Consider the following 56,881-nt stretch of genomic DNA (forward strand, 5'->3'; position numbering starts at 1 on the left):
CATGGGTTGTCTCCCCGGTTTTTGCGGCGATTAGTTTATCTGTAACAAAATCTACAGGCGCTAGGGGCTACTACCTACGGGGGCGACGAGATTGCGCCAGAATGGGGAACATCAACAAAAAAAGCCACCGGGCTCGCGCCGCGGTGGCTTCTTCTTGCGTAAAACTTACGCGAAACTTACAGCACGGTCCGGTATTACAGCGCCGCGCGTGCGGCCGCGATGGCGGCGCGCACTTGCGCCGGCGCCGTGCCGCCGATATGGTCGCGCGCGGCGACCGAGCCTTCCAGCGTCAGCACCGAGTGCACGTCGTCGCCGATCAGCGCGGCCTTGTCGCCCAGGCCCGAGACCTCGCGCAGCTCGGCCACGGTCAGGTCGGCCAGGTCGCACTGGCGGCTGTCGCAGGCGCGCACCGCGTGGGCCACGGCTTCGTGGGCGTCGCGGAAGGGCAGGCCCTTCTTGACCAGGTAGTCGGCCAGGTCGGTGGCGGTGGCGTAGCCCTGCAGCGCGGCGGCGCGCATCGCTTCGGGCTTGACGGTGATGCCCGGCACCATGTCGGCGAAGATGCGCAGCGTGTCCACGACGGTATCGACCGTGTCGAACAGCGGCTCCTTGTCTTCCTGGTTGTCCTTGTTGTACGCCAGCGGCTGGCCCTTCATCAGCGTCAGCAGGCCGATCAGGTGGCCGTTGACGCGGCCGGTCTTGCCGCGCGCCAGCTCGGGCACGTCCGGGTTCTTCTTCTGCGGCATGATCGAGCTGCCGGTGCAGAAGCGGTCGGCGATGTCGATAAAGCCCACGCGCGGGCTCATCCACAGCACCAGTTCTTCCGAGAAGCGCGACACATGCGTCATCACCAGCGCGGCGGCGGCGCAGAATTCAATGGCAAAGTCGCGGTCCGACACGGCGTCCAGCGAGTTGCGGCACACGCCGTCGAAGCCCAGCTGCTGCGCCACGAACTCACGGTCGATCGGGTAGCTGGTGCCGGCCAGCGCAGCCGCGCCCAGCGGCAGGCGGTTGACGCGCTTGCGGCAGTCGGCCATGCGCTCGGCGTCGCGCGTGAACATCTCGTTGTAGGCCAGCAGGTGGTGGCCGAAGGTCACCGGCTGCGCCACCTGCAGGTGGGTGAAGCCGGGCAGGATGGTGTCGGCGTTCTGTTCGGCCAGGTCCAGCAGCGCGGCGCGCAGCGCGCCCAGCAGCACGATGATGTTGTCGATCTCGCTGCGCAGCCACAGGCGGATGTCGGTGGCGACCTGGTCATTGCGCGAGCGGCCGGTGTGCAGGCGCTTGCCGGCATCGCCCACCAGCGCGGTCAGGCGCGCCTCGATGTTCAGGTGGACGTCTTCCAGGTCCAGCTTCCACTCGAAGCCGCCGGCCTCGATTTCGGCCTTGATCTGCGCCATGCCGCGCTCGATCTCGGCGCGGTCGGCCTCGGCGATGATGCCCTGCTTTGCCAGCATGGCCGCATGGGCCAGCGAGCCCTGGATGTCGAACAGGGCCAAGCGCTTGTCGAAGAACACCGAGGCGGTGTAGCGCTTCACCAGGTCGGACATCGGTTCGGAGAAGCGGGCGGACCAGGCTTCGCCTTTCTTGGCAAGTTGGGAGGTGGACATGGACGTCGGCTGCAGTGGCTCGCGCGGGCAGGCGCCGGCGTATGGACGGCGGCGGGCGCGAGAAATTGGGAAACGGCGATTATATCGCCCGCCGGCCCGCTGGCGGCGCTGGCCGGCACGGCAGCGCCGATCATCAGAGCCGGCTGTGGATCACCGGCCCCTTGAACACCACCGGGCCGCTTGGCCCATCGGCATTGGGCGAGCCGCCCGGCGGCTCGATGCTGACCGCCAGCGCGGGCACCGCCGCGGGCAACCGCGCCAGCGCCAGCCGGGCTTCGGGTGCCCGGCCGATCACGCCCAGCGACTGCGGCTTGCTGCCCGCAGGCAGCGCCCACAGCTGCAATACCTGCTGGTCGCTCAGGGCCAGGTGATCCAGGCGGCGCACGATCAGGCTGCGTGCGCCGGCATCCCACGACACCAGCATCGCAGGCTGGGCACGGTCGTCGTTCAGCACGGCGACGACCTCGGCTGGCGCCGTCTGATCCTGCCGGGCCAGCTGGATGCCGATGCCGACGGCCAGTACCGCCACCATGGCCATTGCCGCCGCGGCGCCACGCCAGAAGACCGGGGCCGACCACAGGCGCTGCCACCAGCCGTCCGCGGGACGGGTGTCACGGGCCGAGCGCGTCGGCCGACTGGCCGGATCAGCCACCTTCCAGCCGAGGCGATCCTCGATCCCGCACCACACCTTGTCGACCGGCTCGGCGGCCGCCTGCAACTCAGCCACGCCCGCGAGCCGCGCCTGCCAGCGGTGGATCGCGGCGCGCACCGCGGGCTCTTCGCGCGCGAGTTGTTCCAGGCGGCGCCGTGCGCCGCCGCGCAGCACCCCCAGCGCGTACTGCGCGGCGATGCGGTCGAGCAGGTCGGGATGGCTGGCCAGCTTCATGCCGCGCCCTCCATGCAGCTGCGCAGCCGTTCCAGGCCGCGCCGGATCCAGGACTTGACCGTCCCCAGCGGCGCGCGCAGCCGGGCGGCCAGCTCGGCGTGGCTCAGGTCCTGCAGGTAGGCCAGCATGATGGCCTGGCGCTGCGGCTGCTCGAGGCGCTGCAGGCAGCGGTTGAGCGCGCGTGCCTGCTGGCTGGCATCGGCCAGTTCCGCGGGGCCGGCCGCGTCGTCGGCCAGCCATTCGCCCAGGTCTTCGTCAAGCTCGACCGTCTGCCCGACGCGTGCCGCGGTTGCCCGGCGCAGGCAGTCCAGCGCGCGGTTGCGCACGATCGCGGTCATCCAGGTCATCGGCGCGGCCAGGTGCGGCCGGTAGTCGCCGGCGTGGTGCCAGATGCTGACAAAGCTTTCCTGCACGACATCCTCCGCCCAATCACGCCTGCCAGTGATACGCAGCGCAAGGCCAAACAGTTTCGTCGCGGTGAGGTCATAGAGGCCGCGCAGCGCCTGCCGCTCGCCGATGGCCACGGCCTGGAGCAGGGCCGCAAGGCGCTCGGCGCCGGGCGGCGCGGCGTAGGTTTCGGCGGAAGGGGACACCGGAGAAGGGGGCACCGGGGCGTCTCGCGAAAGGGTGTTGCCAGATTATAGGCACGACCTTGCATCCGATTGGCCCCGGCGTGCGTATCAGGTGGCAGGCGCACGATGGCGGCCCCGGGCTGCGGGCCGCGGCGCCGTTGATCCCACATAGGAGAACACCATGGAACGCATGCACACGACTGCCGCCACGGCAGATCCGACCGATTCCCGTGACCGCATTGTGACCGCGCCCGATGCGCGCCGCCGCGGGCTACTCAAGGCGCCGGGGCTGTTCGCGCTGGGCTCGCTGGCCGTCATCAGCCTTGGCGAGTCCATGCCGGCCTGGGCGCAGACCCAGTCGGGTAGCACCAGGGACGATATCAATATTCTGAACACCGCGTTGGGGCTGGAATACCAGGCGATCGCCGCCTACCAGGTCGGCGCGGAAAGCGGCCTGCTGCAAAAGCCGGTGCTTGCCACCGCGGTCAAGTTCCAGGACCACCACAAGGCGCACGCGCAGGTGCTGGCCGGGACAGTGTCGAAGCTGGGCGGCACGCCGGTGGTGGCGAAGAAGGCGTCGGAATACACCTTCCCGACTGAAAAGCTGAAGACCCAGGCCGATGTGCTGCGTTTTGCCGCGGGACTGGAGAAGGGCGCCACCGCCGCCTACCTGGGCGTGCTGCCGAACTTCCACAACCGCGAACTGACCCGCGCCGCCGGCAGCATCCTCGGGGACGAGGCGATGCACTGGGCGGTGCTGCTGCACGCGCTGGGTGAAGATCCGGTGCCGGGGGCGTTTGTGGGGTGAGGGGGCAGACTGGCGCCATTTGAAAAAGCTGTCGCCCGATGTGGACGCGCCCCTCTCCCGCACGCGGGAGAGGGGCGCAAACCGGCAGCACTCTGACGCCAATCAGCCCGTATTGCGCAGGCCCGCCGCGACCCCGTTGATGGTCAGGTGGATGCCGCGCCGCACCCGGATGTCATCGCCATCCTTGCCCGAGCGGAAGCGCTTGAGCAGCTCGACCTGCAAGTGGTTCAGCGGGTCGAGGTAGGCAAAGCGGTTCTTGATCGAGCGCGCCAGCAGCGGGTTGTCCGCCAGCCGTTCCTGGTGGCCGGTGACCAGTGTCAGCATCTCGCAGGTCAGGTGCCATTCCTTGCTGATGCGGTTGAACACGGTGCGGCGCAGGGCCGCGTCGTCGCACAGCTGGGCGTAGCGCGAGGCCACGGCCAGGTCGGTCTTGGCCAGCACCATGTCCATGTTGGACAGCAGCGTCGAGAAGAACGGCCAGGTCTTGACCATGCGGCGCAGCGTGGTCACGGCCAGCTTGCGCGCCTTGTCGTCCGGCGCAGTGTCCAGCAGCGACTTGACCGCGCTGCCGAAGCCGTACCAGCCCGGCAGCAGCAGCCTGCACTGGCCCCACGAGAAGCCCCACGGGATTGCGCGCAGGTCTTCGATGCGGCGGTTCTTCTTGTCCATCAGCTTGCGCGAGGCCGGGCGCGAACCCAGGTTCAGGTCGGCGATCTCGGTGATCGGCGTGGTGGCGAAGAAGTAGTCCTTGAAGCCCGGGGTCTCATAGACCAGGTCGCGGTAGGCGGTGAAGGCGCGGTCCGACAATTGCTGCATGACGGCCTCGAAGGTGTCCAGCTCCCTGGGCGCGTTCTGCTGCGGCAGCAGCGAGGCTTCCAGCGTGGCCGCGACCACCGTCTCCAGGTTGCGCCGGCCGATCTCGGCGTTGGCGAACTTGCTGTTGATGATCTCGCCCTGCTCGGTCAGCCGGATCTGGCCGTTCACCGTGCCCGGCGGCTGCGACAGGATGGCCTGGTAGGTAGGGCCGCCGCCGCGGCCGACGGTGCCACCGCGGCCGTGGAACAGGCGCAGCTTGACCTGGCGCTGCTCGAACAGCTGCACCAGCGCCAGCTCGGCCTTGTACAGCTCCCAGGTGGAAGTCAGGAAGCCGCCGTCCTTGTTCGAGTCCGAGTAGCCCAGCATCACTTCCTGCTCGACGCCATGGTGCGCGATCACCGAATCGAAGCCCGGGAGGTCCAGCAGCGACTGCATGATGCCGGCGGCGTTGCGCAAGTCCTCGATGGTCTCGAACAGCGGGATCACCATCAGCTCCATGCGCGCCGGGTCGGTCTTGCTGCCCAGCGTGCCCTGCAGCATGCCGGACTCCTTCTGCAGCAGCATCACTTCGACCAGGTCCGAGAGCGTCTCAGTGTGCGAGATGATGTAGTTGCGCGCAATGCGCTTGCCATAGCGCGCGCGCAGCTCGCGCGCGGCGGCGAAGATCGCCAGTTCCTTGCGGGTCTGCTCAGAGTACTCATGCCACGGCAGCGTCAGCAGGCGCGGCTGGCGCAGTTCGGCCAGTAGCAGTTCCAGCTTGCGCGCCTCGGGCAGGGCGGCGTAGTCGGGGGCGATGCCGGCGGCGGCGAACAGCTCGGCGATGACCGCCTCGTGCACGTCCGAGACCTGGCGCATGTCGACCGATGCCAGGTGGAAGCCGAACACGCCGATGGCGCGCGCCAGCGCGTCGATGCGGCCATTGGCCAGCGCCTGGCCATGGTTGGCGCGCAGCGAGTCGACCACCACCTGCACGTCGGCGGCAAAGGCCTCGGCACTGTCATAGGGCTCGGCCGGCGCCACCGGGCGGCGCGGCACGGCGTGGCCGGTCAGCGCCTTGCTGGTTGCGGCCAGGCGCGCGTAGATGCCGATCAGCGCACGGCGGTAGGGCTCGTCGGCGCGATGCTCGGAGTGGTCGGGCGAGCGCTCGGCCAGCGCCAACAGTTCCGGGCTGGCGTCGACCATCAGCGTGGACATCGACAGCTCCGCGCCCAGCGCATGGACTTCGTCCAGGTACCAGTCGATGATCATCTGCCCCTGCTGGCTGGCGGCGTGCTCCAGCGTCTCGGCGGTGACGTTGGGGTTGCCGTCGCGGTCGCCGCCGATCCAGGAGCCCATCTGCAGGAACGGCGCCAGCGGCGCCGGCTGTGCGCCGGGGGTGCCCTTGCGCTTGCGCGTGGCCGGGAACACCGCGGCGATGTCTTCTTCCAGTTCGCTCATCAGCTGCGGAATGCCGCGCAGGAAGCAGGTGCGGTAGTACGACAGCGCATTTTCGATTTCGTCGGCCACCGTCAGGCGCGAATCGCGCAGCATGCGGGTCTGCCACAGCGTGGTGACCTTGGCGCGCAGCTGCGCGGTGTTGTGCTCGCGCTCGCGCGCGGTCATCGGCAGGTCGCGCTCGGCCAGCAGGCGGGCGATCTCGCGCTCGGCGTCGAGAATACTCTTGCGCTGGACTTCGGTCGGGTGCGCGGTCAGCACCGGCACGATCAGGGCCTCGTCCAGGAACTTGCGCAGCTGCTTGCCGGTCACGCCGGCGGCGTCGATCGCCTCCAGCGCGTGGGCCAGGCTGCCCGCCTGCGGCGGCGAGCCGGCCAGCGCGTGCACGCGGCGGCGGCGGTTGTGGTGCTGGTCCTCGGCGATATTGGCCAGGTGCGAGAAATAGCTGAACGCGCGCACGACCTGGTTGGTCTGGTCGCGCGACAGGCGCTTGAGCAGGCGGTCCAGCTCCGCGCCGGCGGCGCGGTCGTTCTCGCGGCGGAAGCGCACCGCGGTCTGTCGGATGGTTTCGACCACCTCGAAGGCTGCGTCGCCTTCCTGTTCGCGCAGGCATTCGCCCAGCAGGCGGCCCAGGAAGCGGATGTCCTCGCGCAGCGGCACGTCCTTGTCGGCGGTGCGGCGGGCGGTGGGGGCGATGGCGGTTCCGTTGCTCGACACGATGGAAAGCTTGGGCTTGGGGGAACGTTTGGTCCCGCTGCGGGTGGCGGGGCGTTTCGATTCGGTGGTGGATGCGCCGTTTGCGTCACCTTGGCCGGCGCCGAGGGCAGGGCTTTGGTCTTTCGCAGCCGGGGCGGTCCGCCGGCCGTTGGGGCGCGCAGCATGCTGCGTCATGCAATCTCCTCGTTCTGCTTCTCTAAGCTTATCTATTGGTGCGGAGGGGCTATTGGGGCGCGTGCTACCATTGGCGCATGTCGTCTGCCACCCTGTTTTCCTCTACCGCTGTCGTGTCTCGCAATCTTCCGCAAAAGCTCGTCATTGCCTCCCGAGAGAGCCGTCTGGCCCTGTGGCAGGCAGAACATGTGCGTGCTGCGTTGCAACAATACTATCCCGCGTGCGACGTGTCCATTCTTGGCATGACGACGCGCGGAGACCAGATTCTAGACCGTACGCTGTCCAAAGTCGGCGGCAAGGGTTTGTTTGTCAAAGAACTGGAGTTCGCGATGGACGAAGGCCGGGCGGACCTGGCGGTGCATTCGCTCAAGGATGTGCCGATGGAGTTGCCCGAAGGCTTCGCCCTGACCGCGGTGATGGAACGCGAGGATCCGCGCGACGCGCTGGTGTCTTCCGCCTACGCGTCGCTGGACGAGATGCCGGCCGGCACCGTGGTCGGCACCTCCAGCCTGCGCCGTGAAGCCGCGCTGCGCAGTCGCTACCCGCAACTGGTGATCAAGCCGCTGCGCGGGAACCTGGACACGCGGCTGGGCAAGCTGGATCGCGGCGAATACGGCGCCATCATCCTGGCCGCCGCCGGCCTCAAGCGCCTGGGCCTGGGCGAGCGAATCCGCGCGCTGATCCCGATCGAGGTGTCGCTGCCGGCCGCAGGCCAGGGCGCCCTCGGCATCGAGATCCCGGCGAACCGCCCTGAACTGGCGCAATGGCTGGCAACCCTGAACCACCAGCCGACGGCGCTGGCCGTGACCGCCGAGCGCGCCGTGTCGCGCATGCTGGGCGGCTCGTGCCAGGTGCCGCTGGCCGCCCATGCGCGCTGGGAAGGCGATCAGCTGAAGCTGGACGCCTTTGTCGCCTTGCCCGATGGCACGCGCGCCATCCGCGCTGCCGCGTCCGGACCGGCTGCTGACCTGGCCGCCGCCGAAGCGCTGGGCCAGGCCTGCGCGCGCGACCTGCTGGCGCAGGGTGCCGAAGCCATCCTCGCGGCACTGGCCGATTCTGGCGATCCCGCCGGCTCCCAAGCTCCTGCCTGAGGCTGCCCCATGCCCAGCCCGACCGTCGTTGTCACACGACCCGCCGGGCAGTCCCGGCAACTGACCGAGGCGCTGCAGGCCGCGGGCCTGGACGTACTCAGCTTTCCCTTGCTGGCCATCGGCCCGGCCGCTGACGACGCGCCGCTGCGCGCGGCACTGGCGCGGCTGGACACCTTTGCGCTGGTGGTCTTTGTCAGTCCCAATGCCATTACCTACGCGCTCGACGCGCTGGCCGGCGTGCAGGGCGCGTCCGTGGCCCAATGGCCGGCGCAGGTGCCGGTGGCGGTGGTCGGGCCGGCCAGCGTCGCCGCCCTGGCCGAGCGCGGCATCACGCCGCCCGCGTGCCGGGTGATTGCGCCCGCGGGCGCTGCCGCGAACGGGCAGGGCGCCGATGACATCGCGCCGGAGGCCGAAGCGCTGCGCTTTGATTCCGAGGCCCTGTGGGCCCGGCTTGATCCCGCCGCGCTGGCGGGCAAGCCGGTCCTGATCATCCGCGGCAACGGCGGGCGCGACTGGCTGGGCGACCGCCTGCGCGAGGCCGGTGCCCAGGTCGAGGCCGTCGAGGCCTACCAGCGCACGCTGCCCGAACCCAGCGCCATGCAGTGGCAGGCCGTGCGCGACAACCTGCGTCCCGGCGCGGCGCCGCATGCGTGGCTCCTAACCAGTTCTGAAGCGGTGCGCAACCTTGACGCGCTGGCACGCCAGCATCTGTCGCCTGAGGAAGACGCTGCCCTGCGGCAGGTGCAGTGCATCGCGCCGCATGCGAGAATCGCCGAACAGGCGCTGGCGCTGGGCTTCCCCCATATCCTGCGCGCCGCCCCGGGCGATGCCGGTCTGCTGGCGGCGTGCCTGCAGTGGGCCGATGCCCATGCCGGTCCGGCGCCGGCAAGCATGGCCAGCGCGGCAATCGAAGCCAGCCCGCCCAGCGCCAAAGCCGAAGCGCCGCCGGCCCCTGTGCCGGACGCAGCAGTTCCCGCAACGTCAACGAAGGTCGAACGCGTGACGCAAGAAACCACGTCCTCCTCCGCTACGCCGCCGCCCACGGCGGCCTCCGCAGCATCGGCGCAAGCCGCGCCCGCGCCGGGCCCCGCTACCCCCGGTACCCCCGCTGCTCCCAGTGCAGCCTCACGGCGGTCCGCTGCGTTGTGGGCGCTGGTCGCCGTGCTGGTGGTGGCAACGGCTGGCGGCTTCTGGTGGCTGCAGCAGCGCGTTGACCACCTGACCGGCGAGCTGGCGCGCCGCCAGCAAAGCAACGATGCGCTGGTGCAGGAGTCGCGCGTGCTGACCCGCAACGCGCAGGACACGGTCAAGGAACTGCAGGCCAAGGTCGGTGCGCTGGAGAACCAGGTCGGCGAGACCCGCGACAAGCAGGTGGCGCTGGAACAGGTCTACCAGGACCTGATGCGCAACCGCGACGACTGGGAAATCGCCGAGATCCAGCAGCTGCTGACCAGTGCCGGCCAGCAACTGCAACTGACCGGCAACGTGCAGGTGGCCCTGGCCGCGCTGCAAAGCGCCGACGCCCGCCTGGCGCGCGCCGACAAGCCGCAATACAACCTGCTGCGCCGCGCGATCGCGCGCGACGTCGCGCGCATGAAGGCGGTGCCCGACACCGACCTGACCGGCGCCGCAATCAAGCTGGACGAGGCCATCAACCAGGTCGACGCACTGCCGCTGCTGTCCAGCGAACGCATGCTGGAACGCAGCGAGGCCGACGCCCGCAAGGGTGCCGCCGCCAACGGTGCCAGCGCACCGGCCGCCGCCAACGGCGCGGGCCCGGGCTGGTTCACGCGCCTGTGGGACTACCTGCGCGAGGAACTGGCGCAGGTGGTCCGCATCCGCAAGGTCGACGACGCCGAGGCGCTGCTGCTGTCTGGCGACCAAGGCTGGTTCCTGCGCGAGAACGTCAAGCTGCGCCTGCTCAATGCGCGCCTGGCATTGCTGTCGCGCAACGAACCCGTGTTCCGCAATGACCTGGCCGCCGCGCAGGCGATGATCAGCCGCTATTTCGATACCAAGTCGCGCCGGGTGCAGGGGGTGCTGACGCTGCTGCGGCAGGCGCAGGCGGGGGCGGTCACGGTGCAGCTGCCGACCATGTCCGAAAGCCTGGGCGCGCTGCATGCCCTGAAGAAGGAGTAAGCCCATGCGCCTTCTGTTCTGGGTTGCGGTCCTGTTTGGCGGCGCCGTCGGGCTGGCCCTGTTCACGCAGTTCAACCACAGCAATGTGGTGCTGTTCTATCCGCCGTACCGCGTCGAGTTGTCGCTGAACCTGGCGCTGGCCTTGCTGCTGCTGCTGTTCTTCGTGGTGTGGACGGTGATGTCCACCGTCCGCCATCTGGCCGACATGCCGCGCCGCGCCGCCGCCTACCGCGAGCGCAGCCGCATGAGCAAGGCACAGGCGGCGCTGCGCGAGTCGATCGAAAACCTGTTTGCCGGCCGCTTCGCCCGCGCCGAGCGCGCCGCGCGCGAGGCGCAGTCCTGGGACGACCAGGCCCAGACCGCCGCGCTGATCGGCGCCCGCGCCGCGCACCGGATGCAGGAAACCGAGCGGCGCGACGCCTGGATGTCGCAGGTCACCGACCCCGAGCGCGAGCAGGCACGGCTGGTGTCGATGGCCGAGTTGCTGGTCGATGCTCGTGACGCCGACGGCGCGCTGGAAACCATCGCCCAGCTGCAGTCGCAGGGCGCGCGCCAGATTCACGTGCAGCGCATCGCGTTGCGCGCGCACCAGCACCTGAAGAACTGGACCGAGGTGCTGCGCCTGGCGCGCTCGCTGGAAAAGCGCAACGCGCTGCATCCGGTGCTGGCGCTGCGGCTCAAGCAGATGGCCGTCGAAGCCATGCTGGACGAGCGCCGCCACGACGCCGACGCGCTGTCTGAGTTCTGGCGCTCGCTGTCCGCCGACGAGCGCCGCGCCACCCGCATCGCCGAGCCCGCCGCACGCTACTTCGCTGCGCTGGGCCGGCAGAACGAGGCCCGCCGCATCATCGAAGACGCGCTCAAGGTCAACTGGGACAGCCGCCTGGTGCTGCGCTATGCAGATTGCGCCGTTCCCGGCCACGCGCTGCCGCAGATCCAGCAGGCCGAGAAATGGCTGGCGGCGCATCCCGCCGACGCCGACCTCTACTACACGCTGGGCGTGCTATGCCTGGGCGAGAAGCTGTGGGGCAAGGCCCAGTCCAGCTTCGAGCGCGCGCTGAAATATGCCGAGCCCGACCAGCAGCGCCGCCTGCGCGTGCGCACGCACCTGGCGCTGGCGCGGCTCTTCGAGGAAACCGAGCGCTTCGACGACGCGCAGCGGCATTATCGCGAAAGCGCGATGCTGGCGGCCTGAGGATTTCAGGCGCTCGCGAACTCTCCGCTGGCAACGCCTGCATACTGACGGTTTGATCTCCTCTCCCGTTTGCGGGAGAGGGAACACACAAACGGATGCCCAGAGCTCCGTGGCGCTTGTCATCCCGAGCCATCAACCATCCTTACGTACTTTCCATTCCATGACACTCGACCGCATCCTCCAATCCCAGGGCTTTGGCACGCGCCGGTACTGCGGCGACCTGATCGCCGCCGGGCTGGTCGAAGTCAACGGCGAACTGTGCGAAGACCCGCGCGCACAGTTTGAAGTCGACGGCCTGCGGCTCACCGTAGACGGCGAGGAATGGCTGGCCTGCACCAAGGCCTACCTGATGCTGAACAAGCCCACCGGCTATGAGTGCTCGCAGCGTCCGCGCCATCATCCCAGCGTCTACAACCTGCTGCCGGTGCCGCTGCGCCAGCGCGAGGTGCAGGCCGTGGGGCGGCTGGACCACGACACCACCGGGCTGCTGCTGCTGACCGACGATGGCCAGTTCATCCACGCCCAGACCTCGCCCAAGCGCAAGGTGCCCAAGATCTATGAAGTGACGACTGCCGAGCCGGTCACGCCGGAGCAGGCCCAAGCGCTGTGCAGTGGCGTGCAGCTGCTCGACGAACCGGCACCGATCGCGGCAGAAGCGTGTGAGATCACCGGCGAACGCAGCCTGCGGCTGACCCTGGTGCAAGGCAAGTACCATCAGGTCAAGCGCATGGTGGCGGCGGCAGGCAACCATGTCAGCGCGCTGCATCGCAGCGCCATTGGCGGCCTGCAGCTCGATCCGGCCCTGGCCGAAGGCGAGTGGCGCTGGCTGACGGCGCAAGAGCTGGCCGCGCTGACCGGCAAGGATTGAGCCAAACGGCAACACCAGACCGTGGCCGGGCGCTCATTGCTGCACTGCAGCGTCCGCCAATCTTTTCCGGAAGACCCCCGGCGATTTGATAAAATGCAAGGCATGGCGAAGCCCGAAGCACCTATCAATCTGACCAATCAGTTCCTGATTGCCATGCCTGGCATGGCCGATCCGACTTTTTCGGGTTCCGTCGTCTATATCTGCGAACACAATGATCGTGGCGCGCTCGGGCTGGTGATCAACCGGCCCATCGACATCGACATGGCCACGCTGTTCGACAAGATCGACCTCAAGCTTGAAATCCAGCCAGTCGCGCACCAGCCGGTCTACTTCGGCGGCCCGGTGCAGACCGAGCGCGGCTTCGTGCTGCACGACCCGGTGGGCGTCTATGTCTCGTCGCTGGCCGTGCCCGGCGGGCTGGAAATGACCACCTCCAAGGACGTGCTGGAGGCTGTGGCCAACGGCAGCGGCCCGCACCGCTTCCTGCTGACGCTGGGTTACTCCGGCTGGGGTGCCGGCCAGCTGGAGGAAGAGCTCAGCCGCAACGGCTGGCTGACGGTCCAGGCCGACCCCGAAATCATCTTCAGCGTGCCGCCCGACGAGCGCTTCGCCGCCGCCATCCGGCTGCTGGGCATCGACTTCACCATGCTGTCGGGCGAGGCCGGGCATGCCTGATGCCGTGGGGCGTGAACTGCCCCGCGACGGCACGGTCCTGGCATTCGACTACGGCGAAAAAAAAATCGGCGTCGCGCTGGGCAACTTCATCACGCGCGAGGCGCGTGCGCTGACCATCCTCCCCAATATCACCGTGGAAGGCCGCTTTGAGGCCGTGGCGGCGCTCATCCAGGAGTGGAACCCGGTGCAGCTGATCGTCGGCATGCCGGTCAACCCTGAAGGGGGCGAGCAGCCCTCGATGAAGCTGGCGCGGCGTTTCGGCAACCAGCTCAATGGCCGCTTCGGCCTGCCGGTGGAGTGGGTGGACGAGCGCTATACGTCGCGCGCCGCGTCGATGGCCGGGGCCCGCCGCGGCGAGCTTGATGCCGAGGCCGCCCGCATCATCCTGCAACAGTATTTCGACCAATTCCCGCTATGACGCAGATTCCCGTTCCCGACGCCGAGTCGCTGTACCGCAAGCTGCTGGACCAGGCCCAGGCGTTGATCCCCGAGGCCGAGCGCGCGCGCTGGTCGGTGGCCGGCATCTACTCAGGCGGCGCATGGATCGCCGCGCGGCTGGCTGCCGACCTGAAGCTGCCCGAGCATGGCGTGATCAACGTTGCCTTCCATCGCGACGACTATGCCAAGAAGGGCCTGCACAGCCAGGCCCAGCCGACCACGCTGCCGTTTTCGGTGGATGACCGCAATGTCCTGCTGATCGATGATGTGCTGGCCACGGGCCGCACCATCCGTGCCGCCGTCAACGAGCTGTTCGACTACGGCCGTCCCGCGCGCGTGGCGCTGGGCGTGCTGGTCGACCGCGGCGGGCGCCAGCTGCCCATTGCCGCCGACCTGACTGCCGCCGAGATGGCGCTGCCGCCCGGCACCACGCTGGTGCTTTCGCGCCAGGGCGAGGGCGCCGGCGCGCAATTCGCCTTTGCGACCGAACCTACCGATTCCGCCACCGGCTGAACCGGCCCGAATGCCCCAGGCGCGCAGTGCGCGCCTGACCCCCAGCTCCGAGACCAGACCACCCCCGTTTTTTGCCCGCGCCCGACCAGCCATGACCAAGACGTTCCGCAACCCGCAGCTCACCAAGAACGGCGAACTGAAGCACCTGCTGTCGATCGAGGGGTTGTCGCGTGACATGATCACGCACATCCTCGACACCGCCAGCCAGTTCGTATCGCTGTCCGACTCAGACCGCGATGTCAAGAAGGTGCCGCTGCTGCGCGGCAAGAGCGTGTTCAACCTGTTCTTCGAGAACTCCACCCGCACCCGCACCACCTTCGAGATCGCCGCCAAGCGGCTGTCGGCGGACGTGCTGAACCTGAACATCAACGCCTCGTCGACCAGCAAGGGCGAGTCGCTGCTGGACACCATCAACAACCTGTCGGCGATGTCCGCCGACATGTTCGTGGTGCGCCATGCCAGCTCGGGTGCACCTTACCTGATAGCTGAGCACGTCGCGCCGCACGTGCACGTGATCAACGCCGGCGACGGCCGCCACGCGCATCCGACGCAAGGCCTGCTGGACATGTACACGATCCGGCACTTCAAGAAGGACTTCACCAACCTGACGGTGGCCATCGTCGGCGACATCCTGCACTCGCGCGTGGCACGCTCCGACATCCACGCGCTGACCACGCTGGGAGTGCCCGAAGTGCGCGCGATTGGCCCGCGCACGCTGCTGCCGTCGGGACTGGAGCAGATGGGTGTGCGCGTCTTCCACAACATGGAAGAGGGCCTGAAGGGCGTGGACGTGGTCATCATGCTGCGGCTGCAGAACGAGCGCATGAGCGGCGCGCTGCTGCCGTCGGCGCAGGAATACTTCAAGGCCTACGGCCTCACGCCGGAGCGCCTGGCACTGGCCAATCGCGACGCCATCGTGATGCACCCGGGCCCCATGAACCGCGGCGTCGAGATCGACTCCGCCGTGGCCGACGGCCCGCAGTCCGTGATCCTGAACCAGGTGACCTTCGGCATCGCCGTGCGCATGGCGGTGATGGGCATCGTGGCGGGAAATAGCGACGAATGACGCGGTCGAGCGACACGAGCCAGAACACACTGAACCAGCCAAGCGACACGACAAGCCAAGCTATGAAGATTCACATCAAGGGCGGCCGCCTGATCGATCCGGCCAGCAACACCGACGCCGCGCAGGACCTCTACATCGCCGCCGGCAAGATCGTCGGCGTGGGCAGCGCCCCGGCGGACTTCACCGCCAACAAGACCATCGACGCCAGCGGCCTGATCGTGTGCCCTGGCCTGGTCGACCTCTCCGCGCGCCTGCGCGAGCCCGGCTACGAATACAAGGCCACGCTCGAATCCGAAGTGGCCGCCGCCACCGCCGGCGGCGTGACCAGCCTGGTCTGCCCGCCCGATACCGATCCGGTGCTCGATGAGCCCGGCCTGGTGGAAATGCTGAAATTCCGCGCCCGCACCCTGAACCAGACCCACGTGTACCCGCTGGGCGCGCTCACGCTGGGCCTCAAGGGCGAGACCCTGACCGAGATGAACCAGCTGACCGAGGCCGGCTGCGTCGGCTTCAGCCAGGCCGAGGCCCCGGTGCATAACACCCAGGTGCTGCTGCGCGCGCTGCAATACGCACAGACCTTCGGCTTCACCGTCTGGCTGCGCCCGGAAGACCCCTTCCTTGGCGGCGGCGTGGCCGCCAGCGGCGCGGTGGCGTCGCGCCTGGGCCTGTCCGGCGTGTCAGTGATCGCCGAAACCGTGCGCCTGCACACCATCTTCGAACTGATGCGCAGCACCGGCGCGCGCGTGCACCTGTGCCGCCTGTCGTCCGCGGCCGGGCTGGAGCTGGTGCGCCAGGCCAAGCGCGAAGGCCTGGCCGTGACCTGCGACGTCAATATCCACCACGTCGCGCTGACCGACATGGATATCGGCTACTTCAATTCTCAGATGCGCTTCTCGCCGCCGCTGCGCAGCCCGCGCGACCGCGACGCCATCGTCGCCGCGCTGGCCGACGGCACCATCGACGCCCTGTGCTCCGATCACACCCCGGTCGACGACGACGAGAAGCTGCTGCCGTTCGCCGAGGCATCGCCAGGCGCAACCGGCCTGGAACTGCTACTGCCGCTGACCCTGCGCTGGGCCGCCGAGCACAAGGTCCCGCTGGCACAGGCACTGGCCCGCATCACAGCCGAACCCGCCCGCGTGATCGGCCTCAAGGCCGGCACCCTGGCCGTAGGCAGCGCCGCCGATGTGTGCGTGTTCGATCCCAAGCAAGTCTGGAAGGTCGACCGCCGCTCCATCAAGAGCCAGGGCAAGAACTCGCCGTGGCTCGGCTACGAGATGGAAGGCAAGGTCCGCATGACCCTGGTCGGCGGGCAAGTCGTCTACGGAAACCACGCCCACGCATGATCTGGCTGCGCAAGACCGCGCTGGTGCTGCACCTGCTGCGCGGGCTGGTGACCTGCGCCTTGCTGTTCCCGTGGCTGGGTGTGCGCACGCGCGAGTGGCATATCCGCCGCTGGTCGCGGCGGTTGCTGCGGATTTGCGGGGTGGAGGTCGAGGTGGTGGACGCCACCGGCGCAGCGTCGCACGGCGCCGGCCGCCAGGGCGCGATGGTGGTTTCCAACCACATTTCGTGGCTGGATATCTACGTCATCCACAGCTGGCAGCCGGTGCGTTTCGTCGCCAAGTCAGAGATACGCGACTGGCCGCTGATCGGCTGGCTGTGCGGCAAGACGGGAACGATCTTCATCGAACGGGCGCGTAAACGCGATGCCCACCGCGTGCTGCACGACATCACCGACGTGATGCTGCAGGGCGACCTCGTCGGCGTGTTCCCCGAAGGCACCACGACCGACGGCACCGAGGTGCTGACGTTCCACGCCAACCTGATGCAGGCGCCGATTTCTGGCGGGTTACCGGTGCAGCCCCTGGGGCTGAACTACCTCGATGCCGCTTCGGGTCAACCGACGCTTGCCGCCGCCTACATCGGCGAGACCACACTGCTGCAGTCGTTGGAAGCGGTCTTGCGCGCACCCAGGATCAAGGCCAGATTGGTAATCGGGCCTGCGCTGGTGCCGGCCTCCGGAGACCGCCGCGAGCTTGCGAACTCCGCCAGGGAGGTGGTCGCCCACCTCAGCCAGGGCGCGCCGGAACACGCTGCCGCCGCGGCCCGACGGCTGAATCACCCCGTCGAGCCCGGCGGCGTACCGCAGCCAAGCTCCGCTGCCATCAGCTAGCCGTCCTGTCGTCCCCGCCAACGCGGGATTGCCAGTCAGGCCAGCGGGTCACAATATTGCGGGCAATCAACCTGAACGACGGTCCGTTCGGCAGGAACCTGTGCCAACCGGGCCGCCGTCAGCTTGCCACCCCAGACGCAGCCCGTATCCAGCGCCATCAGGTTCGGCCGCATGACCAGGCCCAGCGTCGACCAATGGCCGCATACCACCGTCACATCCCCGGTACGCCGCCCCGGCACGTCGAACCACGGCATGAACCCGTCCGGCGCCTTGCCCAGGCCTTCCTTGGTCTTGAAGTCCATCACGCCATCGACAGTGCAGTAGCGCAGCCGGGTGAGGGCATTGACCACTACCCGGTGGCGATCAATGCCGCGCAGGCCGTCGTGCCAGCGGTCAGAGGCGTTGCCGAAGATGTCGGCGAGGAAGGCTTGCCAGTTGGGGCCTTGGAGTTGGTTTTCGACTTCGTGGGCTAGGTCGATGACTTGTGCTGCCGTCCATTGGGGGAGGACGCCGGCGTGGACCAGGAGGAAGTTGTTTTCCAGCAGGGCGAGGGGGCGGTGGCGGAGCCAGGTGAGTAGGTCCTCACAATCGGGGGCGGTGAGGATGTCGTCCAGGGTGTCAGATTTGCCCTTCTTGCGCACGCCTGCGGCGACGGCAAGGAGGTGGATGTCGTGGTTGCCGAGGACGGTTTCAGTGCGGCTGCCCATGGCACGGATGGTGCGGAGGGTTTGGAGGGAGGCTGGGCCGCGGTTGACCAGGTCGCCGACGAAGCGGAGGGAGGTGTCCGTGGGCAATTGGTCCAGCAGGGCGATCAAGGAGGCGGCGCAGCCTTGGAGATCGCCGACGGCATGGGGTGTCGAAAAATGCACTTTAACGTTGACCATCAAGAGAAGGAAAAACTATTTCGCTTCTATTTGTAGTTTTGTGACCGATATACCGTGGCATGGTTACATGAGGCTACAAAAAGAGGGGGAGGGGATGTAGGTTAGGGCATTCCGTCGGATAGAATACCGCCACTTCTGCAGGCACTTAACGCCCCGCCGTCCAGGAAGAGGACAAGGTGGGCGCTCGGCTTTTGTCGGGCCATCGAAACATATCGAGGCAAGGAGCAGTTTTGTCGCATATTTTGGTCACAGGGGGCGCTGGGTTTATTGGCGCAAATTTCGTTCTGGCTTGGTTGAGCGACAAGTCCGCCGACGGCATTGTCAATGTCGACAAACTGACGTATGCAGGCAACCGCAAAACGCTGGCAGCGGTGGAAGGCGATAGCCGCTACGTCTTCTCCCATACCGATATTTGTGACCAACCGGCTCTCGACGCACTCTTTGCTGCTTACAAGCCTCGCGCCGTCGTACATTTCGCCGCGGAAAGCCACGTCGATCGCTCGATCCACGGCCCTGCTGAGTTCATTCAAACGAATATTGTCGGGACTTTCAGGCTACTCGAAGCGGCTCGCGCATATTGGGGTGTCTTGAGCGAGACAGACAAAGCCGCGTTCCGCTTCCTCCATGTTTCCACCGATGAAGTTTTTGGCTCGCTTGGGCCGGCCGATCCCCAGTTTTCGGAATCCACCCCATACGCTCCCAACAGCCCCTACTCAGCATCAAAGGCCGCCTCGGACCATCTGATTCGCTCCTATCACCATACCTACGGGCTGCCGGTCCTGACGACGAACTGTTCGAACAACTACGGACCCTACCATTTTCCCGAGAAGCTGATCCCGCTCATGATTGCCAACGCCTTGGGCGGCAAGGACTTGCCGATCTACGGTGATGGTCTCAATGTGCGTGATTGGCTGTACGTTGGGGACCATTGTTCGGCGATCCGCGAAGTGTTGGCACGAGGACGTGCAGGCGAGACCTATAACGTTGGCGGTTGGAACGAAAAGACCAATCTCGAAGTCGTGCACACGCTGTGTGACCTGCTTGACGAATTGCATCCCAAAGCCGCCGGTTCGTACCGTGACCAGATCACCTTTGTGAAAGACCGACCCGGCCACGACCGCCGCTATGCTATTGATGCACGCAAGCTTGAGCGTGAACTCGGCTGGAAGCCAGCAGAGACTTTCGAAACTGGGCTGCGCAAGACCGTGCAGTGGTACCTTAGCAACCAGGCGTGGGTGCAGGATGTGATCTCCGGTGACTACCGGAATTGGGTGGCGAAGCAATATGCAGCATAAGGCGTCACGCATTCCCACCGTCCTCGTAACAGGAAGCAATGGTCAGGTTGGGTTCGAACTCCGTCGCAGCTTGATGCCGCTCGGGCGGGTGGTGGCGCTTGATCGCAAGGGCTGTGATCTGGCCAACATCGATGTCCTTCGTGATGTGGTGCGCAGTGTCCGTCCTGACGTGATCGTCAACCCTGCCGCCTATACGGCGGTGGACGAGGCGGAGACCGAGACTGAGCTAGCTTTCGCCATCAATGGCACCGCTCCCGGCGTGCTGGCTGAAGAGGCGCGCGCGCTGGGCAGCCTGCTCGTGCACTATTCGACGGACTATGTGTTTGCCGGCACCGGCGATAAGCCCTACGTCGAAAGCGACGCGGTAGGGCCCCTTTCGGTCTACGGCAAGAGCAAACTGGCCGGCGAGCAGGCCATCGCGGCAGCGGGGGGAGCCGCCATCGTCTTGCGGACCTGCTGGGTCGCGGGTGCGCATGGCGGCAATTTCGCCAAGACGATGCTCAAGCTGGGCCGTGAACGCGACAGCCTGCGCGTGATCGCGGACCAGTTCGGCGCGCCGACCACGGCTTCTCTGATTGCCGACGTGACCGCGCATATCATCGACCGTGCTTGGCTGCATGGCGATCGGATGGAGTTTCCGGGTGGCGTCTACCATCTGGCCGCAGCGGGCGAGGCATCGTGGCATGGGTATGCCACGGAAGTCCTGCGCTATGCGGCTAGCAAGGGCGTCGAGCTCAAGGTCGATCCAGAGGCCATCGAGCCCATTCCCGCCACGGCCTACCCACTAGCTGCGCCGCGGCCGTCCAACTCGCGGTTGAGCACGCGCAAGCTGCGCGAGACCTTTGATATCAATCTGCCGGCGTGGCAGCAGGGCATGCACTACCTGCTGGACCAGCTGCTTCCCTGAACGACAATATGCGCAAAGGCATCATTCTGGCCGGAGGATCCGGCACGCGGCTATATCCGATTACGCGGTCGGTGTCGAAGCAGCTCATGCCCGTCTACGACAAGCCGATGATCTACTACCCCCTTTCGACGCTGATGCTGGCGGGGATTCGGGACATCCTGGTGATCTCTACGCCGGAAGACATTACGCGTTTTTCAGACATGCTGGGCGACGGCCGCAACTGGGGCATCAATTTGCAGTACGCGGTCCAGCCCTCGCCGGATGGGCTGGCTCAGGCGTTCATCATCGGACGCGAGTTCATCGGTAACGATCCCTCGACACTGATCCTGGGAGACAACATCTTCCACGGCCACGATCTTGTTGCACAACTTGCTCGCACGGCCACTGTCGAGGACGGCGCCACGGTATTCGCATACCATGTGCACGATCCCGAACGTTACGGGGTTGTCGAGTTCAATGACCAGTTCCGCGCGATCTCCCTTGAGGAAAAGCCTGCGAGACCGCGCTCGAACTACGCCGTGACAGGGCTCTATTTCTACGACAAACAGGTGTGCGATATCGCTTCCGCAGTCCGTCCGTCTCCTCGCGGCGAGCTTGAGATTACAGACGTCAACAAGCGATATCTGGAAATGGGCAAGTTGAATGTCGAGATCATGGGTCGAGGCTATGCGTGGCTCGATACTGGCACGCACGATTCGCTTCTGGAGGCTGCGACCTTCATCGCCACCCTGCAGAACCGACAGGGCTTGATGGTGGCCTGTCCGGAAGAAATCGCATACAGGAACAAGTGGATTGGTGCGGAGCAGGTCGCTGCGCTGGCGCGTCCGTTGTCGAAGAGCGGTTATGGCAAGTACCTCATGCAAGTCATTTCAGAGTCTGTCAAATGAACCTGACCGTAACCCAAACGGCATTGCCTGAGGTGCTCATTCTAGAACCGAGAGTATTCGGAGACGATCGCGGCTTCTTCTTCGAAAGCTTCAATTCACGCGTCTTCGAGCAGGCTACCGGCGTGAAGCGGGAATTCGTGCAGGACAACCATTCGCGATCTGTGCGGAATGTGTTGCGCGGTTTGCACTATCAGATCCAGCACCCGCAGGGTAAGCTCGTGAGGGCATTGCGGGGAGAGATCTTCGACGTAGCCGTTGACTTGCGCCGTTCATCGCCGAATTTCGGCAAATGGGTCGGCGTTTTTCTTTCCTCGGATAACAAGCGGCAGTTATGGGTGCCAGAGGGCTTCGCGCACGGTTTCCTCGTCGTCTCGGAAGAGGCAGAGGTTCTATATAAAGCGACCGACTACTGGTATCCCGAACACGAACGGGCGGTGGTATGGAATGACGCCAAGATCGGTATCTCGTGGCCGTTGTCCGAGACACCCGTGCTAGCGTCTAAGGACGCTTTGGCAGAGTCGCTGTTGCACGCTGAGCTTCCGCTTTGACTCATGGTGCGAACATGAATATACGGAATGATTCTCCGCCCCGTCATCGCCCTTCACCGTTGGAGTGAATTGCATGGCAGCGCGTGAAAAGATCCTTTTTTGCGGGAACTCGGCATGGGCCATGTACCAATTTCGCCGTGGTGTCATGGAAGCTTTGATTGCGGATGGCTATGAAGTGCACGTTGTCGCACCAGCGGACGGCAATTCTTCTGCCTTGGAGGGACTTGGTTGTATTTTTCACGCTGTACCCATGTCACCGCAAGGCCATAATCCTCTGGAAGATTTGCGGCTTGTCCTGGTGCTGAGTGCCCTGTACCGGCGCGTCGGTCCCAAAGTGATCTTTCATTACACGATCAAGCCCAATATTTACGGATCGGTCGCTGCGTGGCTGGCCGGGGCGGAGTCCATTGCGATCACTACCGGACTGGGCTATGTGTTTCTTAATGTCGGTCTGGTGTCACGGGTTAGTAAACTCCTGTATCGGATAGCGTTCCGATTCCCGCAGGCGGTCTGGTTTCTCAATCATGAAGACCGGGGCGCGTTCGTTTCCAGGAAGCTTGTGGACTCATCGAAGTGCGTCGTGTTGCCAGGGGAGGGCATAGACCTGACCTATTTCCGGCAGCTTTCGGATATCACGCCCGAGCCATCGGAGTGTTTCACTTTTCTGCTGATTGCACGAATGTTGTGGGACAAGGGTATCGGCGAGTACGTCGATGCAGCTCGACAACTCGGGGGGCGATATAGAAATGTGCGTTTCCTTCTGCTTGGGCCGGGCGGTTCCGCGAATCCTAGCGCCATTCCCATCGAACAGATTTACCGTTGGCAAGAGGATGGGGTAGTTGAATATCTGGGCGAAGCGGCAGATGTGCGGCCCGCCATAGCAGCCGCAGACTGCATTGTGTTGCCATCCTATCGTGAGGGTGTACCCCGTGTTCTGCTCGAGGCCGCAGCCATGGAGCGGCCGGTGATAGCGACCGATGTTCCCGGTTGCAAGGACATCGTTGATCACGGCGTAAATGGTTACCTGTGTGCGGAACGCAATGCGGATGACCTGACATCAAAAATGGAAGCGATGTTCCAGCTAGGCGCGTCGGCACGACGAGAGATGGGGCGTGCCGGCCGAGCAAAGGTGCAGCGCGAGTTCGATGAGAAGAAGGTGGTGGCCCATTACCGTAGTGTGATTCAGGCATTTGCCTGAGTCGGGCGAGCTGGTGGAGGAAGCCCTGCGGCTGACGGAAGTGCAGACACGGATGATGGGTGTTGGTGGAATTGGCGCGCAAATCGATGGGACTGCGAATGTTAAAATCGATGCTATCCATCGTTATTCGGCAAGATTTTTGATTTATATACGGACTTGGTGATTTCCATGACGTTTATTCCCGTTATTCTGTCGGGTGGGGCTGGGACAAGGCTATGGCCGGTGTCTCGGGAGTTCCATCCCAAGCCGTTCATTCGTCTGCCAGATTCACAGAGTCTGTTGCAGAAGGCGTTTCTGCGTGCGGCTGCACTGCCCGATGTTGCCGAAATCCTTACGGTCACAAACAGGGAGTTGTTCTTCAAGACGGAAGATGAGTATCGTGAGATTAACCACTCCCGGATGGCCACATCTTTCATTCTCGAGCCGTTCGGGCGTAATACATCGGCGGCTGTTGTAGCTGCTGCGCTGCATGTATCAAGGACTTACGGTAACGACGCGACCTTGCTGATTCTGGCAGCGGATCACCTGATATCCGATCATGCGGCCTTCGCGGACGCTGTGGGCAAGGCAAGGGACTTGGCTGAGAAGGGCTATCTCGTTACGCTGGGGATTCGTCCGGATGCGCCCGAAACGGGGTACGGGTACATTGAGGCGAGCGGCACGCAAGTCAATCGTTTTGTCGAGAAGCCGTCGGCACAAAAGGCTGCCGAATATCTTGCAGCGGGCAACTACCTTTGGAACTCGGGGATTTTCTGTTTTAGGGCAGGCACTGTTCTATCACAGTTCGAAGAGCATGCTGGCAATATTCTCAATGCTGTGAAGGCGTGCTTCGACGAGTCACGAGTTGTGACGGCCGATGGCTTTTCCCAGACCGATCTCGAGGCAAGTCGGTTCGAAGGAGTGCCGAGTATCTCGATCGACTATGCTCTGATGGAGAAGTCCAATCAGCTTGCCGTTGTGCCTTGTGACATCGGTTGGAGTGATGTGGGCTCCTGGAATGCTATCGGTGCGCTTGCCGGGGCCGATGGCAGTGGCAACTGTATTGAGGGTGAGGCACTGTTGCACGATAGCAAGAATTGCTACGTACGCGGTGAGGATCGCATGGTTGGTTTGGTGGGTGTCAGCGATCTCGTCGTGATCGATACGGCCGATGCGCTTCTCGTTGCTCACAAGGAGCGAACCCAGGAGGTCAAGGAGATTGTTCGCCAACTAAGCGAGCGCGGGCACGAATCCAGCAAGATCCACCGAATGGTACATAGGCCTTGGGGCACATATACCATCCTGGGCGGCGGCGAGCGATTCAAGATCAAACGCATCGAGGTCAAGCCGGGCGCATCGTTGTCGCTGCAGATGCATTACCACCGCAGCGAACACTGGATCGTGGTCAACGGCATGGCCAAGGTGATCAACGGCGAAACGGAAACGCTGGTGAACACCAATGAATCGACATATATCCCGGCCGGAAATCGCCACCGGCTGGAAAACCCCGGAAAGCTGCCTTTGGTCATGATCGAGGTGCAGTGCGGGGACTATCTCGCGGAAGACGATATCGTCCGCTTTGAAGACACTTACGGCCGGGTTTAAGAAAGGACACGTGGCATCTATGAGCAAAGTCGCACTCATTACGGGCATCACTGGACAAGATGGTGCTTATTTGGCCGAATTTTTGCTTGCCAAGGGCTACCAGGTCCATGGAATCAAACGCAGAACTTCGCTCTTCAACACCGATCGCATCGATCACCTCTTCCATGATCCGCATTCGGGCGGCCCTAACTTGGAACTGCACCATGGGGATCTGACGGACTCGAGCAGCTTGCTGCGGATCATCGCCAAGGTTCAACCGACGGAAATCTACAATCTGGCGGCCCAAAGCCATGTTCAAGTGTCGTTCGAAGAGCCCGAGTACACCGCAAATTCCGACGGCATCGGCGCTCTGCGCTTGCTGGAGGCGATTCGGATTCTCGGTCTTGAAAAAACCGCGCGCTTCTATCAGGCATCGACATCCGAACTGTACGGCTTGGTGCAAGAAGTGCCGCAAAAAGAAACGACGCCTTTCTACCCGCGCAGTCCTTATGCCGTAGCAAAGCTCTATGCATACTGGATCACGGTTAACTACCGTGAATCGTATGGGCTCTATGCTTGCAACGGGATCCTCTTCAACCATGAGAGTCCGATCCGCGGGGAGACGTTTGTTACTCGCAAGATCACCCGCGGTCTTGCGCGCATTGCGCTCGGCATGCAGGATTGCTTGTACCTCGGCAATATGAATGCTCTGCGCGACTGGGGCCATGCACGCGATTACGTGACGATGCAATGGCTCATGCTGCAGCAGGAGCAGCCCGAGGATTTCGTTATTGCCACAGGCGAACAGCACAGTGTCCGGGAGTTTGTTGATCTTTCTGCGCGCGAGCTTGGTATCTCCCTGCGATGGCAAGGTGAAGGTGTCGATGAGGTGGCTATCGTGGACAAGGTCGAAAACGAAGAATACGCCAGTCACTTGGCTCTGGGAGCCACGATCGTACGGGTGGATCCACGATATTTCCGTCCTGCTGAAGTGGAAACGCTGCTTGGCGATGCGACCAAGGCGCGCGAAAAGCTTGGCTGGACGCCGGAGACGTCTTTTGCCGAGCTTGTGGCGGAAATGGCCCAGGCCGATGCGGCGCTTGCCGCCCGTGAGAAGGCCGTACTAGGTCGCGGGTTGAAGGTCTTCCGACCGGACCTTGGGGAGAAGTAATCGTGCCTCAGGGTCCCATTCTTGTCACAGGTGGAACTGGCATGGTCGGGCGAAACCTCCTCGATTTGGCCAAGCTCCGTAATGTCGATATCGTGGCGCCGTCCAGTCGGGAATTGGATCTGCGCAATTTCGATGCAGTACGCGACGTCCTGCGTGACCTTCGGCCGTCGTGTATTGTGCACGCGGCTGGCCGGGTTGGCGGAATCCAGGCAAATATTCGTGAGCCGGTAGCGTTTCTAGTGGAGAACTGGGACATGGGCAAGAACCTGCTCATGGCCGCTCGCGATGCCGGGGTTGCACGTGTGCTTAATCTTGGCAGCTCTTGCATGTATCCACGGAACAGTCCCAATGCACTGCGCGAAGAGGAAGTTCTGACAGGACAGCTCGAGCCGACCAACGAAGGGTATGCGCTGGCGAAATGTGCAGTGGCGCGCTTGTGCGATTACATCAGCAGGGAAAGCCAGGAGTGCCAGTACAAGACGCTGATTCCATGCAACTTGTACGGCAAGTACGACAAGTTTGATCCGCAGCATTCGCATCTGGTGCCAGCCATCATTCACAAACTGCACGAGGCGAAGTCTTCGGGCCGCGACGCAGTGGACATCTGGGGCGATGGGACCGCTCGGCGAGAGTTTCTGTATGCGGGCGATCTGGCGGATGCCATCTTCACCTTTATCGATCGCTTCGACAGCCTTCCAGGATTGCTGAATATCGGACTGGGTCGGGACTACGAAGTCAATGAGTACTACCAGGCTGCGGCAGAAGTGGTTGGCTATATGGGACGCTTCGAGCATGACTTGTCGAAGCCGGTTGGCATGAGCCGGAAGCTGGTTGACACCAGTCGGGCCAGCCAGTTGGGCTGGGCTGCCCGGACGTCGCTGGTTGAAGGGTTGCGTGCTACATATGACTATTATTTGAATCACTTGGGGTAATGGATGCCGTACTCGCTTGCTAGTACTACGTGGGGCCAGGAAGAGGTCGATGCGATGCAACGCGTCATCGAGTCGGGCATGTTTACGATGGGTAAGCATGTTGCCGAGTTTGAGCGGGTGTTTGCCGAAAGCGTCGGCAGCCGCTATAGCGTAATGGTGAACTCCGGGTCCTCCGCCAACCTCGTGATGGTCGGCGCGCTGCTATTCCGGAAAAGCAATCCGCTGCAGGCTGGCGATGAAGTCATCGTGCCGGCAGTGTCGTGGAGTACGACCTACCATCCGCTGCAGCAGTATGGATTGCGAGTCCGCTTCGTCGATATTGACCGCGAGACGCTTAACTATGACCTCGATGCGCTAGCCGGCGCGATCACTCCGCAAACGCGAGCGATCATGGTCGTCAACCTGCTGGGCAATCCGAACGACTTCACCCGCATCCGCCAGATCGTCGGCGATCGCAATATAGACGTCATTGAAGACAATTGTGAGTCGCTGGGGGCAACGTTCGAAGGGCGCCAAACCGGGACGTTCGGACTGATGGGTACTTACTCATCGTTCTTCAGTCATCACATCTCGACCATGGAAGGTGGCGTGGTCGTGACCGACGACGAAGAGCTGTATCACATCCTCTTGGCACTGCGCGCCCATGGCTGGACGCGCAACCTGCCCAAGCACAATCATGTTTGTGGAACCAAGAGTGATAATCCGTTCGAGGAATCGTTCCGGTTCGTGCTGCCTGGGTACAACGTGCGTCCGCTGGAACTGAGCGGTGCAATCGGCATTCCTCAGATGCGCAAGCTGCCTGGCATGGTGGAACAGCGTCGCCGAAATGCATCGAAGTTCCAGGCGCTGATGTCACGCGTGCGGCACTTGCGCACTCAGCGCGAAATTGGCAGCAGCAGCTGGTTCGGCTTCAGCCTGATTGTCGAACCCGATGCGCCGTTCACACGCGCCGACCTGATCGCCGCGTTTGCGAAGCACCAAATCGATGTGCGTCCTATCGTTGCCGGCAATTTCGCTAAGAATGAAGTGCTGAAGTGGTATGACTATTCCATTCACGGTAGCCTAACCAACGCGGAAGAGATCGATGTCTCGGGTTGCTTTATCGGGAATCACCACTATCCGCTGGATGACGAATTCAAACTTCTCGAGCAAGCCCTGGCCGAACTGCCAGGCGCAATAGTGTGATGCAGAAAGCCCTGAACGTCCCCGAGCGCAAGGTGTCGGCGGAGTCGAAGCCGGAGATCCTGATCACGCCGCAACCGGATTCAAGCCACTACTGGCGCGACCTATGGCGTTTTCGTGAGCTGCTGATGCTGCTCGTGTGGCGGGACGTGCTGGTGCGATACAAGCAGACCGCGATGGGAATGAGCTGGGCCGTCCTTCGCCCGCTCACGACCATGCTCGTCTTCACGCTTGTCTTCGGCAAGCTTGCCAAGTTGCCGTCGAACGACGCACCGTATGCGTTGCTGGTGTTTGCGGGAATGCTGCCATGGCAGTTCTTCTCGGCGACCTTCTCTGATGCAGGCAACAGTGTTGTGGGCAATGGCCATATCATCTCGAAGGTGTATTTCCCACGGCTGATCGTGCCGCTCAGTGCACTGTTCGTTGGAGTTGTCGATTTCGTCATCGCTGGCCTCGTGTATCTGGGCCTGTCGATGTTCTACCTCCATATGCCGAGCTGGCAGGTCATTTTTTTGCCACTCTTCGTTATCTTGCTGTGCTCGTTCGTACTGGCATGCAGCCTCTGGGTGGCGGCGCTCAACGTCTCGTACCGGGATTTTCGCTTTCTGGTTCCGGTTGCCATTCAGTTGGGTGCCTATCTGTCGCCTGTCGGCTTTGCAAGCTCGATCGTTCCAGAGAAGTGGCGGCTGCTTTATTCGCTAAATCCGATGGTAGGCATCATCGACGGATTCCGCTGGTGCCTGCTAGGCGGGCAGAATCCTTTGCACTGGGACGCCCTCGCAATTTCCGTCGGCATCACGATCGTGCTTCTCATCCCGGGAATCCGGTTCTTCCGGCGTACTGAAAGCGGCTTCGCCGATCTGATGTAAATCATGAGCAAAGCAATTGTTGTAGAAAATCTTTCGAAGAGCTATTTGCTCAAGCATCGCACCGCGCAGGCCCAGGCGTCGACGCAGAAATCGTTGCGCGATGCGATCGGATCCGGGCTGGGTACAATGCTGCGTGGTGGCCGCAAGCGTAACGCTGCGGCCGGCGTTGAAGTCGAGACAGAAGAAGTTTTCTGGGCATTGCGCGACATTAACTTCGAGGTGGAAGAGGGCGAACGCGTTGCCATCATCGGTAGGAACGGCGCCGGCAAATCCACGCTGTTGAAGATTCTTTCGCGTGTGGTCAGTCCGACGTCCGGCAGTGTGCGGATTCGCGGCCGGTTGAGCAGTCTGCTCGAAGTTGGTACGGGTTTCCATCCGGAGTTGACCGGGCGCGAGAACGTCTTTCTCAATGGCGCGCTTCTGGGCATGAGCCAGGCCGAAGTGCGTCGCAAGTTCGATGAGATTATCGACTTCGCGGAGATTGAGCGATTCCTCGACACACCCGTCAAGCGCTATTCCAGCGGCATGTACGTGCGCCTCGCTTTTGCAGTATCGGCATTTCTGGAACCGGACATTATTGTTCTGGACGAAGTGCTGGCCGTTGGCGACGCTGCATTCCAGAAGAAGTGTCAGGCCAAGATGCGCCAGTTGGCGGCAGAAGGGCGTACCGTGCTATTCGTCAGCCACAGCATGGGGGCGGTCAAAGAGATGTGCGACACTGCGCTGATCCTTGAGGGGGGCCGCGTGAACAACGGGAAGGTGTCTGTCGATGAAGCTGTGCTGTCCTACATGCGGCGATCTGTGAATACCGAATGCGCGAACCTGCCGTTCCACACAGAGGATGTCGATTGCCTGAATGTCCTGATCCTTCAGGACGAAGTGCCGGTCACTGCCTGTGATGGCAGCAAGCCAATTGATGTGCAGATTGAGTTCCGTGTGCATCGGCCTCTTCAGGCGTTTCGGATGGGGTTCTATCTCAAGACGGTGCTTGGCGAAATGATTGCGCGTTCGCTCGCCGCAGACTGGAATCCGGACATGGAAACCGTCCTGCCCGGCGATTATGTCCTGCATGCGCGATTGCCCGCCGATTTCCTGGTAGCGGGCAGCTATGTCGTGGAAATCCACTCCAGCCAGTTTGGCGTCTGCGATTATTTTGACAACATGCTCTCCTTCCCAATCACTGTTCGCCGTTCGTCGGGGTATAACGTGCAGCATGCCGCCGAACAGCCGTTCGGTTATGTGCATCTAAATCCGGGTTGGCGATTGGAATCCTTGTCTCTCGCATGATCGACGTCAAACTGTCAACGTGCGCACCTGCCTGGCCGTGGATGCGTCAGTTCCCAGGCCACTTGCCGACTTGGGGGCCCTTCCGATTTCACATCGACAGTAATATTTCGAACTGCGACGCCTGGGTGGTGTTCGAATCGCTCGCCGCACGAGAGCAAGTCAAGTGCCCGCACGAACGAACCATATTCGTGACGGGCGAACCGGACTCCCTTGGCCACTATGATGCCGGTTTTCTGTCGCAGTTCCACACTGTCGTCAGCGGGCGCCGTGACATTGATCATCCCCGCATCTTCAGGATGCAACAGGCACATCCCTGGTTCGTCGAACGATCCATGGACGAGTTGCTTGCAATGGCGCCGGTGGCAAAGCAGGAAGAGATCTGCGTCATCTCGTCGGACAAGGCGTTCAGCGAAGGCCATCGGAAGCGGCTGGATTTCGTTCAGGCGTTGTCCGGGGCATTGGGAGACCGCCTGCATGTGTTTGGGCGCGGCATTCGTAGTTTCGACGCGAAGTGGGATCTGCTGTCCCGCTACCGATATGCGGTGGTGTTGGAGAACCACGAAAGCGATGATTTCCTGACCGAAAAGCTCCCCGATGCGTGGCTCGCGTGGTGCTATCCGTTCTATGCAGGCTGTACGAATGTCGGACGTTATCACGCGGACGATGCATGGACGCGGATCGCGATGGAAGAACCACAACGCGCTGCTCGGACTATTGCCGGTTGTCTCGATGACCCGAAGCATTACCCTTCGCACCTCGAGGCCATTGCGCGCGCACGGACGCAGTATCTGTGGAATACGCAGTTCTTTCCAAATCTCGCTATCGTGCTGCAGCACCTGATTGCCACTACGTCGCAGAGCGAGCGTGTGCAGAAGACCATTATCCCGATGAACGAGATGGTGGAGCGCGCGGCCAGGGAAGCAACAGAAATCGCCAACACCGCGGCACGTGGCGATTCGACATCGCCGCAGCAATTGCCAGAAATCAAGAACGGAAAGTCTGTGAACAAGCTATTGGTACGGGCTCTCAGGTCCGCGGGCTACCGCCTGCAATATGCAGCCGATGCGATGGATCCACCTCCGCCGCCACCCCCGCCGCCACCGCCACCGCCACCCCCGCCGCCGCCTTCGTTGAAGGAGATGTCCTACCGGAAATGGGTGGCGGCCGATGGCGACCGTACTCTGCGCGTCGATTACCCATTGACGTCCCAATCGATCGTGTTCGATGTCGGTGGGTTCGAAGGACAATGGGCGAGCGACATCTACGCACGGTATCGCTGCCACATTCACATTTTCGAACCGGTACCATCGTATGTGGAGCAGATCGCGCGTCGTTTCGAGCAGAACGACGCGATCCGTCTCCATCCTGTGGGCCTTGGTGGTTGTGCGGGCACGTTCCAGATCTCGATTGCCGGTGATGCATCGTCCATGCAGTTGCAGGGCGAAGACTTAGTGGAAATCGGCGTCGTCACGCCCGAGCAGGTGTTTTCAGCCGAGGATGTTTCGCAAGTTGACTTGATGAAGGTGAATATCGAGGGCGCCGAGTACGACCTGCTCGATCACCTGATCGACACGGGCCTGATACGGAAAATCCGCCGACTTCAGGTGCAGTTTCACGATTTCGTGCCTGACGCCGAAGCACGGATGGCGGCGATCCAGCAGCGGCTTGCTGTAACGCATCGCGTGACATATCAATTCCCTTTCATTTGGGAAAACTGGGTAAGCAAGGAGTTGGAGGAATGATCGTCACGCGAGTGATCGGTGGTCTTGGAAACCAGATGTTCCAGTACGCGGCGGGCCGCGCACTGGCGCGGCGGCTTGGGGTGCCGTTGAAGATCGACAGCAGTGGCTTTGCCGACTATCCCTTGCACAACTACGGGCTGCACCATTTTGCATTGAAGGCCGTGCAGGCTGGAGACCGCGAGATACCCAGCGGGCGCGCTGAGAATCGGTGGGCCAAGGCATTGCGACGCTTTGGCCTGGGTACCGAATTGCACGTGTTTCGCGAACGCGGATTCGCTGTGGATCCTGAGGTCATGAAGCTGCCTGACGGTACGTACCTGGACGGGTACTGGCAAAGTGAGAGCTATTTCGCGGAAATGGCACAGGAATTGCGCCGCGATTTTCAGATTATCACCCCGCCCACTTCGGAAAATGCCGAATGGCTGGCACGTATCGGCGGTGACGAGGGAGCAGTTTCCATTCACGTCCGCCGTGGTGACTATGTGACCAGTGCATCGGCCAATGCCGTGCATGGAACATGTTCCCTAGACTACTATATGCGGGCTGCCAGGTATGTAGCGGAAAACGTGGGTGTGAAACCGACGTTCTATGTTTTCTCCGACGACCCGGACTGGGTTGCGGGGAACCTTCATCTCGGACACGAGACGCGGTATATCCGCCACAACGACTCCGCCCGGAACTATGAGGATTTGCGGCTGATGTCAGCCTGCCGTCACAACATCATCGCGAACAGCACTTTCAGCTGGTGGGGAGCGTGGCTGAATGCATCAGAGAGGAAGGTAGTGATTGCGCCAGCGCAGTGGTTTCGCGATGAGAAGTTCGATACGAGAGATCTGCTGCCGCCGACGTGGACAAGGCTCTGAAACGGACTCGATCGGACTCGAAAGAACGCATCGGCAATGAGATGTATCGTTGCAGTGAAATTAATCTTTAGAGATCAATCAATAAACAGTGACGCGTCACCAGTGGATATGACGGTGTTCACTGACATGGCGGAAATTGAATGAAAGGCGAGCCTTTGATCAGCGTCGTAATGCCAGCGTACAACGCGCAGCAGCATCTGGCCGAGGCTATGCAAAGCGTGCTGGCCCAGACCTATGAGAACTTCGAGGTCATACTCATTGACGACGGTTCATCGGATAATACGCTTGAGATTGCGCGGTCATTTGCGGATCCTCGCATCAGGATCGTGGAGAATGAATCGAACCTTGGTCTCGTCAACACGCTCAACAAGGCCTTGGGTTTCTGTAAAGGCGACTATATCGCGCGCATGGATGCCGATGACATCTGTATGCCGGACCGCTTCAGACTGCAGGTGGAGTTTCTGCAGCAGCATGCCGACGTTGGTGTCGTAGGCGGTGCCATCCGCTTCTTCGACAGTATCGCGACGCCTTATACATTCCAGTTTCCGCCATCGCACGATGATATTCGTGTCGCGTTGATGTTCTATTGCCCGTTGGCACACCCGGCACTGATGTTTCGCCGCTCTGTTTACGATGAGCGCAAGCTGGTTTACACCGACGAATTTCCGCACGCGGAAGACTATTGGTTGTGGAGCCGCTTTACCCAGGAAGTGCGTAGCGCCAATTTGCCGGACCTGTTGCTGCACTACCGGTTGCACAAGAAGCAGGTCAGCACGAGCGAATCCAATCACCAGTATCTGGCGTCGCGTAAGGTGCGAGGCTGGATGTTCGCTCAGGCAGGTGTTGAGCTCGACGAGCGGGATTCTGAACTGCATGAAAGTCTGATCCTCGAACGATACGCTGCGACGCCCGAGTACCTCAATGACATTGCGCATTGGTTCGCCAAACTTGAGGCCGCCAACGTGGCGTCGGGTTTCTGGGACGGGCGGGCGTTGCACGATCTTCTAAAAGAGCGATTCCGCAAGGTACTGACAGAGACAGGTCTCCAATCGTATCGCCGATCGGCGGTGGTGGAGGCGCAACCATATCTGCCTCCGCCGTCGGCGGATCTGGCAAGGACGATGCGAGGCTCGGCCAGTGGATTGCAGCGGAGATGCCGCAATGCCATCAAGCGGTTGTTGAAGTGGGGGAATTGAAGATGCCAGTTCCGCAAGAGAATCGACTTGCAGGGCAGGAGATGGCAACGCTAGTGGTGCGGAGCGTTGGAGGTCGTCATCGCGAAATCGCGCGCGCGCTCGAAAGCGTTGGGCGCTCGAGCTATCGTCCGCTGGAGGTCGTATTGGTGTACCAAGGCACCGACGAGGGATATCTCGAATACCTCCGCGGCCTCGGCACCTTGGTGCCCAGTATCGAATACCGTGTGGCGCACAATTCGACCAATGAAGACCAGCGCGCTAGAAATCTCAATATTGGCATCGCTGTGGCGAAGGGTCGCTACGTCGGCTTCCTGGACGACGATGATGCATTGGAGCCGGATCACTTGGAGCGCCTTGTAACGGTCCTGCAAGACACTGGCCGCACATGGGCCTATGCTCAAACGGTATTGAAGAAGGAGAATGAGCAGTTCGAGGTCATTCAGGAAACCACTCCCTTCGTGCGCAAGAGCTTTTCCCTGAAGGCGTTGTGGACAGAGAACTTCATCCCGATCCATAGCTTTCTGATTGACCGCACGCGACTGCACGACGAACTGCGAGAAGGGCCTTTCAATGAAGCGTTGACGCGTTCCGAGGACTGGGACTTCCTTATCCGGCTGGGCTTCTATCATGAGCCAGCCGTGATCGAGGCGTTCACCTGCAGCTACTACGTAAGCACCGCGCCGCGTAATAGTAATCTGTCGTTGACGCGCCCCAAAACACAAACCGAACAGGACTTGCAGAACAAGCGCATGTGGGACCGCTCAAAGGAAATTGTCGAAGGCACCAAGGAAGGACTCCTCAGTCGCTTCTATTGGGCGCGTGACTATTTTGTGACGGCAGTGGCCCCGCTTGCCGCGCCCTCGGCGGAAGCGCCGCGTGCAACAAAGAGCCGTCTGTACCGTCGGGTCGTGCTCGGCATTATCCGCAGGTTGGAAAGAACGGTCTGATGGACACCATGCGTAACGTTATCAAGGTAAGGGCCAGGCAAGACGCTCGTATGTGCCCAGTGGGTCCGACGAGATGGTCATGGATGCGTGGATCATGCGTGACCGATATTATCAGAGGGGTCTATGCCTAAAGTTTCCATCTGTATTCCGGCCTATCGGCAAGTGGCCTTTCTGCGCCAGACGCTGCAGTCGGTAATGGATCAGCGTTTTACTGATTATGAAGTGATCGTTACCGACGATTCGCCCGACGATTCCGTGGAAGCATTGCTTTCCGAATTCGATTTCGGCGGGCGCTTGCGGTATGTGCGAAATGCCAAGCAGCTGGGTTCACCGGAGAACTGGAACGCCGCGTTGCGTCTCGCTTCGGGCGACTACCTGAAGATCCTCCATCATGACGACAATTTTACGGATGCGGATGCGCTGGGCGATTTCGTGCGGCTACTCGATGACCATCCCGATGCTGGATTTGCGTTCTGTGCGACGCTGATCATTGATGTCGCAACGGGTCATCAGCGTGTTCATCGAGCCACCGAGAGCCAGATGCAGGCGCTCCGTGCAATGCCGGAGGTGCTGTTCGCAGGCAATTTCGTCGGTGCGCCGAGTACCACGATCTATCGTCGCGCCTTCTCGCTCGAATACGATATACGGATGAAATGGCTGGTGGACCTGGATTTCTATATCCGTATCCTCCAGAGCGGTGCGCCATTTGCCTTTAGCGCCAGGCCGCTGATTTGCACGCCGACGAACGCGGCGCATCAGGTCACGGAGGTATGCCGGGACAGCGGGCAAATCGAGCTTTACGAGTATTCGATCCTTTTCGAAAAGATCGCGCACAAAGTAGCCGAAGAGCCAGAGATCTGGGAGCAATGGTACCGGCTGTTCGAGAAGTACCGCATACGCTCGCGTCGTGGATTCCTGAAGTACGGGGTGGCGCAACCCGAGCCTGCCGTGTATTTCGACAAGCTTATCGCGAGCTATCGCCGTAAGCGACTCCTCACGTTGCAAGGTCTCGCGCGCATCTTCTTTGCGATTTATCCGAAGGTTCCGGCTCCCCTTCGCGTGCCAATACGCTGGACCAAGAACGGGGTACTTTTTGTACTGGGTCGACAACGCAAACTCCCGCCCGCAGGTGAGTAAGGCGGCGACAAGTAATGTCTGAGCAAATCCCATCGATCACCGTGCTGCTACCTGTGCGCAATGGCGAGCGGACAATTCTTCCTGCGGTACGTTCCATTCTGGCCCAGACTTTCGAGGATTTCGAACTCATAGTGCTTGACGATGGGTCCACGGATAGCACTGCCCAACTCGTGCGTGGGTTGCACGACGCACGTATCCGGCTAGTTTCGGACGGCTTTCAACTTGGTTTGACTGCACGCCTCAACCAGGGTGTCGATCTGACCCGCGGTCGCTACCTTGCGCGGATGGATGCAGACGACCTGAGCTTTCCGGAGCGGCTGAAGCGTCAGTACCAGTTTCTGGAGGAACACCCCGAGGTCGATCTGGTAGGGTGTCGGGCAGCGGTATTCCGGAATGATGGGTCCATTGTCGGATTCCTGCCGTTTCGCGAAACTCATGAGGCGATCTGCGCGCGTCCGTGGCGCGGTATCCCATTGCCGCATCCCACATGGATGGGCCGGGGGGACTGGTTCCGCAAGCACCGGTATCGCGTTCCGGAAGTCAGGCGTGCGGAAGATCAGGAACTGCTGTTGCGTAGCTGTATGGCCAGCAGGTTTGCGTGCCTTGACGAGACCTTGCTGGCGTACCGACAGGGCAACTACAGTATGACGTCGACGTTGGTCGCGCGAAGACATCTTCTTCGTGCACAACTGCGGATGTTCATCGACCGGCAGCAATGGACCAATGCCGTTTTGGCGGCACTGTCCAGTGCCGTAAAGGCAGCAGTGGATGTGCTGGCTGCGCTACCAGGCATGGACAAGGGGCTGGCTTTCCGCCGCGTGGAGGATCCAGTTCCTGCCAGCGTTGTCGAGCGTATCCAGAAGCTTTTGGCAAGCGCTTCGCGCTCGTAGGCATGTAAGCGCATCGTATGCACCGTGGTTGATGATGAGACAGGAATGGCTGGTAGGAATGGTCCTGCTTCAGGCTTGCAAGGCCAGTTGAGCGGTGACTTTTCACGGCAGCAGTCGATCCGAGACCCAGGACATCCTGTTTGCGGCGACCGATGGCCTTAACGGCATGGAACAGGGGCTGGCCGTGGTGTTCCCGAACCCCACCCTGCAGACCTGCATCATGCATCTGATCCGGAACAGTCTGGAGTACGTCAGTTGGAAGGAGCGTCGGGCCGTGGCTGCAGCGATTAAGCCCGTGTACACCGCCCACCGTGGAGGCTGCGCTGGCCGAACTGGCGCCCTTCGAGCAAGGGGAATGGGGCAAGCGTTACACACCGTTCGCCGCGTCGTGGAGCCGCGCTTGGGAGCCGGTGTTCCTGTTCTTTACGTTCCCGCCGGCGATCGCAGGATCATCTACACGACGGATGAAGTTGACAAGCGCCCGCTGTCTCTTACTCGTTTATCGCGTCCGTATTGGTGGCCACAGAGCGCGTACCGCTGTTCTTTACGTACTTGACTTCCGATTCCACGATGCCCTTCTTCTGTGGGTCCTGTGGCGGACAAGGATCAATGCGGAAGCCATAGCCCTCGGGACATTGGGCGTAGGCCCGCTGGACTTCCGGCTCATACAGACAGGCCCTGATGATGGCGCACTTGGGGTTATCGATGATGAGCCGCGCCGGCACTCCATGGAACCATTCGAAGGCATGCCGGTGACACTGCAGCTAGGTGGTAATGGTTTGGTCACGGACTAGCTCGACATACTGGTGCCGGGACCAGCACAGCGTCATGACGAAGTACCAAGTCTTGTGGATCTCGCCGGTGTGCACATCGGTGAGCGTCGGACCGGCGCCGAAGTCGATCTGGGCGGCCTCGTCGGGCTTGAACTCCAGCCGCATGGGCACGTCCGGGGCCTCCGCCGCCTTGATCTGCTCGAGGAAACGGTAAATCGACGACGTGCTGCCGCGGTAGCCGTGGTTGCGCTCGAGGGCGCTGAGAATCGTCATGCCCTGGATGCCGCCCGGCCGCGTGCCACTGCACGATCTGTTCGCGCCAGGTTTCCAGCGGCGACACGCAACTGGGCGGCAACGGTGCCGTCATACTGTCGCGGCTGAAGACCTCGGCCAGTTCAGCGTCGGTGGGCAACGGGGTGTCGGGAGCTAGCCAGCCCCGGTTGCTCGCGGTCTCTCGGACCAGGGCCAGCTTGCGCCGCCCCAACGTCTTGGATCGGGCGATGTCCCGGTCAGAATCGCCCTGGCGCATCCGCACCAGGACCTGTCGGTAATGAAACATCTCGAACCTTCTGTTCATGCTCCCTTCCGGCTAAAAAGCCGGAAGCGTAGCGGTCAATGAAAGTTCGAGCCTGAGCCAGGCAGTGGCTCCATTACGGCGGCGATCTGCTGGCGCCTTTATGCCGAAGATTCGCCGGCGCCATTACGCCGAAGATCTGGTGGCGCCATTACGCCGGCGACGGATTGGCTCCATCATGCCGACGATTCACAGCTGGCGCATTAGTCGAAGTGATGGTGAGTCTTTGCCTGCACCGCACACAAAAACTTGACGGACCCCTTAACCTGCCCTGACAAATAGGCTAACCGGCCCAAAGCGACCGCCTCCTGGTAACCGTAAGCGACAAATCCACCGAAGTAGTCCCCATTCAGAGGCGCCGCAAAATAAAGAAGCAGCCAAAAATCAGCAAGATAACTCCGATCCCGGAGGTAATCATTGCGGCATGTCGGTGAGGTGGGGAGAATTGAGAAACCATATGGTAACTCCCCGCTGGAAGTCGCCATCCGCGAAAACCGCCCACATCAACAGGTGTAACCTGAATCTCCTCGGCCCCATCCTTACAATGCCTGCACACAAGCGTAGCGTACCATCCTTTCCAATAAACTTCATTTTCCACGACGAGCTTGGGCTTATCCAGATTTACCTCCACTTCAATACGTGCTGCACCATACCTACTACAATTCGCATCGACTCTGGATGCGGTGGAGAAATTCATCTTCGGATTAGCCGCACCGTCTTGCGCTGAAACCATTCTCCATTCTGACTCGGCAAATTCCTTTGCGTTACTCGATTGCAGGATAAGAAGATGTCGTTTGAACTTCATTGGGCCGGAGTAATCTTGAAGATAATACTCTCCAGTATAATATCCTGCCCATGGGAAAGCCCTCTCCGTAGGTAAAGGTCGATCTTGCCGCTTGCCCCTGCACTTCTCTTCTGCTAAAGCTGCAATAAGCTTGGGTCGAGTATCCGAGAATTTTCCCGCATGCTTCTCTACCCAAGGCAAACCATCTTCAAAAGGAGGTGCAAAGAAACGTTGGTCCCAGTTCACCGTCACCCAATTAGAAATCGTTGCAAAAAAAATCAAGGCCCCTGACATCCATTTTGCTCGTACAGCAAGTGCAGGCGACAAAGCAATTATGGTAAGAGTCACAACGATGGCCATCGGAATTACAAGCCCATTCCGGTCCGGCCTTGATGCCGAGAAAAGATAGTATGCATTCATTGCAGTCAGCCAGACTCCAATGAGGACCAATGGCTCAACCGTTCTCCCTCGCCAGATACCAAAAATCAAACTGACAATGATCGAGGCGATCGTTATAATTAGTGCGCCAATAACAAATGCTACAGCACCGTCACCGGGCAGAAGATTCATTATGTATCTTCCGTAGGATAACCCGATTATCGCCGACATCAAAATAATCGGATCAAATGTCCAACCAAGGCGATAAATCCTGCATTTTCCAAGCAGGAAGGCTACGACAATTAAGCTGGAAAGAATCAGGAAGCGCTCGTCCTCCACAGCGTAGTCCCGAACGGCGCCTAGCAAATGGTAGCCAAACACCATTAGAGCTACCAGCAGGATTGTCGCGAGCAATCTCTTTCGGTCGTCCAAAACCTTTCCAACTGCTGTACAGGCGACGAGGATGATACCAAGGCAGATAAACGGACGGTAGTCTGCCATGACGAACCGGCTGAGGCCAAGCGGAGGCACCAGCGTCCTCAGTATTTCATGCAAAGGGCCGGAAGCAATCAAAACGGCGATAGCCGCACAGATCGCCGGCCAAGTCATTCGACTTTTCCAGTTACTCGCGCCTATCAGAAACAGCCCGAGAGCCGGTATTCCCACGAACAGGGACCGCATGGATATGTCGTGGGAGAAGAATTTATCATTATTTATTGGAAAAATAAGCGAAAAGATGTCCGTTGCAACGAGATAATCATACGAAATATCTCCGGCGGCAACTGATCGCTGAATTTCGTTCGCGTCTAGCATTGCGGGTACTATGGCGATCCCGGCCATTAATGTTCCGCAAACAAGGCCAGAAATTATGGCGAATCCGAACGCCATTCGCTCACGCTCAAACCAAGTTCTGCAGGCAGTAATCGCACCAAGCAAGAATAGCGAGGCAATAGCGGATCCAGGATACCCGCCAGTCCACTGCGCATACACCCACAATGGTAATGAAGCTAAGGATAACTTTAGAAACGCCGACCCCGAGATCCAGTTAGCGAAAACCGGACCGCACATCCAGGGAATAAATGAAAATGACCTGACTATATCCGGGTGTTGAGAGTTGGAGTAAAACCCACCGAAGCTTTGATAGAGAACACCGGCAACTATTGATTGCAGCCAATCGAGACCGAGCAAGCGCGCACAGACAAGGGCACCGACAGCACCGACGAAAACGTGAAAGCCCTGTAATAGAACGGCGTAGTCCAATCTATACGTAATATCTAGCAAACTAAATAACTGAATCAACGGATAGAAGGCGCCGCTCTGCAAATTCAAATAAGTCGGGTACCCCATTCCCTGAAAAGGTATCCAGGAAGCTTCGCCACTAAATCTGGTCGCCTCGTTGATATAATAGGGGACTGCGTGGTAGGTCAGCAAAAAATCGTCGGGAAAAACCACCCCAAAGAAATAGTGACGCCAGAAATATAGAAGGTTCTGTATTCCCAGGATGACGAGGGCGCCAGCCACCAACAAGAGCTGCCTAGATACTCCAGGCGATCGCCAATTATTTTCAAGAATCGTGGCCGCCGTCGAACTTTTCCAGAGAGGTGGCATCATCTTAAAGCTGTGACAAAGACAACATTACAAACGAATAGTTGATGTGCATTGATATGGGCATTGAGTTCATATCAGGAGGCAGTTTCCCCCAAGAGGCCCATTACGTTTTATCCGACACGACAAGGGAAGTTGGTCCTGGCGGCCAGAATTTGACTCCGACTGCTTAGAAACACTCAGGATCGACTGAGTCGATCGAGACACAGAAAATGTTAATGCGTCTTCCTGACCAACAAAATTTTGGATAACACATAGGTTATTGGCAGCATCATTGCAGCCACAACCAATGGTGCGATCAATTCAGATACTTTGCCGCCCTCTACTAGTCCACCTAGCATGACCGCTGAACCAAAATACTGAACCAGGTAGACAACAGGGAAGGAAATTAAACCACGCAACGAAACCGGCACCTTGAATACAATTAAGGCGTTTAAAATATAGGAAAGCAATACCCCCAACGCATAGGCGATGAAATAGGCCACTTGATAGTCTATGACCACCCGAAGCATCAGATAAACACCATAGCTCACCACTGTATTGGTGGCGCCGCCGATGACAAATCGGAACCATTCCTTCAAGCGCGGCCAGCAACTAGCTTTCACCTCCATGCTCCTTATTGCGCACCACTTCCATAAACTGGCCGTAATCCCGGATGTAGTCGTTTGAGTCATATGGTTCTGAGGCAAATACAAGAAGTACCGCATCGCTCGAGTACTTATACTGTATCCCCCAGACTAGCGGAGGGAGGTAGATGCCTATTGCTGGGGAGTCCAGTAGCACTTCCTGCCTGGATTTTCCGTCATCGACTACCACAGCACAACTTCCTTTCACGCAAATCAAATATTGATGGCACTTGTAATGTGCATGCTCTCCTCGGGTTTTTTCGCTGGGAACGTTAAAAACGAGAAAATAACGGCTTGGTGTGAATGGAATATCAGCAGAGAATTCGCCGACTGAGAGGTCTCCTCGGATATCGGTTACTAGCTTAAGACGGTGCAGTGTAACACCGCTGACATTCAGTGCCGCTGGGGACTCAAAATCATTGGAGTCGCGAAGCGCGAGGCCACTCCCACAGACAACAGTATCGCTGTCATTCACATAGCCTACGATTCTCGCAGGGCAGCCTGTCACTATGGCGAAGGGAGGGATCGATTTGGTGACCACTGCGCCAGCGCCCACCATGGCCCCCCTTCCGACCGTTACCCCGGGTAGCAGGGTAGCGCCGCCACCGATCGATGCACCGCGCTCCACTGTCGTTATAAGGAAGGAATCCGGGTAAACCTTCGACCTCGGAAACTTGTCGTTCGTGAATGTTACGTTTGGGCCAATGAATACGTCATCTTCGATCCGTGTTCCGTCCCAAACGTAAACTCCTGACTTGATTGTAACGCGATTACCAATATGAACATCATTTTCAATGAAGCAATGGGCGCAAATATTAACATCTACCCCAATTTTTGCCTTCGGTAGGACGACAACCGACTGCCAGATGGAGGTGCCCAAGCCGATGGAAATCGTCTGGACATCGGCGCTAGGATGAATCAATACTTCTTTATTCATTTTATAATTTCACTGTAATTAGTGAATTGCCTCGAAATTATAGCCAGGGGTCGCTGTTTGGTATTCTCATAGCCGCGCCAGGCGTACATGCCAACCAATCCGATTCCAAGGAGGTTAAGTGCACTGAAGAAGAGCACCACAATCATGGTTGCGGCATAACCAGGAACGGTTACTCGCCCCAAAAAATGCCCCACGAATACAGCACTACCCAGAAGAATGGCGGTCGCGCACCCAATTAACCCGAGTCTAATTAACAGCCTGACTGGATAATCGGTAAATGCAAATATACTATCCAGCATGTAATCGACCTTTTTCCTGAAGGTCCAACTTGATTTTCCTTCCTGACGCTTCAATCGCTCGTATTCGAATAGCTTTCGCCGAAAGCCTAGCCAGAAAATCAATGCGATTAAGGAAGAGCGGGATTCTTCAAGCTTCAACAGTTGTTCGGCAAAAATTCGATTGCAGCCAAAAATATCCACCCCGCCTCGCGGCATATCACGAACAATAAGACGGCGGTAGCACCACCAGAACATTTCCGATGGTATTCGCGCCGCAAGAGGATCTCTTCGTCCGACTCTTGTCCCAATTGTAACGTCACACTCGCCCAATTCCAGGGATTTGAAGAAGGCGAGCAATAGCTCCGGTGGTTCTTGGAGGTCGGCGGCCATCACGGCGCAAAAATCGCCACTAGACGCCGCCAGGCCGGAACGAATAGCGGCAAATGAGCCGAAATTTCTCGAGTGTGCCAGCAATTGGGCACGATACGGTTGCTCGTCAAGTTTCGCGTGTAGCAATTCGAACGAGCGATCAGGGCTACCATCAACAACGAATACCGCCTCCATGCGCCGACCAAGCTCTATGTTCAGTCGTCCGAGAGCTTGCAGCAAGCGTGGTATTGATTCCTCATTTTTGTAAACCGGAATCACAATTGAATATTTTACATTCTCCATGCATTGATCCTGCTCACAACTTGATCGACCTGCTCGTCGGTCATTTCGGGATAGCACGGCAAAGTAAGAACTTCTGCTGCCAGTTTCTCGGTATTTGATAAACTCAGCGAAGCCCACTTATCTCTGAACACAACCTGCCGGTAGTCTGGGATAGGGTAATGGACATCAGAGGCAATGTCTGCCTCGCGCAAATGGTTGCGCAACCTATCACGATTGGAGCAGCGGACAACATACAGATGGGCGACATATTCGAGGCCGGAATGGTTTGGGGTTATAACATTCGGGTTTTTGATAGCCTTGTTATATTTTGAGGCTACTTGGCGTCGTCGTTCATTGGCTTCGTCCAGTTTCGGCAAAAATTCCGAAAGTACAGCTGCCTGCATCTCGTCGAGGCGGCTGTTACGGGCACCGGGTAGGCCACATTGATATTTCTGTGTCCAGCCATATTGACGCAATCCATTAACAATAGCGGCGAGTTCCGCAGATTGCGTAACAACCGCACCGCCATCACCCAAAGCACCTAGATTTTTCGTCGGATAAAAACTAAAGCTAGCGGCATCGCCAAAAGTACCCACACGCTTCCCGTACAGAGATGCCCCATGTGCTTGGGCACAGTCCTCAAGAAGGCGCACCTCCTTTTTTCGACACAAATCGGAAATCTCGCGGATCTCCGGAATTGCGAGACCATACAAGTGAGTCGCCACAACTGCTTTCACACCGACAGATATGGCGCGCTCGATTTCAAGGAGTGTGACATTACAGGTCTCAAGGGAAATATCGACAAAATACGGCTCAGCACCAATGGCTGAAATTGCCGAGGTGCTATACATGCCTGCATTTGCGACTGTAGCAACCTTGTCTCCAGCCGTAACACCTAGCGCCCGGAGCCCCAGTTCTATTGCATCCGTACCATTTGCAACGCTTATGCAGTGTGCGATGCCGAGATATCTTGCGAAGGCTTCTTCGAAACCTTGTACTTCGGGCCCCAGGACGAACCATCCTCTTGAAATAACTCTGGAGATTGCAGCCTGAATTTGCGACTCGTGTGCGCGTGTTCGCAACAAAAGATCGTTGATTAGCATCATTAAATATGTAAACTTGTGACTACAAGCTGGCGGGTAACATTAGTAGGGGCTGAGACGACCCCGTCATATCTATAACAAGGCACTCAAAAAATTGACCCTGTAGAGTACCATTCTTCGCCTTGAAGTTGGCCAGGAGTTCGTCGATCCGATTGACCGGATGATCAGCGATGTGGGTCAAGACATGGCGCAGATAGGCCTCGGGTCCGATGCCGTTGAGGTTGCAAGTCCCGATGAGCGAGCACACGGCGGCCGCAAGCTCGCCGCCACTGTCGGTGCCGGCGAATAAGAAGTTCTTCCGGCATAACGCGATACCGCGCAACGCATTCTCCGCGATGTTGTTCTATTTCCGCCAAGCCTTCATCACAGTAGTAGATTAACGCCTGCCACTGGTTCATCACGTAGTTGATGGCCTTGGTGGTTTCCGACTGCGCCTTCAATGCGAATCAACGCTCTGCCCAAACGGATCTCGATGGGGTCGTCCCGCGGCGTCGGCTCGAAAACCGCGGCGGGTGGCGAGCCTGGGTGTTCAACCATCACTGGTAACAACGCCGCAGCTTCCTGGCGCTGCTCCGCTGGGTAGCGTCGGCGCCACGTGCACAGCATGTTCGCGTTGATGCCGTGCTCGCGCGCCAACTTTGACACCGAGACGCCTGGCTCGCGCGCCGCGGCTGCCAACTGCCGCTTGCATTCCTCGCTTTGATTCAGCCGGCCCTTGCGACTGCCGGCAATTGGTACTTCCTGTGACCGTGACGAAGAAGGCCTCATTACCTATTTGAAGGGAACTGCTTTAGCGTCACTCTACTGAACGGTACAGGCGGAGCTGGCGACTCGCCTACGTAGGCGTCGTGACTGGCTACGACTGTCCGGAGAGTCTTCGCAACAGACCGCTCCCAGCCCGCACCAACGCGGCGCTTACCCGCCCCCCTACGTACCAGCCCAGCATGAGCGCGACATTGCAGCGTCGGTCCGCCTGCTTCAAGGCTTGCCAATTCTTCAGCAAGAACCGAGCGGTGTTGTAAAGCGCATAACTCTCATACGACAACCTGCTACTCCCACGGGCACCACCGGTGGCCTGCGATGGAGGGAGGTTGATCTGCAATGCGCGGGGCTCATATGAAATCTTGAGCCCGCGTGCACCGCAGCGCACTAGGTAATCGGTTTCTTCGCGATAGCAGTTGCCGACGTAGCCCGTGTCGAAGTCTATCGCCCTGGCCGCGTCCGCCCGGATCAGGAACGATGCGTGGCATACTGGAACCTCCACGGATCGAGGCATGCTGGCCGCGAAATCGAATCGGAGCCTGCTCAGGTTCACCACATCGTCTGCCTTGCTAGCGAGCTTGCGGCGCTCGATGACGGCGGCTTCCGTGTCCTTGTCGTCGCGCAGGTATAGGGCGGAGGCGCCAACGATATCGCTGGCGGTGTCCTTTGCGGTTTGCAGCAGAATCCCCAAAGCGCCGGGATTCAGTATGGAATCGTCATCGCCGAAGTAGATGAATTCCGTCTGCGCCAGTGCCTTGCCACGGTTCTTCGATGTGGTCTGTTTCCCGTTTGCACTGTTGCGCAGATAGGTGATCTGCGGGTAGCGCTGCATGAGCGCCTTCGCGACCTCGGGCGTATTGTCGGGCGAGCAGTCGTCCACCAGTACCAGTTGTGCGACCTCTGGCTGCAGATAGGACGGAATCGTGTCCGCAAGCAGGTGAGCGCGCTTGTAGGTCGGAACGACGACGGTCACCTTAGGCTGGCTGTCTGACATGGAATTTCGCGATGACGTAAAAGAGCGTAGCAAATAGCGATGCCTTCAGCATCGGAACCACGAAGAGCAACTGGTTTTCACGCGGCAGCAGCAGGAAAAAGGGCAACGTAGCGGCGAAGATAAACAGCCCGAGCGGCGAGGCCCTGGCTACGCGGTGGAGCAGGCGCAAACACGTGCCGGTGAAAAGGCCAGCGACAAGCGGCCCGAACAGCCGCGAATACAGCAAGGACTCCGCCACTGCAGAACCGCCCATGCCCTTGCCTTCGAGGTACATCTTCGGATCGACGATGAACGATATGCGATGCGCCAGGCTGGCTGTGTGCTTGACGAATTCCAGCGTCTGACCGGCAGCGAGATCCCCTAGCATTCGATGATAGCCGTCGAGGAAGGTGGCGAAGGTCGCGCGCAATCCGTCGGCAGGTGTGAACCTTACAAGGTGCGTAGCCGTGGACTCGATGAAGATCAGGCTGACCCCCTGCCCGTATGCGAATCCAAAGAGTGTTTCGAATGGATCGGACGAAATTGCTGTCGCAACAGGAATGCCCACTCTAACGCGCCCCACAATATCGGCAACGATGGCGAGGCCGATGCCGGCGCAAGCAGCTTTCCACCATGAAACCTTGAGCTCCTGGGTCGTGACCAGTAGCCACGTCAGCGCGATGATCTGCGCCATTGGAACACCACGCGCCCCCTTGAGCATGTCCAGTACGCAAAGCACCAGTCCGAAGCCATATGCCATGAATGCCAAACGCTGCCGGGGGCGCGACGCCAGGTACATGAAGACACCGAAGATCAGCCAGCTGCCGAGCGCATAGGGAATGCCGCTCGGACCGCCGTACTTGTAGAGCGCGAGATAGTCGCCATTGCGCCACGTGTCTATATTGATATAGACGCGATAAAGCGCAAAGGGCAGCAGTGCCAGGCCGGAGCGTAATGCGAAGACGCCAAGAGACTGGTCATTGCGCACCGGGACGTTGCCGAGCTTGCCTGCCGACAATGCAATGCCGCATAGAAACAGGCTGATGGCGCACAGCGACAGCGCCACCGTATGGTCGTTCATCGGCCCCATGCGGAACCAGTCGCCGTAGCGGTAGTCGGACCAGCCAAAGAAATAGGTGATCAGGAAACGGCTGAGCAGGAAGAGGGTCGTGGTCAGGCAAAGCAGCATTGCCGGGTTGAACCGGCTGGAAGACGCCTTGCTGACTCGGTATATGCAAACAAAGAATGTCAGCGCAGTAATGGGTTCTTGCCAGGCGAGTACGCCGTAGGCACCGCTGATCAGGTTGGCAATTACCAGCGCCACTGTTGCCAGAAAGAAAAAATTAGGCATCCTGGGCTCCAAAAAACAATACAAAAGCAACAATCAGCAGGGCGAAGTTCGCACAGGCGTACGCGACCGCTGCCCCTGCCAGGCCGGCCAAGCCGGTCAGTATGTAGGTGGCCAGTATGAAGCAGACCGAAAACGTCAACTCGAGCGCCCAGGAAAACCGAAGATTTCTTTGATAAATGAAAAACGCGACGAACGGCATTGCTAGGGCCTTGAAGGCATCGCCGAGCAGTTCGATCCAGAGCAGGGGTGAGATGCCCGCGTACTGCTCGGAGTAGAGCACCTTGACCACGAGGTCGGCGCCGCGCCACAGGATTGCTACGCCAACGATGAAGCCGAGCACAACGAGAAGAGCATAGCCGGCCAGACGTTTTTTTAGCGTTTGGCGCGGCGCATCGCTCCGGAATACTTCGGGCAGCAGCACGAAGCTGACCACGGCTTGCGCCATGGCGACGATGGCGTCGGAGATGCGGAACATGCCTTGCCAGAGGCCGGCCGCTTCCGGGCTGACCTGCGTCGACACGACTTCGCGGACGGCGATCACGGCCGCGGTGCCCACGACGGCCGGTGCGAGCGCGATAGCGACATAGGGTGCCAGCGATCGGGCTGCCGGCCAACCGTCGCGCAAGGCGGTGATGCCGGCGTGCCAGCGCGTTCGGGTGGAGGCGGCCACCACCAGCCAGATCGCGAGCGTTGTGGCAAAGCTGATCACCAGTGCGCGGACCGCGCTCGGGATCGAACCAGGCAGGACGAACAGCCAGTAGCTCAGCAGTGCGGTGACACCCGATAGCGCAACTACGATGGCATTTAGCCGCGACCGCCCTTGTGCCAGCACGGTGGCCTGGATCTGCAACGCCAGTGCAGCGAGCAGACCGAGCGCCAGTGCGGCAAGCGGGCCGAGCGCCTCGGCGCCGCTGACCACGCCGAGTTGCCGGAATCCCGCATGCCAGGCGGCGATCAGTACGGGCACACCAAGCACAAACAGCAACCCGCCGGCCAGCCACCGTGCGCGCGCCGCATCGTCCTGTGTCGGTGAGGACAACCGCGCGATCAGCCCTTGCGAGATGCCGCCATTCGAGAACGTCGTGTAGAGCGTGGCCAGGCTGAAGACATTACCCCATGTCCCGAAGGCCGCCGGTCCCAACTGCGTGGACAGGATCTTGTTCGCGGCCAGGCCGCAGAGCAACTTCAGGAGAACGCCCAGACCGGAGATCAGTGCGTTCAATGCCATGGAGGCGCGGCCAGTGTCTGGTAAGGGCCGGAAACACGGGCCACTACCCGCGAGGTCATGGCTGTGAACAGGAAGCTCGCAAGGAAGAACGCCGACGTGACCTTGCCGAAGCCCTCCATCGTGCGCATGATGAACCAGACAGAATGCGCCGAGCGGAACTTGTTAGACGAGAAGGAGCGCTTGCGTACACGATACCAAGCCAGCGTCTTGGGCAAGCGCTCACCGCGCAGACCGGCCTTGATCAGGATAGCCCAGGCGGCAAAGTCTTCAGCCACGAGGCCGGGAGGCATTGCTGGAAAAACGCCGTCGCCGGCTATCTTCCGCTTGAGCATGACGGCCAGGCACCCCACGCCCCGCCGGGCGTTATGGGAAAACAGCGTCAACCGGTTCGGTCCGCAAATTCTCGATATTGGGCGGCCGCTGCCATCCTCGAACGGGATATAGTCGTGATAACTAAAATCCAGGTCATGGTGACGCATAAATCTAACCTGCTGTTCCAGCTTATTCGCATCCCAGATGTCATCCGCATCGAGAAATGCAACATATTCTCCCGATGCGGCCGCGATACCGATATTGCGCGCACGTGCGGGACCGTATGCCACCGAATTTGTAATGACCCGAATGCGCGCGTCGGATGCGGCAAGACGGGCGAGCACGGCTGCCGTTTCGCGATTTGAGCCGTCATCGACCAAAATCCATTCAAAATCGGTGAGGCTCTGCTGGAGGATCGAAATGGCGGTCGCACCAATATACTTCCCATCGTTATGCACGGGAGTAATGATACTAACCAGTCTTTTCGCGCTCGATATGATCATTTTGCAAGGAGTAGCAGTTCCAGCCGCCGAGTCTGCGACGCCTGCGAGTATAAGGCATCGAATGCTGCGCATGCAGCATTCCGGAGGGGCCCCTGATCGTGGGTTTGTAAAATTCTGTGAAGTGTGCGTGCCATCTGTGGCACATTTTCAACTACGCTAATGGCCTCGCGATACCGCTCGTCGGAAAGCATGGCTTCATAGCCTACCGCTGCATTTGGCATGCAGATCACCGGGATGCCATACGACAACGCCTCGGCGACCTTGGTCTTCATGCCGCTGCCCCAACTTACCGGTGCCAGGTAGACCGCGGCCGACGCGAAGGCGCTGGCCATCCGGCCGGGATCAGGATTGTCGATGACCTTCAGGAAGCGGTAGGGTGCGGCCATTTCCGCCGCACGGGCGCCTGCAACGACGAACTGCGCGGGCGTATCGGCGCTTTCGTTGAACGCCTTTGCCACTTCAGCGAAGTGTTGCAATGCAGTCTGATTTGGTGCAAAGCCGAAATGGGCGGTGAATAGGATCTGCGGACGGGCAGTCGAATCCGCCTGGCACTGAGTGTCGGGCTCGCCACGAGACAGCGAGATGGGCAATATGTCTGTGCGGGCGGGCATACCGTAATGGCTGTTGAACAGCGTGCGGTCGGCCTCAGTGATAAAGGTCATGAAGTCCGCGGAGTGGCACGGGGCCTCCGCATGGCGAATAATCCACGTATCCAACGCATTACTTACTTGCCGTAACATATTTCCGCCATTGTGCTGGCGCTTCAATTCGGCTTCCACGTTGTCGCTCAGGATCCCGTATGTCTTGCCGGGCACTTCTTTGCGAATGTCAGACATGAGCTTGCCGAGGCGGGAATTGTGGAACAGCGTCACGTCCGCAGCGCGTGCTTCGCGCGTCAGCAGTGCGCGGTAAGTCATCAAGTAGGTGGGGCACAGTCGCACGCGTGCTGCCACATCTCGGAGCGTGGACTTTTTCAGGTAGATGCGTTTGCAGTGGGCTGGGAATTCAAATATTTCTCCATTTCCCATGTCCTTGCTGATGACGGTCAGCTGGTCGACGCCCTTGGCGGCGCAAAGCGCCTGGGCCAGCGAGCGGAGGTAGAGGCCGCCTCCGGAAAGCTCCTGAAGCCCATTGGGTGATATCAGCAGAACGTTCACGAATCTCGTAATTGCAGTTGTGCGCGAATCTGCTTGCAGAAACGCTCGATGGAGAAGGATTCTTCAATGAATGCGTGCATGCGGGTGGGGTCGCTATTGCGTCGCAGAAGCTCAAAAATCGACGCAGCTTGCCTGACGAAATCACTGGTTTCTGTCGGCAGTTCGCTGACCCAGGGCACGCCTTGCCTCAGGAATACATCGCAGGCGCCCACCCGGGTGCCTAGTACACTGACGCCGGAAGCCAGTGCCTCGAGTGTGACAAGCTCGAACCCTTCGAAGAGGGAGGGCAATAGCATGATGTCGATCATGTCGTAGAAAGTCGACATCTGATCCGGTGCCAGGCCGGGAACAATTGTGACGCCGGGGAGATTCTTCAGGGCAGTCGGCACGTCGCTCGTCGTTGCGATGACCAGCCGCATGTTGGGTTGCGTGCCGATCCAGCGCGCTATCTCGATCAGATAAGGCAACCCCTTGCCATATTCCAGGCGTCCCGCAAAGCCCAGCCGCACGAGGCCGTTCGTGAATTTCTGCCCGGCATGGAACATGGTCGCGTCAATGCCATTGTGGACCACGCGGCATTTTCTTGCGGGTACCCCATGGTGGCCAATGCACAGGTCGCGGACGGCTTCCGAGACGCAGATCACGCGCTGCGCGCAGCGCATCGTCAGGCCTTCGAGGCGGGCCAGAAGCCGCATCCCCAGAAACCGGTTGCCCGACTTGGCCAGGGCCCGGATATAACCAGCCGCGGAACCGTGAACGATTACTGCTTCTGCAGGATAAAGCGGTGTGTACGAGGAGTTGGAAATGGTCATGAACTGGCCGCCGGATAATCTTCTGGCCCATAGCCACAGCGATGCCGCGATTGGAAAGGCAAACTGCGCAAGGCGCTTGCCACACAGAAACTGTGGTAAAACCATGGCTTCGTCGACCAGGGTTACTTCGGCGCCATGCCGTTTGAGGTCACTCTGGAGAAGATGTACGACGCGCTCAACGCCGCCCGTGTTCTTTACCCCATTACGCGATACGAGAAAAATAGGCAAGAGCATGAACAATACTGTGGTTGTGCGGTTGCACAACGCGGAGGGCAGGCCCTACTATCTGGGCGGCACGATGTGAAGTCAAATGACCGCTCGTCGCCGCACGTTCGCCTGCAATCTGCAATGCTGAACGTGGACACGGTCGGGAAGTCGACATTCTACGCGAATGCCGGCCCGACCTTGGCGCTACGATTTCTCTTGAGTTTTCATGTTTGAACTATTCTGGCTCCCTGCAATCGCGGCCTTGTTGAGTGCAGGCGCTGTGCTGATCCTGCGCCCACTGGCCACCCGCGGAGGTTTGCTTGACCACCCCGGCGGAAGAAAGCGACACGAAGGCTCGACACCACTGGTCGGCGGTATCGCGATCCTCATCGCGGTCTGGGTGTCCACGGCGATGTTCGTGCGCGGCTATGATCATTACACGCCGCTGTACATTGGCCTGACGCTGCTTGCGCTGGTTGGCCTGTTCGACGATCTGAACGGCATTCCTCCACTAAGCAAGCTGGCATTCCAGTTCACAGCGGCAATCCTGATGACTTCGTGGGGTGAGGTGTATCTGCACTCCCTGGGCGATCTTCTCAACAAGCGCGACGTCATTCTCTATGCGTGGGGCATTCCGCTGACCCTTCTTGCTGTCCTCGCGGTGGTCAATGCCATCAACATGACCGATGGCATGGATGGCCTGGCAGGGGGCCTTTCCTTTATTGTGTTCGGCTGGTTCGCGTGGTTGGCAAACGACATTGGCAATCCGGGTGCATACCGGATCTGCCTTCTGGTGTGTGGCGCCATTGCAGGTTTCCTGCTGTTCAACATGCCCAGCCCCCTGCGCCGCCGGTTGGTTTTCCTAGGCGATGCGGGAAGCTTGTTGCTTGGCTACGGGATCAGTTGGTTCGCGGTGGAACTGTCGCAGAAGGAGTACAACCCGGGTGGCCACGTACCCCCGGCCGTTATGCTCTGGGTGGTTGGCCTGATCTTGATTGATCTGCTGGCGGTGGTTTTGCGTCGGGCAATCCAGGGCAAGAATCCGCTGGCGGCCGATCGCACCCATCTGCATCACCTGCTGTTGCGGGCGGGTCTAAATAGCAAACAGGCGGTGTGGTTCCTCCTGGTCGGGAACTTCCTCCTCGGCCTGATTGGCGTGATGGCATGGAAGCAAGGCGTGCCGGAGTCCATCCTGTTCGTTGCATTCCTGCTGCTTACGGGCATTCACTTGCTGATCATGCAGCGAGCATGGGTCGTGATCCGATGGATACGGAGACTTCGCTCGCGATAGTGCCAATGCGAGCCACATGGAAGCTGAATTCCCACTCTCCCTCGAACGCTGTGGGCGGTCTCTGCGCCAGTGCCTGCCTCAGGGCCTGCAATAATTTGCGTTCCTGGAGTCCTTCGTAGAATGGAGGCTGATGGGCGGGTGCCTGGTTAAGCTCCAATTGACAGTGCGCAGGTCATGGCTGAGCCCTTCGCGCGTGGAGCCACATGTAGATACCTGCCAGCGTCGCCAGGACATTGGCAACTGTGTAGCCTAGAACGGCCCCCCTTGCGCCAAATCGGGGAATAGCGGTCAGATCGACAGCAACTGTTGCCAGAAGCGCAAGGCCCCATTTGATGGCGATCCATCGGGGCTTGCGCAGGTAAATTGCCAGGAGAGTAAAGCCAACATCGGCAAACACCAATGGCGAGGCAAGGGTGGCCAGGCGCAATAGCGAGCTTGCCTCCGCAAACGCGGCGCCATACAACAGATGCACGATCCATGGCGCCAGGAGGATAAGGGGCACGGTGCCGGCAGCCCCCACGATGGTGATGAGGGCCGCCAGCTTCAGTACATTGCGAATGCCAGCGGACGCATCCCGTGCATAGACGTAGAGCGGAGCGATGCCACCCGCGAGAATGGTGGCCAACGTGGTGTAGTTGTCCACGATCTGCATTGCGGCCGCATAGGCAGCGAACTCTTCAGAAGGTACGTGCGGTCTGAGTATCAGCTGATCAGCCCTGCGCGCCGCCATCATCAGCATAAAGCTGATCCAGAATAGAGATCCATCGCGGAACAGCTGACGCGTCAGTTGGCCATCGTAATCGACAGCCTGCTGTGGCATGTATTTGCGATAGAAGATGCCGAGTAAGACAGCGGCCATCAGGGCCTCAAGAACGAAAGCGGCGGCGTAGGCGCCGACGGCATGAATTCCCATCACGGCAAGCGTGGCAACAGAGCCGGCTTTCAAAGCCAGGGAAGCAAGATTGATCAGCACACTTGGCCGGGTTCGCGTATGGGCCTGCGTCCACGCGATCACGACGCCAGAGGGCTCGCGCAGCAGGATTGCGATACCCAAGATCAACGCCGGCTGCCAACTGGCATCCCCTTGCCGGGATACCCATAGAAAGCCGCAGACCAGCAGGTAGGCGCAGCAAGCGGCCAGAAGGCGCAGGCGGAATACGTGCTTGAGGAGCCGATGTTGTGCGGCTAGATCGGCAAGCGCCACAAGCCGCGGAACCACGACTTCGCTACCGCAAATCAGCGCGACGGAGGCCCCGATCAGTACTAGGGACTGGGCGTATTGAAACGCCGCAAAGCCATCGGTGCCAAGGGTACGGGCGAGAATCGCGACGATGCCGATGCCCACCAGCACTTGCGAGCAGCGATCGAGCAACATCCAGCCGACGTTGCCAGCTATGCGTCGCCGCATGGCCTTGTGCAGCGTGCGTGTTCGGAGGCTTCGCAGTGCATCTCGCGATAGAGCGATAACCAGCGATCGGCGGCAGCGGCAATACCGAAGTGCGTGACGATTCGTTGGCGGCGCATGTCGCGTTGGCCATCTGTTCCGGCCTCGGCGGCAAACGCTTGCGTCATGGCAAGCGCCAGTGCGTCGATATCGTCAATGGGCACCATAATGCCAATGTCACCCATTAGTTCTTTGACGCCGGGCGCCGAAGTGGCTACGACAGGGCGCCCGCAAGCCAGCGCTTCGCCAATCGCTAGCGGCATGCCCTCGACGCGCGAAGAGAGTACGAAAAGATCAGCTGCATTTAACAGGGCGGGAATATCGTGCCTTGTCCCCAGCAGCGAGACGGCATCGTGCAGTCCGTATTTTGATATCCGCTCCTGCAGCGCTGCACGCTGCGGCCCGTCGCCTGCAACGAAAAGGCGAGTAGTTTGTGAACGGTTCATCCGTTGGAACGCATCGATCAGCCTATCTTGCGCTTTCTCTACGGCCAGGCGTCCTATGGTCAGGATCAAACGTGCGCGGGAATCAATGCCAAGCTGCGCGCGCGTGCGCTCGCGTAGTGCCACGTCTGGCTTGAATTTCTCCGTATCGATCCCGTTGTACATCACGCGAACGCGGTCAGGCCTGACGGCTCCTGCCCGGATCATCTCTGCGCGACTGGCCTCGCTGACCTGCGTCGTCAGCGTACACCAGTGATCGGTAAGCCGATAACAGAGCATGCGCAGCCGGCCGCCCTCTGAAAAGCTGTGTGCCGCGCAGATCAGCGGAGGCAGCCGGCAAATGCGCGACAGTGACCGCGCAAACAGATTCGCATGGAACATATGCGAATTCACGATGTCCGGGCGCCATTCCAGTGCAAAGCGTCGTGCTTTCAATAGCGCATGAACCATCGACAGAGGTGTCTTGCGCAAATCGAGCATCAGCCGCTCTACCGCGTCGGGCATGGAGACTTCGCAATCCGGAGTCAGGCTGATCAGCGCGACGCTGTGGCCTCGTGCCATGAATTCTTTCGCGAGGGCAGCAACCTGCTGTTCAGCACCGCCCATGCGTAGGCCGGTCGTCACCAGCAGGATACGCAAAGACTCCGGCTGAGCGGATGGCTCGGACGGGTTCAACGCGCGCCGTATCCGGTAAGTAAGGTTCGCAGTGTCTTGACTGCAATCAGCAGATCCAAGGCAAATGAACAGTGTTTCACGTAGTACAGGTCGTAACTTAGCTTTGTGACCGTCTCTTCGTGGGTGCCGACATACCCTTGCTGTACCTGCGCCCAGCCCGAGAGGCCGGGGCGAACCAGATGGCGATAGGGATAGTAGGGAATGCTCTGCGAGAACTGCTCGACCATGGGCACTTGTTCCGGCCGTGGCCCGATCAGGCTCATGTCACCGGTCAACACATTCCAGAGCTGTGGAATCTCGTCGAGCCGATACTTGCGGATGATCCGGCCAACGCGGGTGACACGAGGATCTTGCTTCGACGCGAACTGCGCAGGAGCATCTTCCTCAGTGGTCATGCTGCGGAACTTCAACATGACAAAGGGGCGACCGAACAGACCGACACGCACTTGACGGAATACCGCCGTGCCCTTTGACTCAAGGCGGACGGCAAGTGCCACTAGCGCGCCTACCGGAACTGCAAGCGGTGCCATTGCCAACACGGAAACAATGTCTATGAGTCGCTTCAGGAAGCCGTAAAAATAGTGCTTAGCGTAGTCGTCCAGGAAATTCTCATCGATGTGCGCGAGTCCCACGCGCCCAGTCAGCATCTCGCCGATTCGTTCGACGGAATACATTCGGACATGTGTTAACTTCAGCTGTGACAACGTGCGAGTGCGTTCTGGATCGGTCATGGCGTGCCGATCGACCATCAATGCGTCACACCCGGTGGCTTCCTCCAGGGACCGGATATGCTTGAACTGGTGCGGGCTCGGCGAGGCTGCACCGGGCATGTTCACGATCTGTTCGAGTTGCGCGAGCGTCGTGGGATCGGAGTATCCAAACACGGGTACATAGTTCCTGACAAACAAGCGGTACCCAAACCACGTCCACACCAGCGTGCCAAAATAGGTGAGCAACAACGCTACGCGCGAATACTCCAGTCGCATAACGGCGAAACACAGCAGCAGGGCTACAAAAGCCAATGTCACCGACAGCCCGACAAGGCTGTTGCCCTCCACAGGCGGCAAATGCAGTGACCTGAGCATGAGCACAAACGCACCGACGTACGCAGCCGCGGACCAGCCCAGCGTGCGCGTGAACAGCCCAGTGACAATTCCAGTTTGGCGTAGTACTTCAACTGCAAACATGCCGAGGCCGAGAAATATCAAGCCTAACAGTGCCCAGGCCACCATCCGGCTGGCGCGCCGGATGATCTCGGATCCTCGCGCGCGAACGGCTGGTGCCGAGCGGGAAATACTATTGGTTTTCGTCATTGGTGAATCTAGCCACACGTCAACCCTC

Annotated in this window: 52 protein-coding genes and 2 pseudogenes (1 of these 54 cut by a window edge); 31 read left to right on the plus strand and 23 right to left on the minus strand. The window is 60.4% G+C overall.

Annotated features, from left to right (window positions below; translation table 11 throughout):
* The 4 genes from AC3WL8_RS02810 to AC3WL8_RS02825 all read right to left on the minus strand — a co-directional run.
* On the minus strand, positions 1-3 hold the 5' portion of the coding sequence (locus AC3WL8_RS02810; protein ID WP_013957763.1) for a TRAP transporter small permease subunit. Its footprint begins 540 nt before the window's first position; the window shows 3 of its 543 coding nt (coding positions 1-3); its start codon is at positions 1-3; the stop codon falls past the left edge of the window.
* Between the two features lie 191 nt (positions 4-194).
* Positions 195-1,607 (minus strand): argininosuccinate lyase, encoded by a 1,413-nt coding sequence (gene argH, locus AC3WL8_RS02815; RefSeq protein ID WP_013957762.1) that lies wholly within the window; start codon positions 1,605-1,607, stop codon positions 195-197.
* Positions 1,608-1,740: 133 nt separating this feature from the next.
* On the minus strand, positions 1,741-2,493 hold the full coding sequence (locus tag AC3WL8_RS02820) for an anti-sigma factor (protein WP_153955896.1): 753 nt from the start codon (positions 2,491-2,493) through the stop codon (positions 1,741-1,743).
* Complete coding sequence (locus AC3WL8_RS02825) at positions 2,490-3,086, minus strand: sigma-70 family RNA polymerase sigma factor (RefSeq protein ID WP_051591421.1); 597 nt, start codon at positions 3,084-3,086, stop codon at positions 2,490-2,492. Before AC3WL8_RS02825 ends, AC3WL8_RS02820 begins: the two co-directional genes overlap by 4 nt.
* A 160-nt stretch (positions 3,087-3,246) precedes the next feature.
* Between AC3WL8_RS02825 and AC3WL8_RS02830 the strand changes: the two genes are divergently transcribed.
* Positions 3,247-3,873: a ferritin-like domain-containing protein gene (locus AC3WL8_RS02830; protein ID WP_492377834.1), complete on the plus strand. Its 627-nt coding sequence runs from the start codon at positions 3,247-3,249 to the stop codon at positions 3,871-3,873.
* A gap of 102 nt (positions 3,874-3,975) precedes the next feature.
* Here the strand turns inward: AC3WL8_RS02830 and ppc are convergent, their stop codons facing one another.
* Complete coding sequence (ppc, locus tag AC3WL8_RS02835) at positions 3,976-7,014, minus strand: phosphoenolpyruvate carboxylase (protein ID WP_492377835.1); 3,039 nt, start codon at positions 7,012-7,014, stop codon at positions 3,976-3,978.
* Positions 7,015-7,091: 77 nt separating this feature from the next.
* Between ppc and hemC the strand changes: the two genes are divergently transcribed.
* The 10 genes from hemC (at position 7,092) to AC3WL8_RS02885 (ending at position 17,175) form a co-directional block, all read left to right on the plus strand.
* Positions 7,092-8,105 carry a hydroxymethylbilane synthase gene (hemC, locus tag AC3WL8_RS02840; RefSeq protein WP_492377836.1) on the plus strand — a complete coding sequence of 338 codons (1,014 nt, stop codon included), beginning with the start codon at positions 7,092-7,094 and terminating at the stop codon, positions 8,103-8,105.
* Between the two features lie 9 nt (positions 8,106-8,114).
* Complete coding sequence (gene hemDX / locus AC3WL8_RS02845; protein ID WP_492377837.1) at positions 8,115-10,244, plus strand: fused uroporphyrinogen-III synthase HemD/membrane protein HemX; 2,130 nt, start codon at positions 8,115-8,117, stop codon at positions 10,242-10,244.
* Positions 10,245-10,248: 4 nt separating this feature from the next.
* Complete coding sequence (locus AC3WL8_RS02850) at positions 10,249-11,439, plus strand: heme biosynthesis protein HemY (RefSeq protein WP_013957755.1); 1,191 nt, start codon at positions 10,249-10,251, stop codon at positions 11,437-11,439.
* Between the two features lie 160 nt (positions 11,440-11,599).
* Complete coding sequence (locus AC3WL8_RS02855; RefSeq protein WP_211980155.1) at positions 11,600-12,307, plus strand: pseudouridine synthase; 708 nt, start codon at positions 11,600-11,602, stop codon at positions 12,305-12,307.
* A 102-nt stretch (positions 12,308-12,409) separates the two neighbouring features.
* Positions 12,410-12,982, plus strand: a complete 573-nt coding sequence (locus tag AC3WL8_RS02860) for a YqgE/AlgH family protein (RefSeq protein WP_035816620.1) — start codon at positions 12,410-12,412, stop codon at positions 12,980-12,982.
* Positions 12,975-13,400: a Holliday junction resolvase RuvX gene (gene ruvX, locus AC3WL8_RS02865; protein ID WP_010813827.1), complete on the plus strand. Its 426-nt coding sequence runs from the start codon at positions 12,975-12,977 to the stop codon at positions 13,398-13,400. Before AC3WL8_RS02860 ends, ruvX begins: the two co-directional genes overlap by 8 nt.
* Positions 13,397-13,933, plus strand: coding sequence for a bifunctional pyr operon transcriptional regulator/uracil phosphoribosyltransferase PyrR (gene pyrR, locus AC3WL8_RS02870; RefSeq protein ID WP_492377838.1), 537 nt, complete (start codon positions 13,397-13,399; stop codon positions 13,931-13,933). The genes ruvX and pyrR overlap by 4 nt, the downstream gene beginning before the upstream one ends.
* Positions 13,934-14,024: 91 nt before the next feature.
* Positions 14,025-14,999, plus strand: coding sequence for an aspartate carbamoyltransferase catalytic subunit (locus AC3WL8_RS02875; RefSeq protein ID WP_013957750.1), 975 nt, complete (start codon positions 14,025-14,027; stop codon positions 14,997-14,999).
* Between the two features lie 62 nt (positions 15,000-15,061).
* A complete protein-coding gene (locus tag AC3WL8_RS02880) occupies positions 15,062-16,345 on the plus strand; it encodes a dihydroorotase (RefSeq protein WP_492377839.1) in 1,284 nt (427 codons plus the stop codon).
* Positions 16,342-17,175, plus strand: coding sequence for a lysophospholipid acyltransferase family protein (locus AC3WL8_RS02885; RefSeq protein ID WP_492377840.1), 834 nt, complete (start codon positions 16,342-16,344; stop codon positions 17,173-17,175). Before AC3WL8_RS02880 ends, AC3WL8_RS02885 begins: the two co-directional genes overlap by 4 nt.
* Before the next feature lie 35 nt (positions 17,176-17,210).
* Here AC3WL8_RS02885 and AC3WL8_RS02890 read toward each other — a convergent pair whose 3' ends face one another.
* Positions 17,211-18,059, minus strand: coding sequence for a symmetrical bis(5'-nucleosyl)-tetraphosphatase (locus AC3WL8_RS02890; RefSeq protein WP_492377905.1), 849 nt, complete (start codon positions 18,057-18,059; stop codon positions 17,211-17,213).
* Between the two features lie 230 nt (positions 18,060-18,289).
* On the opposite strand from AC3WL8_RS02890, the gene rfbB reads away from it, so the two are divergent.
* The 19 genes from rfbB to AC3WL8_RS02985 all read left to right on the plus strand — a co-directional run bounded on the left by rfbB (position 18,290) and on the right by AC3WL8_RS02985 (position 37,229).
* On the plus strand, positions 18,290-19,354 hold the full coding sequence (gene rfbB / locus AC3WL8_RS02895; RefSeq protein WP_492377841.1) for a dTDP-glucose 4,6-dehydratase: 1,065 nt from the start codon (positions 18,290-18,292) through the stop codon (positions 19,352-19,354).
* On the plus strand, positions 19,344-20,261 hold the full coding sequence (gene rfbD / locus AC3WL8_RS02900; protein ID WP_492377842.1) for a dTDP-4-dehydrorhamnose reductase: 918 nt from the start codon (positions 19,344-19,346) through the stop codon (positions 20,259-20,261). The genes rfbB and rfbD overlap by 11 nt, the downstream gene beginning before the upstream one ends.
* An 8-nt stretch (positions 20,262-20,269) precedes the next feature.
* Positions 20,270-21,148: a glucose-1-phosphate thymidylyltransferase RfbA gene (rfbA, locus tag AC3WL8_RS02905; protein ID WP_492377843.1), complete on the plus strand. Its 879-nt coding sequence runs from the start codon at positions 20,270-20,272 to the stop codon at positions 21,146-21,148.
* Complete coding sequence (gene rfbC / locus AC3WL8_RS02910; RefSeq protein ID WP_492377844.1) at positions 21,145-21,696, plus strand: dTDP-4-dehydrorhamnose 3,5-epimerase; 552 nt, start codon at positions 21,145-21,147, stop codon at positions 21,694-21,696. Before rfbA ends, rfbC begins: the two co-directional genes overlap by 4 nt.
* Positions 21,697-21,769: 73 nt before the next feature.
* Positions 21,770-22,894: a glycosyltransferase family 4 protein gene (locus AC3WL8_RS02915; RefSeq protein WP_492377845.1), complete on the plus strand. Its 1,125-nt coding sequence runs from the start codon at positions 21,770-21,772 to the stop codon at positions 22,892-22,894.
* A 13-nt stretch (positions 22,895-22,907) separates the two neighbouring features.
* On the plus strand, positions 22,908-23,057 hold the full coding sequence (locus AC3WL8_RS02920) for a hypothetical protein (protein WP_492377846.1): 150 nt from the start codon (positions 22,908-22,910) through the stop codon (positions 23,055-23,057).
* Between the two features lie 5 nt (positions 23,058-23,062).
* Positions 23,063-24,478 (plus strand): mannose-1-phosphate guanylyltransferase/mannose-6-phosphate isomerase, encoded by a 1,416-nt coding sequence (locus AC3WL8_RS02925; RefSeq protein WP_492377847.1) that lies wholly within the window; start codon positions 23,063-23,065, stop codon positions 24,476-24,478.
* Positions 24,479-24,497: 19 nt separating this feature from the next.
* Positions 24,498-25,628 (plus strand): GDP-mannose 4,6-dehydratase, encoded by a 1,131-nt coding sequence (gmd, locus tag AC3WL8_RS02930; protein WP_492377848.1) that lies wholly within the window; start codon positions 24,498-24,500, stop codon positions 25,626-25,628.
* Positions 25,629-25,630: 2 nt separating this feature from the next.
* Positions 25,631-26,560 carry a GDP-L-fucose synthase family protein gene (locus AC3WL8_RS02935; RefSeq protein ID WP_492377849.1) on the plus strand — a complete coding sequence of 310 codons (930 nt, stop codon included), beginning with the start codon at positions 25,631-25,633 and terminating at the stop codon, positions 26,558-26,560.
* A 3-nt stretch (positions 26,561-26,563) separates the two neighbouring features.
* The gene (locus AC3WL8_RS02940) at positions 26,564-27,745 is read left to right on the plus strand and encodes a DegT/DnrJ/EryC1/StrS family aminotransferase (RefSeq protein WP_492377850.1); all 1,182 of its coding nucleotides are present in this window, start codon (positions 26,564-26,566) and stop codon (positions 27,743-27,745) included.
* Complete coding sequence (locus AC3WL8_RS02945) at positions 27,745-28,611, plus strand: ABC transporter permease (RefSeq protein WP_492377851.1); 867 nt, start codon at positions 27,745-27,747, stop codon at positions 28,609-28,611. Before AC3WL8_RS02940 ends, AC3WL8_RS02945 begins: the two co-directional genes overlap by 1 nt.
* Before the next feature lie 3 nt (positions 28,612-28,614).
* Complete coding sequence (locus AC3WL8_RS02950) at positions 28,615-29,898, plus strand: ABC transporter ATP-binding protein (RefSeq protein ID WP_492377852.1); 1,284 nt, start codon at positions 28,615-28,617, stop codon at positions 29,896-29,898.
* Positions 29,895-31,640 carry an FkbM family methyltransferase gene (locus tag AC3WL8_RS02955; protein WP_492377853.1) on the plus strand — a complete coding sequence of 582 codons (1,746 nt, stop codon included), beginning with the start codon at positions 29,895-29,897 and terminating at the stop codon, positions 31,638-31,640. The genes AC3WL8_RS02950 and AC3WL8_RS02955 overlap by 4 nt, the downstream gene beginning before the upstream one ends.
* A complete protein-coding gene (locus AC3WL8_RS02960) occupies positions 31,637-32,503 on the plus strand; it encodes an alpha-1,2-fucosyltransferase (protein ID WP_492377854.1) in 867 nt (288 codons plus the stop codon). The genes AC3WL8_RS02955 and AC3WL8_RS02960 overlap by 4 nt, the downstream gene beginning before the upstream one ends.
* A 140-nt stretch (positions 32,504-32,643) precedes the next feature.
* Positions 32,644-33,699, plus strand: coding sequence for a glycosyltransferase family 2 protein (locus tag AC3WL8_RS02965; protein ID WP_492377855.1), 1,056 nt, complete (start codon positions 32,644-32,646; stop codon positions 33,697-33,699).
* 2 nt (positions 33,700-33,701) lie between these two features.
* Positions 33,702-34,646, plus strand: coding sequence for a glycosyltransferase family 2 protein (locus AC3WL8_RS02970; protein WP_492377856.1), 945 nt, complete (start codon positions 33,702-33,704; stop codon positions 34,644-34,646).
* A gap of 123 nt (positions 34,647-34,769) precedes the next feature.
* Positions 34,770-35,783, plus strand: coding sequence for a glycosyltransferase family 2 protein (locus AC3WL8_RS02975; protein ID WP_492377857.1), 1,014 nt, complete (start codon positions 34,770-34,772; stop codon positions 35,781-35,783).
* Between the two features lie 14 nt (positions 35,784-35,797).
* Positions 35,798-36,673, plus strand: a complete 876-nt coding sequence (locus tag AC3WL8_RS02980; RefSeq protein WP_492377858.1) for a glycosyltransferase family 2 protein — start codon at positions 35,798-35,800, stop codon at positions 36,671-36,673.
* 94 nt (positions 36,674-36,767) lie between these two features.
* The gene (locus AC3WL8_RS02985; RefSeq protein ID WP_492377859.1) at positions 36,768-37,229 is read left to right on the plus strand and encodes a transposase; all 462 of its coding nucleotides are present in this window, start codon (positions 36,768-36,770) and stop codon (positions 37,227-37,229) included.
* Here AC3WL8_RS02985 and istA read toward each other — a convergent pair.
* From istA to AC3WL8_RS03055, 14 genes and pseudogenes are all read right to left on the minus strand, one after another.
* Positions 37,210-38,005, minus strand: a pseudogene (istA, locus tag AC3WL8_RS02990) (IS21 family transposase); the annotation flags it as partial. The gene AC3WL8_RS02985 and the pseudogene istA sit on opposite strands and share 20 nt — an antisense overlap.
* A gap of 364 nt (positions 38,006-38,369) precedes the next feature.
* Entirely contained in the window at positions 38,370-40,793 is a 2,424-nt protein-coding gene (locus AC3WL8_RS02995) for a glycosyltransferase family protein (RefSeq protein WP_492377860.1), read from the minus strand.
* 209 nt (positions 40,794-41,002) lie between these two features.
* On the minus strand, positions 41,003-41,398 hold the full coding sequence (locus AC3WL8_RS03000; protein ID WP_492377861.1) for a GtrA family protein: 396 nt from the start codon (positions 41,396-41,398) through the stop codon (positions 41,003-41,005).
* The gene (locus tag AC3WL8_RS03005; RefSeq protein ID WP_492377862.1) at positions 41,382-42,350 is read right to left on the minus strand and encodes a WxcM-like domain-containing protein; all 969 of its coding nucleotides are present in this window, start codon (positions 42,348-42,350) and stop codon (positions 41,382-41,384) included. Before AC3WL8_RS03005 ends, AC3WL8_RS03000 begins: the two co-directional genes overlap by 17 nt.
* Positions 42,347-43,300: a glycosyltransferase family 2 protein gene (locus AC3WL8_RS03010; RefSeq protein WP_492377863.1), complete on the minus strand. Its 954-nt coding sequence runs from the start codon at positions 43,298-43,300 to the stop codon at positions 42,347-42,349. Before AC3WL8_RS03010 ends, AC3WL8_RS03005 begins: the two co-directional genes overlap by 4 nt.
* Positions 43,288-44,385 carry a DegT/DnrJ/EryC1/StrS family aminotransferase gene (locus tag AC3WL8_RS03015; protein WP_492377864.1) on the minus strand — a complete coding sequence of 366 codons (1,098 nt, stop codon included), beginning with the start codon at positions 44,383-44,385 and terminating at the stop codon, positions 43,288-43,290. Before AC3WL8_RS03015 ends, AC3WL8_RS03010 begins: the two co-directional genes overlap by 13 nt.
* Before the next feature lie 19 nt (positions 44,386-44,404).
* Positions 44,405-44,822, minus strand: a pseudogene (locus AC3WL8_RS03020) (IS66 family transposase); the annotation flags it as partial.
* Positions 44,746-45,150 carry an IS66-like element accessory protein TnpA gene (gene tnpA / locus AC3WL8_RS03025; protein ID WP_492377865.1) on the minus strand — a complete coding sequence of 135 codons (405 nt, stop codon included), beginning with the start codon at positions 45,148-45,150 and terminating at the stop codon, positions 44,746-44,748. The pseudogene AC3WL8_RS03020 and the gene tnpA, both read right to left, overlap by 77 nt.
* A gap of 88 nt (positions 45,151-45,238) precedes the next feature.
* Positions 45,239-46,138 carry a glycosyltransferase family 2 protein gene (locus AC3WL8_RS03030; RefSeq protein ID WP_492377866.1) on the minus strand — a complete coding sequence of 300 codons (900 nt, stop codon included), beginning with the start codon at positions 46,136-46,138 and terminating at the stop codon, positions 45,239-45,241.
* Positions 46,119-47,468, minus strand: coding sequence for an O-antigen polysaccharide polymerase Wzy (wzy, locus tag AC3WL8_RS03035; RefSeq protein ID WP_492377867.1), 1,350 nt, complete (start codon positions 47,466-47,468; stop codon positions 46,119-46,121). Before wzy ends, AC3WL8_RS03030 begins: the two co-directional genes overlap by 20 nt.
* Entirely contained in the window at positions 47,461-48,696 is a 1,236-nt protein-coding gene (locus AC3WL8_RS03040; RefSeq protein ID WP_492377868.1) for an oligosaccharide flippase family protein, read from the minus strand. The genes wzy and AC3WL8_RS03040 overlap by 8 nt, the downstream gene beginning before the upstream one ends.
* Positions 48,687-49,583, minus strand: a complete 897-nt coding sequence (locus tag AC3WL8_RS03045) for a glycosyltransferase family 2 protein (RefSeq protein WP_492377869.1) — start codon at positions 49,581-49,583, stop codon at positions 48,687-48,689. The genes AC3WL8_RS03040 and AC3WL8_RS03045 overlap by 10 nt, the downstream gene beginning before the upstream one ends.
* Positions 49,508-50,668: a glycosyltransferase gene (locus tag AC3WL8_RS03050; protein WP_492377870.1), complete on the minus strand. Its 1,161-nt coding sequence runs from the start codon at positions 50,666-50,668 to the stop codon at positions 49,508-49,510. Before AC3WL8_RS03050 ends, AC3WL8_RS03045 begins: the two co-directional genes overlap by 76 nt.
* Positions 50,665-51,714: a glycosyltransferase family 4 protein gene (locus AC3WL8_RS03055; RefSeq protein WP_492377871.1), complete on the minus strand. Its 1,050-nt coding sequence runs from the start codon at positions 51,712-51,714 to the stop codon at positions 50,665-50,667. The genes AC3WL8_RS03050 and AC3WL8_RS03055 overlap by 4 nt, the downstream gene beginning before the upstream one ends.
* 199 nt (positions 51,715-51,913) lie before the next feature.
* Between AC3WL8_RS03055 and AC3WL8_RS03060 the strand changes: the two genes are divergently transcribed.
* Positions 51,914-52,978 carry an MraY family glycosyltransferase gene (locus tag AC3WL8_RS03060; protein ID WP_492377872.1) on the plus strand — a complete coding sequence of 355 codons (1,065 nt, stop codon included), beginning with the start codon at positions 51,914-51,916 and terminating at the stop codon, positions 52,976-52,978.
* Between the two features lie 172 nt (positions 52,979-53,150).
* Here the strand turns inward: AC3WL8_RS03060 and AC3WL8_RS03065 are convergent, their stop codons facing one another.
* The 3 genes from AC3WL8_RS03065 to AC3WL8_RS03075 are packed head-to-tail and all read right to left on the minus strand — an operon-like array spanning position 53,151 to position 56,853.
* Positions 53,151-54,386, minus strand: coding sequence for an oligosaccharide flippase family protein (locus AC3WL8_RS03065; protein ID WP_492377873.1), 1,236 nt, complete (start codon positions 54,384-54,386; stop codon positions 53,151-53,153).
* Positions 54,371-55,504, minus strand: a complete 1,134-nt coding sequence (locus AC3WL8_RS03070; RefSeq protein WP_492377874.1) for a glycosyltransferase — start codon at positions 55,502-55,504, stop codon at positions 54,371-54,373. Before AC3WL8_RS03070 ends, AC3WL8_RS03065 begins: the two co-directional genes overlap by 16 nt.
* 32 nt (positions 55,505-55,536) lie before the next feature.
* Entirely contained in the window at positions 55,537-56,853 is a 1,317-nt protein-coding gene (locus AC3WL8_RS03075; RefSeq protein WP_492377875.1) for a sugar transferase, read from the minus strand.
* Positions 56,854-56,881: the final 28 nt, after the last annotated feature.

The organism is Cupriavidus sp. FW305-F7 (genome assembly GCF_058782875.1).

Excerpts from the sequence above, each read along its gene's own strand:
- AC3WL8_RS02970 (WP_492377856.1), top strand. The coding sequence starts at position 33,702 with ATGCCAGTTCCGCAAGAGAATCGACTTGCAGGGCAGGAGATGGCAACG.
- AC3WL8_RS02950 (WP_492377852.1), top strand. The coding sequence starts at position 28,615 with ATGAGCAAAGCAATTGTTGTAGAAAATCTTTCGAAGAGCTATTTGCTC.
- AC3WL8_RS03065 (WP_492377873.1), bottom strand. The coding sequence starts at position 54,386 with ATGCGGCGACGCATAGCTGGCAACGTCGGCTGGATGTTGCTCGATCGC.
- AC3WL8_RS02975 (WP_492377857.1), top strand. The coding sequence starts at position 34,770 with ATGCCTAAAGTTTCCATCTGTATTCCGGCCTATCGGCAAGTGGCCTTT.
- AC3WL8_RS02890 (WP_492377905.1), bottom strand. The coding sequence starts at position 18,059 with ATGGTCAACGTTAAAGTGCATTTTTCGACACCCCATGCCGTCGGCGAT.
- AC3WL8_RS03030 (WP_492377866.1), bottom strand. The coding sequence starts at position 46,138 with ATGTCAGACAGCCAGCCTAAGGTGACCGTCGTCGTTCCGACCTACAAG.
- AC3WL8_RS03000 (WP_492377861.1), bottom strand. The coding sequence starts at position 41,398 with ATGGAGGTGAAAGCTAGTTGCTGGCCGCGCTTGAAGGAATGGTTCCGA.
- AC3WL8_RS02940 (WP_492377850.1), top strand. The coding sequence starts at position 26,564 with ATGCCGTACTCGCTTGCTAGTACTACGTGGGGCCAGGAAGAGGTCGAT.
- ppc (WP_492377835.1), bottom strand. The coding sequence starts at position 7,014 with ATGACGCAGCATGCTGCGCGCCCCAACGGCCGGCGGACCGCCCCGGCT.
- AC3WL8_RS02980 (WP_492377858.1), top strand. The coding sequence starts at position 35,798 with ATGTCTGAGCAAATCCCATCGATCACCGTGCTGCTACCTGTGCGCAAT.
- AC3WL8_RS02915 (WP_492377845.1), top strand. The coding sequence starts at position 21,770 with ATGGCAGCGCGTGAAAAGATCCTTTTTTGCGGGAACTCGGCATGGGCC.
- AC3WL8_RS02830 (WP_492377834.1), top strand. The coding sequence starts at position 3,247 with ATGGAACGCATGCACACGACTGCCGCCACGGCAGATCCGACCGATTCC.
- pyrR (WP_492377838.1), top strand. The coding sequence starts at position 13,397 with ATGACGCAGATTCCCGTTCCCGACGCCGAGTCGCTGTACCGCAAGCTG.
- AC3WL8_RS02880 (WP_492377839.1), top strand. The coding sequence starts at position 15,062 with ATGAAGATTCACATCAAGGGCGGCCGCCTGATCGATCCGGCCAGCAAC.
- gmd (WP_492377848.1), top strand. The coding sequence starts at position 24,498 with ATGAGCAAAGTCGCACTCATTACGGGCATCACTGGACAAGATGGTGCT.
- AC3WL8_RS03075 (WP_492377875.1), bottom strand. The coding sequence starts at position 56,853 with ATGACGAAAACCAATAGTATTTCCCGCTCGGCACCAGCCGTTCGCGCG.
- AC3WL8_RS02925 (WP_492377847.1), top strand. The coding sequence starts at position 23,063 with ATGACGTTTATTCCCGTTATTCTGTCGGGTGGGGCTGGGACAAGGCTA.
- AC3WL8_RS03040 (WP_492377868.1), bottom strand. The coding sequence starts at position 48,696 with ATGGCATTGAACGCACTGATCTCCGGTCTGGGCGTTCTCCTGAAGTTG.
- AC3WL8_RS02885 (WP_492377840.1), top strand. The coding sequence starts at position 16,342 with ATGATCTGGCTGCGCAAGACCGCGCTGGTGCTGCACCTGCTGCGCGGG.
- AC3WL8_RS02855 (WP_211980155.1), top strand. The coding sequence starts at position 11,600 with ATGACACTCGACCGCATCCTCCAATCCCAGGGCTTTGGCACGCGCCGG.
- hemDX (WP_492377837.1), top strand. The coding sequence starts at position 8,115 with ATGCCCAGCCCGACCGTCGTTGTCACACGACCCGCCGGGCAGTCCCGG.
- tnpA (WP_492377865.1), bottom strand. The coding sequence starts at position 45,150 with ATGAGGCCTTCTTCGTCACGGTCACAGGAAGTACCAATTGCCGGCAGT.
- AC3WL8_RS03015 (WP_492377864.1), bottom strand. The coding sequence starts at position 44,385 with ATGATGCTAATCAACGATCTTTTGTTGCGAACACGCGCACACGAGTCG.
- hemC (WP_492377836.1), top strand. The coding sequence starts at position 7,092 with ATGTCGTCTGCCACCCTGTTTTCCTCTACCGCTGTCGTGTCTCGCAAT.
- rfbA (WP_492377843.1), top strand. The coding sequence starts at position 20,270 with ATGCGCAAAGGCATCATTCTGGCCGGAGGATCCGGCACGCGGCTATAT.
- AC3WL8_RS02820 (WP_153955896.1), bottom strand. The coding sequence starts at position 2,493 with ATGAAGCTGGCCAGCCATCCCGACCTGCTCGACCGCATCGCCGCGCAG.
- AC3WL8_RS03060 (WP_492377872.1), top strand. The coding sequence starts at position 51,914 with ATGTTTGAACTATTCTGGCTCCCTGCAATCGCGGCCTTGTTGAGTGCA.
- AC3WL8_RS02860 (WP_035816620.1), top strand. The coding sequence starts at position 12,410 with ATGGCGAAGCCCGAAGCACCTATCAATCTGACCAATCAGTTCCTGATT.
- rfbC (WP_492377844.1), top strand. The coding sequence starts at position 21,145 with ATGAACCTGACCGTAACCCAAACGGCATTGCCTGAGGTGCTCATTCTA.
- AC3WL8_RS02945 (WP_492377851.1), top strand. The coding sequence starts at position 27,745 with ATGCAGAAAGCCCTGAACGTCCCCGAGCGCAAGGTGTCGGCGGAGTCG.
- argH (WP_013957762.1), bottom strand. The coding sequence starts at position 1,607 with ATGTCCACCTCCCAACTTGCCAAGAAAGGCGAAGCCTGGTCCGCCCGC.
- wzy (WP_492377867.1), bottom strand. The coding sequence starts at position 47,468 with ATGCCTAATTTTTTCTTTCTGGCAACAGTGGCGCTGGTAATTGCCAAC.
- AC3WL8_RS03045 (WP_492377869.1), bottom strand. The coding sequence starts at position 49,583 with ATGCGCAGCATTCGATGCCTTATACTCGCAGGCGTCGCAGACTCGGCG.
- AC3WL8_RS02965 (WP_492377855.1), top strand. The coding sequence starts at position 32,644 with ATGAAAGGCGAGCCTTTGATCAGCGTCGTAATGCCAGCGTACAACGCG.
- AC3WL8_RS02850 (WP_013957755.1), top strand. The coding sequence starts at position 10,249 with ATGCGCCTTCTGTTCTGGGTTGCGGTCCTGTTTGGCGGCGCCGTCGGG.
- AC3WL8_RS02960 (WP_492377854.1), top strand. The coding sequence starts at position 31,637 with ATGATCGTCACGCGAGTGATCGGTGGTCTTGGAAACCAGATGTTCCAG.
- ruvX (WP_010813827.1), top strand. The coding sequence starts at position 12,975 with ATGCCTGATGCCGTGGGGCGTGAACTGCCCCGCGACGGCACGGTCCTG.
- AC3WL8_RS02875 (WP_013957750.1), top strand. The coding sequence starts at position 14,025 with ATGACCAAGACGTTCCGCAACCCGCAGCTCACCAAGAACGGCGAACTG.
- AC3WL8_RS03005 (WP_492377862.1), bottom strand. The coding sequence starts at position 42,350 with ATGAATAAAGAAGTATTGATTCATCCTAGCGCCGATGTCCAGACGATT.
- rfbD (WP_492377842.1), top strand. The coding sequence starts at position 19,344 with ATGCAGCATAAGGCGTCACGCATTCCCACCGTCCTCGTAACAGGAAGC.
- AC3WL8_RS03010 (WP_492377863.1), bottom strand. The coding sequence starts at position 43,300 with ATGGAGAATGTAAAATATTCAATTGTGATTCCGGTTTACAAAAATGAG.
- AC3WL8_RS02995 (WP_492377860.1), bottom strand. The coding sequence starts at position 40,793 with ATGATGCCACCTCTCTGGAAAAGTTCGACGGCGGCCACGATTCTTGAA.
- AC3WL8_RS02955 (WP_492377853.1), top strand. The coding sequence starts at position 29,895 with ATGATCGACGTCAAACTGTCAACGTGCGCACCTGCCTGGCCGTGGATG.
- AC3WL8_RS03055 (WP_492377871.1), bottom strand. The coding sequence starts at position 51,714 with ATGCTCTTGCCTATTTTTCTCGTATCGCGTAATGGGGTAAAGAACACG.